The following is a 57,671-nucleotide window of genomic DNA, read 5'->3' as shown; positions in this document are numbered from 1 at the left end:
CATTATAGGTTACGCCCAAATCTTCAAAAAAGACAAAAGTTTAACCGACCAGCAACAAGATGGCATTAATATAATCTACCAGTGCGGCGAACATTTATTAAATTTAATTAATGATATTTTAGATATTTGTAAAATTGAAGCTGGGAAGATGGAAGTCCACATGACTGACTTTCATTTTCCATCTTTTATAAAAAATATTGCTGACATATTCCGAATGCGGGCGGCACAAAAAGGGATTAGTTTTAGCTACGAGCAGGCGTCTCCCTTGCCTGTTGCCCTTAAAGGGGACGAAAAATGGTTGCGGCAAGTTCTCATCAACTTACTCAGCAATGCAGTCAAGTTTACTTCAACTGGTGGGGTAATTTTTAAAGTTGGATATGTATTGGAAAATGAAGAATGGCTGTCATCGATACCTAATTCACAATTAAAAGTTACAAAAATTAGGTTTGAGGTAGAAGATACGGGCATAGGTATAGCACCAGAAAACTTATCAGAAATATTTTTGCCATTCCAACAAGTAGGCGATCGCAACCTTAGAGTGGAAGGAACAGGGCTAGGATTGACAATCAGTAAAAAATTAGTTGACTTGATGGGAGGCAAGTTAAATGTAACCAGTACATTGAATCGAGGTAGTAAATTTTGGCTGGACATAGATATAACTGAAGTGCCAGCATGGAGCAAAGAGTTCTGCCAATTAGAAGAAAGAAATATTAGGGGTTTTAAAGGTGATAAACGAAAGATTATAGTAGTAGATGATAAAGCAGAAAATCGCTTTGTATTAGTCAATTCTCTCTTGCCTATAGGGTTTGAAATAATTGAAGCAAAAGATGGGCGCGACGTTCTGAACAAAGCTGCTGAGTTTAACCCAGATTGCATATTGATGGATCTAGTTATGCCCGTAATGGACGGCTTTGAAGCTACGAGGCTGCTGCGGCTGTCCCCACAATTGAAAGATGTCACGATCATCGCTACGTCAGCTAGCGTTTTCGACTACAACCATGAAAAAGGTTTAGCTGTAGGTTGTGACGCTTTTATCTCTAAACCTATACGCATACAAGAACTTTTAGAACAGTTACGGGTGCATTTGCAACTGGAATGGATTTATGAACAGCAAACTTCCTCTTACAGGTCTTTAATCAAAGACGAATGTAATAGCCAAGAAGAGGAATATAGCGATTTAAGCTTATTAAGTGCAAGCGAAAATCCAAAATTCATTCCTCCACCTGATGAGATTGCGGCTTTGCTCGATTTGGCTATGAGAGGAAATATTAAAGGCATTTTGGAGCGAGCAGAAAAACTTGAACGGCTAGATGCTAAGTTTATTCCCTTTACCACCCATATGCGTAAATTAGCGATCGCATTTCAGGTGAACCAAATCCAGGAATTATTAAAACAATATAATTTGGAGGTATAAATGAACGATACTAATTCTCCCATTGGGGTTATTTTAATTGTTGACGATACTCCCAGCAATTTGATGCCAATGCTGGATTATTTAACCACTTCTGGATTTGAAGTTTTGGTGGCTCTTGATGGAGAAAGTGCTATTAGACAAGCGGAATATGCCCAGCCAGATATTATCCTTTTGGATATCCTGATGCCGGAAATTGACGGGTTTGATACTTGTCGCCGCTTGAAAGCAAATGAGTCAACAAAAGACATTCCCGTGATTTTTATGACGGCGCTTTCTGAGATGGGGTGCAAGGTAGAAGGTTTTCAGGTGGGGGCGGTGGATTACATTACTAAGCCGATTCAGCACGAAGAGGTATTAAGTCGGGTGCAGACTCACTTGACAATTCGGAAACTATATTACCAACTCCAAGAACAAAATTTACAACTACAAAAAGAGATAGGCGATCGCACCTTGGCAGAAGCAGCACTGGCAAAAATGAATGCCGAGCTTGAAGATCGAGTTATAGAACGAACCACGCAATTAAAACAGACTATAGAAAAATTAGAAGATGAAAAGGCAGAAAGACAGATTACTGAGTCATATTTACAGCAATCTGAAGTGCGATTCCAAAAGTTAGCAGCTAACTTGCCGGGAATAATTTATCGATACTGTCTCTACCCCAATAGTAAAGGTTTCTTTCCTTATGTTAGTGCTGGTTGCTTATCTCTTCTAGAGTTAGAACCTGTTGAGATTCAGCAGAATGCTGACTTGCTTTGGAGAACAATTCATCCTGACGATCTTGCATCTATCTACGAAAGTGTGGCTATTTCTGCACAAACTTTAACTCCTTGGCAATGGGAAGGGCGAATTATAGTTAAGGGTAAAAACAAGTGGATTGCTGTTGTTGCCAGACCAGAACGATTGGAGTCGGGGAAAATTTTTTGGGATGGCTTGATGATAGACATCACCAAACGCAAGCTGGCGGAAGCAGCGCTGCAACAAGCGAAAGTTGAACTAGAAGATAGAGTTGCACAACGCACAGCTGAGTTACAAGCAGTTAACGAGCAGTTGAGGAGCGAAATTCAAGCGCATAACATTACCGAAGCCGCGCTGCGTTTGAGCGAAGAGAGATACGCGATCGCCGTCAGTGGCTCTGCGATGGGCGTATGGGACTGGAACCTTAAAACTAAAGAAATCTACATTTCTTCCAGCTTGAAATCCATGCTCGGTTATAGCGATCGCGAAATCAACAGCCAGCTTGATGACTGGCTACTTTTAGTCCATCCCGATGATAGAGAGGCGATGGCGACAGCGATTAACGCACATCTAGCGGGGGTAACTTCTCAATGCGAAATTGAACACCGAATGGTTCACAAAGATGGCAGCATTCGTTGGATACTAGCTCGCGGGACTGTCATGCGGGATGACCAGGGGCAACCGTATAGGATGGCGGGTACGGATACAGATATCACCTATCGGGCGCAGATAGAAAAACAACTGAAAGAGTCTCAAGAGTTTTTGCATCATACTCTGAATGCGATCGCCGATCCTGTTTTTGTCAAAGACGAACAACATCGCTGGCTCAAAGTTAATGATGCTCTTTGTCACTTTTTGGGATATAGCAAAAATCAACTAATTGGCAAGTCCGATTATGATTTTTTCCCTAAAGAACAAGCAGATGTATTTTGGGAAAAAGATGCCCTTGTGTTTAGCAGTGGCCTTGAAAATCAACACGAGGAAAAAATTACCGACTCAGAAGGCAAAGCTCATATTATTTCCACTAAAAAGAGTATTTTCCAAGATGAATCGGGAAATAAAATATTAGTCGGTACTATTAGAGATATCACCGAAATAGTAGCGGCAAAAGAAGCCGCTTTAGAAGCTTCCCGCCTCAAATCGCAATTTCTAGCTAATATAAGTCACGAATTTCGCACCCCCATGAATGGCGTGATTGGGATGACGGATCTGCTGCTGAAAACCAATCTTGACGCGCACCAGCGAGACTTCGTGCAGACAATTAGAATTAGTGGCGATAACTTGCTGGAACTAATTAACGATATCCTCGATTTTTCTAAACTAGAGTCCGGAAAAATGCGGCTGGAGAAGGTGGAGTTTGACTTAGATAGCACTCTAGAAGAAGTGGTATCTATGGTAGTATCGCAAGCTAATGCAAAGGCGATCAGACTGCGGGCTTCAGTAGAAGGTAAAGGAACTCGACAATTAGTAGGAGATGCCAAGCGCCTGCGGCAAATTCTCGTGAATTTAACAGAGAATGCTATTAAATTTACAAACCAAGGAGAAGTAGCGATCGCGGTAGAAATAAGGGAGCCTAGCTCTTTTATCTCAACTAGAGGAGAGGAGGCTAAGAGCCAAAAATTAGAGGAATTTTCCGGCTATATACTTCGATTTTCCGTTAAGGATACTGGTATTGGGATTGCGCCTGAAAACCAGAAAAAGTTGTTTCAATCGTTTTCTCAAGTAGATGGTTCAACCACTAGAAGATATGGAGGTACGGGCTTAGGTTTGGCGATTTGCAAGCAGCTAGTAGAATTAATGCGTGGTGAAATTGGCGTTACAAGCGAATTGGGTAAAGGTTCGGAGTTTTGGTTTGCAGTGCCTTTCGAGAAAAGTTATTCATGCAAAAAATCGGCAGCGCCAATTTTAAATCTTGAGTTTGGTTATGGTAAAGAAGAAAAATTTGAGCCAATCTACGTTCAACCTAGTAAAGATATATTTACTATGCAAAATATTCAATCAGAATACAGCGGTAAAAAGCAAATTTGCAAAGTTTTGTTAGTAGAAGATACACCTATTAACCAAAAAGTCGTAATGAATCAACTCAAAGTCTTGGGATACGAGGCTGATTGTGCCGTTAACGGTCAAGAAGCACTCGACCGCATGACGCACGCAGCTTACGATTTAGTGTTGATGGATTGTCAGATGCCAGTCCTAGATGGCTATGAAGCGACGAGGAAGATTCGCGACCGGGAAGGGAAGGAAAGTCACACTTTAATTATTGCCTTGACTGCCAATGCCATGAGCGGCGATCGCGAAAAATGTCTGGCAGCAGGTATGGATGACTACATAAGTAAACCAATTTCTTTGAAAGAATTGAAAGCAGTTATAGAGCGTTGGATTCATAACCCAAATGAGCCAGCAGCGAAGCAAAAGGAAAATCCAGCATCCAACATCCAAAATCCAAAAGCGGAAGAGGAGCCAGTCGATCGCGATCGCCTGCACGAACTCTCTAGGGGAGACGCTGAGTTTCAAATCGAACTACTGCAAGCCTTTGTGGATGATGCTCAAATTTACCTGCAAGATGCCAAAGTAGCACTCAAGGCGGTTGATTGCGAAACCATCATCCGTCGCGCTCACCAACTTAAAGGGGGAAGTGCTACCGTTGCTATTAGATTAATGCCAGACCTGGCAGCAAAGCTAGAAAGTCAGGCTCGGTCAAATCAGCTTCAGGGTGCAGATGAACTGATAGCTGAATTAGAAAAAGCTCTGGAGCGTGTTAAAGCCTTCATCGCTGCCTGCTAATTCCTATAATTTAATTTACTATGGAGGCGTGGCAATTGGTTTATTTAAAATTTACTATTTGCCCTTGTCATTTCTTACCTTAGCTTCCAGAATTTCTAATCAAAAATTGCTCTAAACTTCTTCGTATGTCAAAAATTCTTGTAGTTGAAGATGATTCGGCAACACGCCTACTTCTTAAAAGAGACCTGCAACTTTCTGGCTATGAAGTGGTAGTAGCCAAAAACGGTGAAGAAGGATTAAAACAAGCATTTGAAGTACGTCCGGCATTGATGCTATGCGATTGGATGCTACCACTAATGGATGGGGTAGAAATTTGTCGTCGCCTGAAGGCAACACCCGATCTAGCAAGTACATTCTTTATTCTGCTAACTGCTCGCGGTACTGTAGCCGATCGAGTTGAAGGTTTGGATGCGGGAGCGGATGATTTTCTCTCTAAGCCTATCGATCCCAATGAATTGCTTGCACGGGTAAGAGCGGGATTGCGGCTCTACCGATATCAACAGCAATTGAGCGAAGCAAATCAACAACTAAGCCAAGCCTTACAAGAATTGCGGCAAACTCAGGCACAGCTAGTACAAAGCGAAAAAATGTCTGGTCTTGGTCAGATGGTCGCCGGGATTGCCCACGAAATTAACAACCCTATCACTTTTATCAGTGGCAACCTTGCCCATACTAGCGAATACGTCAACGACTTGCTAGAGTTAATGCACCTTTATCAAAAACACTATCCTAATCCTGTTGTAGAAGTTAAGCGGGCAGCAGAAGAAATAGATTTTGAATTTGTCACTAGAGATCTCCCAAAGACTTTAGAATCTATGCAAAATGGGGCCTTTAGGATTCGGGATATTATACTTAGCTTAAGAAAATTTTCCAGGCTTGACGAAGCCGAAATCAAAAAAGCTGACATTCATGAAGGTCTTGATAATACTCTTTTAATCTTGCAGCATCGGCTGCATAGAAATAGTCTAGAAAATCTTTCACCGAATTGGGATTACAGTATTGAAATTATTAAAGAATATGACTCTTTGCCGTTGGTGGAGTGTTACCCCGGCCAGTTGAATCAGGTGTTTTTCAATCTTCTGAATAATGCTCTTGATGCTTTGGAAAAAGCACAGGAATTAGTACCCCAAGATCAAGAATCCTTTGCAGCCGCCAATCTCATATTACAGCCTTTTAATAGGGGTAGATTAAAGGATGATAATGAAGAAGAAAGGCGTTCTCCTACTATCAAAATTCGCACCAGAATGTCCGATGAAAATCATATAGAAATTAGGATTTGTGATAATGGTTCAGGAATGACGCCGGAAGTTAGAGGGCGGTTGTTTGACCCGTTTTTTACCACTAAACCAGTTGGCAGCGGCACGGGTTTAGGGCTGTCTATTTGTTACCAAATCGTGGTTGGGCGTCACGGGGGTCAACTTAAGTGCAATTCCCAACTGGGAGTTGGTACCGAGTTGGTAATGCAGATTCCGATTCGTCAGTTTAACGATAAGAAAATTTAAAAAGAGTACGCAATGGGTTATCGGTAAGCGGTAAAATGGCAAAAACATAACATAACTATTGACCCATGAACGAACAGCAATTTTTTATTCTAAATATTATCAGGGTTTAACTGATAATGAAAAAAATTTTGGTGATAGAAGATGAGCCATCCATTTCCAGCCTCCTAATCAAAATCCTGGCTTCGGAAGGGTTTGATGTCATGTCAGCTGACACGGGTTTGAGTGGCGTGCAGATGGCATATAAAGAGTTGCCGGACTTGATTTTGTGCGATATTATGCTGCCATTTTTGGATGGTTACGGCATCTTAAAGCACTTGCGTCAAAACCCTGCTACAGCTGTGATTCCGTTTATTTTTCTGACTGGTCTAGCGGACAGGTCGGCTCTGCGTTTGGGGATGAAATTGGGAGCGGATGATTATCTTACCAAACCTTTTACGAGACAAGAATTGCTAGACGCGATCGCTACTCGGTTTAATAAACAAGAAGTTGTCAAACAGCAGTACACAACGGCTCTTAAACAGGCAGCAGAACAACTCAATCAGCTAATACACTACGACAGCTTGACCAATCTCCCAAATCGGCTTTTGTTGCGAGAGCAGTTCAATCAAACTGTACAACAATGCGGGATGAGTTTTACAGGCAAGAGCGGGGAGGGAGAAAGCACTAGAAATAAACCAAAATTACAGCCTTTGGGTGAAAATCAAGAACTTAACTCATCTCCTGGAGCCTTTTGCTTTTTGTCTGACTCTCGTATGATACCCATCCTGTCATTGAGTTTAGACCGATTCGAGTGGTTAAATCGCACTTTGGGGTCAAAGGGTAGCGATTTGTTACTTCAAGCTCTAGCAGAACGTTTGATATTGTGTGCGGGTGACAGCAATTCGGTGGCGCGATTGGATACATCTCAATTTGCCATTATCGTCAATCCAACTGCTCAAAAACAAAATGCTGCTGATGTTGCTCAAAACATTTTGAATGCCTTATCTTTACCTTTCCTCTTGAATACTCAAGAACTTTTCATCACTGTTAGTATCGGCATTGCTGTTTATCCCGAAGATGGTTGCGACCTCGACCACCTGCTAGATTACAGCCTAGCAGCTATGCATGGGGCGAAAAACAAAGGAGGAAATTGCTATGAGTTTTATACAGCTGCGCTTTCTGCAAAATCCATCGCTACGCTGGAACTAGAAAGCAGTCTGCATTACGCCTTAGAACGAAATGAATTGCAGCTATATTATCAGCCAAAAGTTGATGTTCAGACGCTAGCAATTGTAGGTGCAGAAGCTCTCATCCGCTGGCAACATCCTACACGCGGTATGGTTTCGCCAGTTGAATTTATTCCCATAGCAGAAGAAACTGGCTTGATTGTCCCCATTGGTCAATGGGTATTGCTTACAGCTTGCCGACAAGCTAAAATTTGGCATGATGCCGGGTTTCAGCTGTCGATGGCTGTTAACCTATCAGCATATCAATTTAATCAACCCGACCTCAGCTACCAGGTTGTTGAGATTTTAGAAGATCGCGATTTGGAACCTAAATGGCTGGAGTTAGAGCTAACTGAGAGTATATTGGTGCAAAATCCAGAAGCAGCGATCGCGACTTTGAAAGAATTAAAAGGGTTAGGTATTCAAATTTCTGTTGATGATTTTGGCACCGGTTATTCTTCTTTGACCTATCTGAAGCAATTTCCCTTTGATACATTGAAAATCGATCGCAGCTTTGTCTGCAACCTGATTAATGATGCCAAAAACGCCGCCATTACAACTGCCTTGATTCAGCTCGCTCACTCCCTAAATCTGACAGTCATTGCTGAGGGAGTGGAGACAGAAGCGGAACTGGCATTCCTACGTCAACATCATTGCGATGCAATGCAAGGCTATCTGTTCAGTCCTCCTGTACCACCACCTGCTTTTGAACTGTTGCTCAAGGCAGGCAAACAATTGCACTTTGAGTTATAGAGAGATTTAATATATGGATAAAATATTGCAAAAGCTAACGAAAAGATTGTATAAAAAATAGCATATTGTTAACAATATAGTAACGGGTGCTAAAACAAATTCTTAGCTCCTGACAAAACTCAAAAAAAGCATTAATGTATTAACAATTACAGGCCAATTACAATATCGGTCTATCTAGAGATAGATGACAAAAAATTTATTCCCTTATTAACTACACATATGTAACTTTCCGTTCATCTACATAGTAGATTTTATAAAACTAGATTATGGATGAAGCGCTGATATTATAAGCGGGGTTCTCATTAGCCATTACTTGCCATAACAGATATTTTAAATGTATGGCAGCTTATTATGGTAAAACAGGTTAACGACATCCCCGAAGCCGATTCAAATAATTTAGTTAGTTAAATTTTATGTGCATCTCTAAAATAGCTAGTGTTATCGTTACTTGGAATAAACTACATGATGTTTGTTCTGTAATTGAAGACATTGCTAACTTAGAATTGCACAATATAGCACTTGATATTTATCTTGTAGACAATGCCTCAACCGATAGCACGCAAAGTTACATAGAGCAGCACTATCCTCAAGTCAAAGTTTTGCAAACAGGCAGCAACTTAGGAGGTTCTGGGGGATTTTCTTACGGCTTGGAGATTGTTAGCCAACTTGAATATGATTTCTTTTGGTTACTCGATAATGATGTTCGTCTAGATACTCTGGCTCTACTTCCGCTAGTTGAGACGTTACAAAATTACCCTGAAGTGGGTTTAGTGGGTTCTCAAATTCGTAAACTAGATGAACCCAATACTATTCAAGAAGTGGGCAGCTTTATCAACAGTAAAAAAGCACACCTTACAACAAATTTCGGCAATTCATCTATTACTTCAGTTGAGGAAATATTAGCAGGCAAACCTTATGTCAGCGTAGATGCCTGTGCTGCTGCGTCGTTATTAGTGCGCCGTGAAATTGTCCAACAAATTGGAGTATTTGAGAATTATTTTTTACATTTTGATGATGTAGAGTGGTGCTTGCGAGCCAAGCAGGCTTCGTGGGTAGTTGCATCTAACCCAGCCTCAATTGTTTGGCATAAATCGCCAGATTTTAAGATTAGACCCTGGATTAGCTATTATGACGAACGTAATCTATGTTACTGCTGGCAAAAACATCGCCCAAACCTGATATTAAAAAGAGTTTTTGTTAGTCTGCCACGGCTGATTTATTATGCAGCTACAGGACGCTACTTTTTAGCACAAATTTCTATTCGAGGGTTTCAAGATTTTGTTAAAGGCGTTCGTGGCAAAATGCTAGAACCATTGTATACAGAATCTTCTTTGGAAGAAATTATTATGGCTTCATCTACAGCCATGGTGCAATCTACTATCTATAAAGATAGCGAGCAAAATAGTATTTTCAAAAGTTTAGAGGCTGAGCAAAAACTTACTGTCTGGTTTCCACCTAATACTTTATTAAGTCGCCTTTGCCTCTGGTTAGTAGCTTGTTTTTGGAAACCAGTTGATGTTGCAATAGTTACCTACCGCTATCCTGAATTTTATGCTCTGAATCTAGCAAAACACGTCTACTTTTTTACAGGTAGCGGTTATGTGCCTGCTTCATTCAATCCTATTGTTTTGATGAAGGAGATTAGTCAGACTATACTTCAAATGTGGGAAGTTTACTGGCAAATTAGTAAGTTTAAGTTCTCAGAAATACCCCAAGCAATATCAAATAAACTGTTTCCGCTAGTATCTATCGCCATCTGTACTGCCGATAGACATATTTTTTTAAAAAAAGCTCTTAATTCTCTAGAATTTATTAACTATAAAAAAATTGAAGTGATTATTATTGATGCCTCATCAACTACAGAAACGAGTGAAATGCTCTGTACTTTATCAAGCCAAATTAGCTGCAAGTTTAAATATTTTAAAAGCGAACCTAGAAATATTAGTTACTCAAGGAATATAGGTATTAAGTTAGCATCAGGTTCAATTATCGCTTTTTTTGATGATGATGCGATTCCACCAGGCGAGTGGATAGATAAACTATTAATTACCTATTCGGTTTATGGAGACAAATGTGCTGCCGTTGGCGGGACAGTTCGAGACTTAACTCGTCCTGGATATCCCTTGCAGTTCCGGCGCGGCATCAGCAGCGTGCTAGGCGAAACTATTCCTATTCGTGCTGCTGATGCTGCTAATTATAACCAACCGAATGGGTTTTGGTATAACGGTCTCATGGGTACGAATTCATCTTATCGGAAAGACCTGCTGGAGAAAATCAACTGCTACGATGAGTTTTTCGATTACTTTTTAGATGAAACGGATGTCTGCTTGCGCTTGATTCAGGCGGGATATGACATCCATTATGCTGATGTCGTCGTAGATCACTACCCTCAGCCTAGCCACAATCGTATTGACCAAAAACATCTAACTTGCTGGTATTCAATTGCAAAAAATACAACTTATTTTGCTTTGAAACATGGATTTAAAGTGGTTCCTTTTCCCATACTTGTCACTCGTCTAACATTCCTTTTAATTTACCGCTGCTTGCTAAGAATACTACGCCTCAAATTTACTCATAACCTTCCTTACTTAATCTTAATTAATTACATACAGCAGGCTTTTCAGGGCATTCGCGTAGGTTGGGCAGCTGGGATGACTTTGCACAAAGTTAATTTTAACCGACAGGCTTGCTAGTATTTATAAGCATTAAAATCTAATAATTTTTGGTATTTAAGAATGATTGTTTGGCTAAAAGATAACTCAAACTGGTCTGAAGTGCGGCATTACTGTGAATTACTTTATGTATTAGTATCCCGGAATTTGAAGGTGCGCTATCGAGGTTCTTTTTTAGGAGTATATTGGTCTCTGTTCAATCCGTTGCTGATGACGGGCGTGTATACAGCAATTTTCGGAACGGCATTTGCATCGTATTATGGCAACTCTATACTTAATTATGTGTTAGCAGTTTTTACGGGGCTAGTGGCGCTAAACTTTTTCTCGGCGTGTACGTCCCAAGCGTTGTGGAGTGTGGTGAACAATGGAGCATTGTTAAATAAGATTCGCTTGCCAGTGAGCGTTTTCCCGCTTTCGATGATTGCTGCGAATGTATTTCAATTTGTGGTCGGCGTGTTGCCGTTGCTGGCTTTTGTAACTCTGCTGAATTCTAAGAGTTTGGTGAATGTATTGGCGCTGCTGTTTCCCTTAATATCCCTCACTTTGGTGTGTACTGGGGTAGGATTTTTGGTTAGTGCGTTATTTGTATTTTTTCGAGATTTGAATTACTTTTATGACTTAGTTATATTTGTGCTGTGGCTTAGTACTCCCATATTCTATCCATCAGCAATTGTGCCAGCATCGGTGAGGTCAGTTTTGGTATTGAATCCGCTGTTACCCGTTATTGAAAGTATTCGTCAGATTTCGTTATCAGGAGCTTTACCAGATGTTAGCGTTATTGGGCAATCTTTGCTTAGTGGCACGATTATTTTGGCACTAGGATGGAGTTTTTTTCACGTGTGGCGGCATTTATTTATGGATCTGCTGTAAATGGAAGTAATTCGGCTTGACCAAGTTTCGCTTTGGCGAAGGACCCAAGAGGAGTTTTCTTATGATCTGAAAAAAACAGTGTTGTCTTTTTTGGAGGGTAAGTACCGTAAGCCTGCAAAGAAGTTAGTGCTAGATCGGATTGATTTGGTGGTTAACCCGCAAGAAAAGGTGGGAATTATTGGGGCGAATGGTGCTGGTAAATCGACGCTTCTGAAGGTGATATGTGGAATTTTGCGACCAACGAGTGGGGGGGTACGGGTGCGGGGTAAGATTGCTCCTCTAATTGAGTTGGGGGCGGGTTTTGATAAAGAACTTTCGGTGATGGATAACATCGTACTCTATGGAGTATTGCTGGGGTTTTCGCGGAAAGAAATGATCCATAGAACGCCATCTATTTTAGAATTTGCCCAGTTGAAAGACTATGCTTTGGTTCCCGTGAAGGCTTTATCATCAGGTATGGAAGCACGTTTGGGATTTGCGATCGCAACTGATGTGCAACCGGATATTCTAATTCTTGATGAAGTGCTATCTGTGGGTGATGAAAGTTTTAAAGATAAGTGCAGACAGCGAATTGAGAATTTTTGGAAGGCTGATGCGACTGTTTTGGTAGTCTCCCACGATCTGGAGTTTGTAAAACAATCGTGTCAGCAAGCAATTTGGTTGGATAAGGGCAAAGTCAAGTTGGTAGGCGATGCAGATCGCGTAGTTGAGGCTTATCTCATAAATACAGCGATCGCTGGGTCTTCTGGCAATCCTATCTAATTTTTTAATTACCATCATTAGTAGTGAGTAAATACCTGTGACAGATCTTCTTGTATCGCCAAGGTTGGGTAATAAAAGCCTAACAACATCGGGGAAAATTCAAAATATAATTTTCCCAACTCTTGATATATGTACTGTCGAAAACCTATTTTTACGTCAAAATTCTAAAGTTATTTTAACTTATGAACAAAATTATGCAGAACTCAAAAAAGGGGGGATCATAAGTTTCGATACTTACTTTAATTCTTTTTCAGTTCAAAAATGGAAAGATTACACCAATGTAAAAGCCATAAGTATCAATCTAAATCTAAAAGGAACATTCAAAGTTAAGCTCCTAAATATAGATTATTTCTCACAATCTACAAAGTTAGTCAATCAAAAGATTGTAACGGCTGAAGCTTTAGATGAATTATGCGTGTTTGAGGAAATACCCATACATCCCTATACAGGATTATTGTATGTGGAAATTGAGGCACTGGAAAATAATTGTCTATTTACAGGTGGGTGCTTTTCCACAAAAATAACCACCAGTCAAACTTCAGATGTAAAAATTGCAGTAGCTATTTGTACATATAAACGAGAACCATATGTACAAAAAAATATGCAACTTATAAAAAAATATTTATTCAATAAATCAGCTTTAGGGGAAAAGTTTGAAATATTTATAATTGACAATGGTAGAACTTTAAAGGAATTAGACCATCCTCAAATACACGTGATTCCCAATAAAAATGCAGGTGGTAGTGGAGGATATACTAGAGGAATTATAGAAGTCTTAAAAAGAAAAGATGAATTTTCTCACATTATATTCATGGATGATGATGTTGTTATATATCCAGAAGTGTATGAGAGAATCTATAACTTTCAAAGGCTTGTGATTAATAAAGACATATGTATTGGTGGCAGTATGCTAAAACTAGACAGCCAGTATATCCAGCATGAAAATGGAGCAATATGGGATAACGAGACTGTCAGGCTAAAGCCAGATATGGATTTAAGAGATGTAAAAAACGTTTTATTTAATGAGATTGAAGAACATATTAATTACAATGGCTGGTGGCTATTTTGCTTTCCTACCAAAAACATAGATGAGTTTAGTCTCCCTTACCCATTTTTTATAAAAATGGACGACATGGAGTTTCCTCTAAGATTAAAACAAAAAATTATAACTTTAAATGGTATATGCGTATGGCATGAAGCACTAGAGAACAAGTACTCCCCTATGCTAAATTATTACTTCAGAAGGAACGAAATAATTTTAAAAACTCTATGTTCTGATGAATTCACTAAGATAGATGCGATAAAATATTTTGTTAAAAATAGCCTCAGAGAGGCATTCTGTTACAGGTATAAAAGCGCAGACCTTGTATTAAAAGCTGCATCTGACTTTCTCCAAGGCCCTGGTTACTTGAAAACTATAGATCCTGAACAGAATAACATAGAGATTTTAAAGCTGGGAGAGAAAGCGGTAAAAAATCCCCAACTGCCATTTGTACATGGAAAATACATGGAAAGTATTGAGGAAACCGAAAAGACAGTTCACCGTTTTATAAGGTTAATAACTTTGAACGGCCATCTTTTGCCTTCTATTTTCTTTCATAGAGATAAGGTAATAACCAACGGCGGATACAGAGTTGCTCCTATACAGGGTTATAGACCTGTAAATATTTTTAGGGCTAGAAAAGCGTTATATTACAACTTAACAAGTCAGGAAGGATTTGTAGTTGTATTTTCGAGAGTCGAGTTTTTTAAAATTTTATATAAGGCAATTATTATTGCTGTTCAGGTATTTTTCCAATTTTCGGATCTAAAGAGATTATACAGAAAAACTCGGCCAGAGCTTACTAACAAAGCTTTTTGGGAAAAATATTTAGAGATAAATAAATACAGCGAATAACAGGACCGATCATAAAAAAAATTCAGTAATTGAGGTAGATTATTTACCGTAGTTTGAGGGATAAAACCAAATGGGTTAATTTTAGATGCTTGGGGAAAGCTCGCACTCAAACCAGCCTACAAGTTTATTAACTAAATTATTACCTTAAGTAGGCGATCGCGTGCATTGAAATTATAAAATAAACTGCAACTTGCTTACCCAATCTCGCGATGCAGATTGAGCAGCAACTACGTCTTTTGATAGAGGGCGTTTGTAACTTATGTTCCCTGGGATAGTTAGTCCAAAGGGAAGATTAAGTTAAAGAGAAATATTAGTAAATATTAAATTAACAAATTCAGAAGCAAGTTTCCTGGCTAAGTATTATGGAGACTATTTACGGCAATATTCAAGGATTAAAATCTAGCCATATTAAGCAACTAAAGCAGCTATACGAGGAGCGTCAACCAAGCGATCGCGTGACTACCCCCGAATTTGCCCAAACTTTGGTAGCCATCAGCGGGGAAATTCACCATCCTGTCTGCATCTATGTAAATCGGCGCGGACAGACGATCCGAGTTGCAGTAGGTACGCCAAGCCAAACTCAACTTCCACCCGCCGAACTGCCTCGGCATAGCGCTGAACGCTTGAGTGGCATTCGTTGCATTGCGGCTCAACCACATCCACCCGATGCAGCATCGTTGACGGCGATGGTACAGCAGCGTTTAGATGCCTTAGTGGTATTAACCCCCACAATCGAAGCAAGCGATCGCAAGAAAAAGGGTGCAACTGCCCATGTTAAACAAGCTTATCTGGCTTACCTCGTAACCGATGGCGAAACGCCCTGGACAGTTTCCCCTCCCATGAGTCTAGATGCTCTGACCGACCAAGACTTTGACGACTTAGTTCATGAGTGGGAGAAAGAGTTCAAAGAGTCAGGTAATGGAACATTCCAGTTTGAGCAATTAGAATCCGACGGGGACAAAGTTCTGCTAGTGGGATTGATGACAGATGATGTCACACCGCAGCGCTTTCAAGATGGACTTGACGAACTCGTGCGCTTAGTGGAAAGCGCTGGAGGAAAGGTATTGGAGACGGTAACGCAAAAGCGATCGCGTCCCCATCCTCAAACTGTCATCGGTGAGGGAAAAATTGAAGAAATTGCGGCTTTAGCTCAAAAGATTGGTGCTAATTTAGTTGTCTTTGACCGCGATATTTCCGCCTCTCAAGTTCGCAACCTGGAAAACAAAATTGGTATTCGAGTTGTAGACAGAACAGAAGTAATTCTCGATATCTTCGCTCAACGCGCTCAATCTCAAGCAGGTAAATTGCAAGTAGAACTAGCTCAGATGGAATATATGCTGCCTCGGCTTCGCGGTCGAGGACAGGAAATGTCCAGGCTAGGGGGTGGAATTGGGACGCGAGGCCCTGGTGAAACAAAACTAGAAACAGAGCGGCGAACCATTCAGCGGCGGATTGCACAACTCCAACAGGAAGTAAATCAATTGCAGGCACATCGCGCCCGCTTGCGACAACAAAGACAACAGCAAGAAATTCCCGCGATCGCAGTAGTTGGTTATACCAATGCTGGCAAGTCTACTCTACTAAATGTGTTAACTCATGCCGAAGTTTATACGGCAGATCAACTGTTTGCAACTCTCGACCCAACAACGCGAAAACTGGTAATTACCAATCCAGAAACTCATGAAAAAAGGTCTGTTCTGCTGATAGATACGGTAGGGTTTATTCACGAACTGCCGCCACCTCTAATGGATGCTTTCCGAGCAACCCTAGAGGAAGTAACTGAAGCAGATGCGTTGCTTCATGTCGTCGATCTTTCGCATCCAGCTTGGGAAAGCCACATTAGCTCAGTCAAGGAAGTGCTAGGAGAAATGCCCGCGCTTCCAGGTAAAGCGTTGATTGCCTTTAATAAGCTCGATCGAGTAGATAGCGAAACTCTGGCTTTAGCTCAAAGAGAGTATCCCGAAGCAATCTTTATTTCAGCTACTGAACGTTTGGGTTTAGATACGCTACGACAGCGATTGGTGCAACTAATTAACGAAGTTGCTTCACCTGTAGTAACGGCTCAAAGCTGATATACCGATTCACTTTATTAGCGATACAGTTGAGTTGCTCTTAGCCCCTCTTAAAAAGGGGCGCGCTGTATCATAATTTAAGTGAAATGGTAATAGTAGCAAAAGGAGAGCCTCATGGAGACGAAAGTCCTTTATCACAACGGTTGTAATGACGGTTTTAGTGCCGCTTATTGCGCTTGGACGGTGTTGGGGGATACTGCTGAGTACATTGGAGTGAGCTACGGAGAAGAACCACCTACGATAAATGATGGCGATCGCGTGTACGTGGTGGATTTTTCTTATTCAAGGCAAGTCATGCTAGCTATGGCAAAGATAGCCAGCGAAATTGTCGTACTCGACCACCACAAAACAGCCCAAGAAGCTCTCCTGGGGCTATCTTTTGCTAACTTCAATATGAATAAATCAGGGGCAGTTCTGGCGTGGGAATATTGGCATCCTGACGAGCCAGTTCCTACTCTCATCCAGTATGTACAAGACCGAGATTTATGGAAGAAAGAGCTTACTATTTCTGATGAGGTTTATGTAACGCTCCGGTCTTTTAAAATGGATTTTCAGGTCTGGGATGCTCTAGCTAAACTTTCTTATGATGACTTTTTATTTATAGCGCGAACGATTGGCACTCCTATTCTTCAGAAAAGACAACAAGATGTGGAAGCGATCGCGACTACCTATACCTGGACAGAAATAGGAGGGTATAAAGTCCCCACAGTTCATACATCTAAGCCTACCTATACCTCTGATATTGGGAATTACCTGTGCAAGCTTCTTCCTGAAGCTCCTTTTAGTGCGATCGCTTCTGATGATGAAGATGGAAATACTAGGTGGGGATTGCGTAGCATAGGCAATTTCGATGTCAGCGAAATCGCCAAACAATATGGCGGCGGCGGTCACAGAAATGCTGCTGGATTTGCACAAGCCAAGGCTTAAGCTATTGGTCAATATAATAGATGAGGTAGAATCACCAGAACTCATTTATCCTTCAAAAAATCGCAAAGAAAGTATCGAATTGGTCTAGGGTGTAACGGTAAATTGAAGAAGTTGGACTCATAGATAGTGAAATTAGGCATCCCCAAAACCGCGTGCTGATGCTTACCAAATAATATGCGATCGCACTGCAATAACTATACCTATATAAGGTTTCGCCCAAAGGTTATAACAGCTAACAGCTCAACTCATCCTATTGACAAATTTAACTGTATATGAGAGTGCATTTTGTATAGATGATAACACTCTCTCTTATCATTAACGCCATTCCTGCGGTAGAAGTTGGGCAAAAAATTAACGCATAGATTAATAAGTAGTGTCTTTTAAGAGAGTGCGTTGTTCCATTTGGGACTGCGAATCTAAATTAATTCCTAACTCCGGTTTCAAACTCAGAAATAATTGCAAGACAGTGAAACTTTCTGAAGTAATACCAAACAAAGGGAACTAAATACCTGGTTCTTGTAAATGGAAGTTTTGAAACTTAAGTTAAGCAGTTGTTAGTATCGCAAGCGATCGCACTGCTAAACTTTCACCTCTTGATACCTTTTATCAATTCCTTTAGCTGGCTGGCGCTCTAAGGAGTTGAATGTTGTTAACTATCATTTTTCCTTGTTCTTAATCTATGTTCGTACCGCTTTGGCCCGGTAATGTTTATCCGCTGGGCGCATTCTGGGATGGCAAAGGCACAAACTTCGCTTTATTTAGTGAAAATGCAACAAGTGTCGAACTTTGTTTATTTGATAGAGACGATAAAGAGACACGCATAACTTTAACTGAAGTCAACAACTTCGTCTGGCACGGTTATTTGCCCGGTATAGGCCCCGGTCAACGGTATGGGTTCCGAGTGCATGGCCCCTATGAACCTAGTCAGGGTCATCGCTTCAACCCCAATAAACTTTTGATCGATCCTTATGGCAAAGCACTTGATGGCAACCTCAGAGGCAACGGCCCGGAACTCTTTGGCTACGATTGGAACAATCCGGAAAAAGATTTATCATTTTCCGATCTAGATAGTGCCCCCCTAGTTCCGAAATCTGTTGTTGTCGATCAGACCTTTGATTGGGAGGATGACAACCTGCTGAGAACTCCTTGGCACGAAACTGTCATTTATGAAACTCACGTCAAAGGCTTTACCAAACTGCATCCCGATATCCCGGAAGAATTGCGCGGTACTTATGCCGGGTTAGCACATACAGCAGCTATCGAGCATCTCCAGAGGCTGGGGATTACAGCAGTTGAGCTAATGCCCGTGCATCACTTCCTCGCTCGTCCGGGACACCTTGTTGATAAAGGGCTAAGGAATTATTGGGGTTACGATTCCATCAACTATTTCTCCCCCTACTCAGGCTACAGCGCCAGCGGCAGTGTGGGACAACAGGTGAACGAGTTTAAGGAGATGGTCAAGGCACTGCATCGTGCCGGGATTGAGGTGATTCTAGATGTCGTCTACAACCACACTGGAGAAGGCAATCAATTAGGCCCGACTTTATCTCTGCGAGGCATCGATAATTTCGTTTACTACCGAACGGTAGAGGGCGATCGCCGCTACTACATGGACTTTACAGGCTGCGGTAACTCTCTAAACGTGGGTCAGCCGCAAGTGCTGAAGTTAATCATGGATAGCCTGCGCTATTGGGTTTTAGAGATGCACGTCGATGGTTTCCGCTTCGACTTAGCCTCGGCTCTGGCGCGAGAACTATATGAAGTTAATAGTCTGGCAGCTTTCTTTGACATCATTCACCAAGACCCGGTGCTGGCAGATGTGAAACTGATTGCCGAACCTTGGGATTTGGGAGATGGCGGCTATCAAGTTGGTCAATTCCCGGTTCTCTGGTCTGAGTGGAATGGCAGATATCGCGATACGGTGCGAGACTTCTGGCGGGGTGTGGATGAGAGCTTAGGGCAGTTTGCTTACTGTTTCACTGGTAGCCCTGACCTGTATGCGCTGAACGGGCGGCGGCCTAATGCCAGCGTTAACTTTATCACAGCCCACGATGGCTTCCCGCTAAACGATCTTGTTAGCTACAACGAGAAACACAATGAAGCTAACGGGGAAGAAAATCGGGATGGTGAAAGCCACAACCGCTCGTGGAATTGTGGAGTTGAAGGTGAAACAGACGACCCAGAAGTGCTGCTATTGCGGGAGCGACAGCGGCGGAACTTCTTAACAACTCTGATGTTGTCCCAAGGCATCCCGATGATGCTGGGGGGAGATGAAATGGGGCGGACTCAAAACGGCAATAATAACGCCTACTGCCAAGACAGTGAAATCTCCTGGTTCAATTGGGACTTGCAGACGGGAAATGAGGATCTTGTGAATTTTACTCGCGAGCTAATCTATTTCCGCCGTCAGCATCCGGTATTTCGGCGACGCAAGTGGTTTCAAGGGCGACCGATTCACGGAAAGGGGATCAGCGATATTGCTTGGTTCAATCCAGATGGCGGCGAGATGACTGAGGAGCAGTGGGATGTTGGTTATGCCAAGGCGATCGCGGTTTTCTTGGATGGAAACCAGATTCCCAGCCCTGGCCCCAGAGGCGAACGCATCAGCGATGATAGTTTTCTCCTGTTCTTTAACGCCCACTACGAAACGCTTGAGTTTACTCTACCAACTGTGATGCAAGACAAAGAGTGGGCTGTTGTAATTGACACCAAAGAGCCGCGCTTCGTTGCAGAGGAGAAAGTGTACGGTGGCACTCAAGCCGTGCCAGTAGTAGCGCGATCGCTCGTAGTATTGCGTCGTTTGGGATGACGAGCCGATTAGAAAGTTTGGATTTTAGGCATTAAACGTAGCTCGGCACTGCCCACCATAACTTCTAGGCCAGGTTGTAAGGGTTTTGGTGGGCACTACGGGGCTACAAATTAATGTGGTTTCGATAATTTACTAGGCAATACGGAGTTAACAAATGACAATTGCAATCATCGTTCATGGTGGAGCGAAAACCATCACAGAAGAAAAAGTTGAAGCCAACAATAAAGGCTGTACCGCAGCAGCAGAGGCAGGCTGGGCAGTGCTTGAGAAAGGCGGCAGTGCCAAAGATGCCGTGGAAGCCGCCATCCGCGTCCTCGAATCTGACCCCACCTTCAACGCCGGACTTGGCGCCACTCTCAACAAACAAGGGGAAGTAGAGGTAGACGCGGCGATCATGGATGGCTCTAAGTTAGGTTGGGGCGCAGTGGCAGCAGTTCAAGGAGTGCGGCATCCGATCTCTGTAGCACGCAAGATTATGGATGAAAAACCCCGGCTGCTAGTTGCCGAAAGCGCAGAACGCTTCGCAGCCAAACACGGGATTGAGATGTGTCCAAAAGAAGATTTGGTCGCCGATGAGCAGGAAAAGCAGTGGGAGGAGCAGGAGAAAGTTATCGATCGCCCCAACACCGTTGGCTGCGTAGCACTAGATGCTGACGGCAACTTGGTCGCCGGAACCTCAACAGGCGGCACTGCCAATCAAGATGCAGGTCGTGTTGGCGATACAGCTTTAGTTGGCTGCGGTCTGTATGCTGATATTGAGAAAGGCGGTTGCTCAACAACGGGTGATGGCGAGTCGATTATTCCAGTCGTTCTGGCTAAGACTGCTATCGATTTCCTGGCTCAAGGCAAACATCCAGAGCAAGCAGCACAAATGGCAATTCAGTCTTTAACCGAACGGGTTGTTGGCGAGGCTGGTTGCATCCTCATAAACCCTAAAGGAGAGATTGGATGGGCGCATAACTCGACTGAGATGGCCGTAGCTTATAGAACTTCAGAAATGGATAAACCTGCTGTGTTTACCAAGAAAGAGGGCGTTGACCCCAAGGTATATGCTTCAAATCGGCACTAGCGGTTGGGTTTACAAGCACTGGATGGATTTGTTCTATCCAGCGCACCTACCTGGCGACCAGCAATTGCCGTTTTACGCACACCATTTTCCAACGGTAGAAGTCAACTTTTCCTTCTACCGTTTGCCGGAGCGGTCTGTCTTTGAAACTTGGCACGAACAAACACCAGAGGGTTTTGTTTTTGCTGTCAAAGGTAGCCGCTACCTCACCCATATGAAGAAGTTAAAAGACCCTGAAGAGCCGCTATCTCGCTTGATGGAACGCGCCTCTGGTTTGCAAGAAAAGTTAGGGCCTATTTTATTCCAATTTCCTCATACTTGGTCTATCAATATCGAGCGTCTTGAGCCGTTCTTGGAATTGCTTCAAGCTTATCCGCAACAACAATTTACCTTTGAATTCCGCCACCCAAGTTGGCTGATTCCACAGGTTTATCAACTATTGGCTCGCTCTGGTGCAGCGCTTTGTCTGCCAGTCAGCCCAACGGTTCCGCTCGATGTCCGTCTGACTGCCCCTTGGACTTATATTCGGATGCACGCCGGACAACGGGGAATTGGCTACAGCGATGAAGAATTGTCTGTTTGGGCAAACCGTATTAATTCATTTCTTCAAGACGGGGTTGATGTATACGTTTACTTCAATAATGACCCCGAAGGTCATGCTATTCGCGATGCTAATTCCCTGAAAGATATGCTGCATTCTTAGGTTTAATAACAGTAAATAAACACAAGCTATTTTTAACTCAGCAACGCCCATCATTGCCTCTGTGTTTAGGTAAAGCGCATTTTGCGATCATTTCCAGCCCTTCTCCCTGCGTGAGGGCTGGCTTGAGCAATTCATACTTCTGTTGAGCAACACGCAATTTTTTGTATTTATGATAACTAATTGACTTAACATACGTCCATTCCTATAGGCAGAAGAGCAGGCAATGCAACAGATGTAGATTGTGGCATAGGCATTAAACGCTTGGAGGCTCTGCATGGGGGATACCCAGAATGATCGACGCGAACAATAATGCACTCATACTTGTCGCAGTAGTTGCGGGTGCTTTGTTCGCCGCAGTTGCAATGGTGCTATGGTGGCGCGAATACTATAGGAGGGGCAAAACAGAACCAAGCATTAAAGCTATTTCCTGCTACAAAGTAAACGATATAATGAACAACCCGTTCCGAATACAAAAAATATCGTCTGACGCGATGTAATTTTCGAGATTAGATCAACTGCATCCAAATTTTACTTAAATTGTGAGGGGAAATATGAGCATCCATCAAGACATTAAAGGTGAAAACATTACCAAGCTCAATCAATTGCTCAAAGAAATTTATCGCTTTATCGAAGCTCTTGAGGAGCAGGTCAGAGAAGATATACACTGCTGTAACCAAGATGTAGAGGTTGATGCTATGACAACAGCGGAAGGCCAAAATAGTAAATAAAAATTTGCTCAACTGGTTTAAATTTACACAGCTTGCTTATAAAAAAATTGTAGGTGAATAAACTTTGTTTTAAAATAATTTAAGTCCTAAAATAGAGAAAGCTACTGAAACTCCAAATAATGGTTTGTAAATGGGTTTTGTTGTGCAATTAACCTATAATTATTCTTAATTTAACTGCAATTGCCACTAGGCGATCGCGTTCGGGCAAACATTGTAACTTTTGGTATTATTCCTCTAGTATATAGTTACCAAAAAGAGTTTTGTATTATAGCTCTTATACCTAAATTGCCTTACTATTTAAATAGCAACGCTCGCTCCAAAACACGGATAATCAACATGAAAGCTTACTCAATAGACATACGGCAAAAAATCATTGACGCCTACAACAATCAAGAAGGTTCTCAACGCAAACTAGCTAAACGGTTTCGAGTTAGCCTTAGTTTTGTACAGAGCCTCTTGAAGCGATACCGCGAAACTGGCTCGGTTAACCCTAAGCCTCATGGCGGAGGACAAACCCCAAAGCTTACCCCCCAACAATTAGCCCTCATACCACAGTTTGTAAAAGAGGATAACAATGCAACTTTAGATGAACTGTGCGAAAAACTTTATCAAAAAACTCAGGTCAGGATCAGCCGAGCTACGATGGGACGAGTCTTACAAACATTTAAACTCCCAAGAAAAAAAATCTCTACGCGCGAGAGAGTAAGACAAGTAGAGCCGGAAAAGGCGGCGAGCTGAATTTGGCTCAATTATTCTTAAATATTCGCCTGTCTAGCCCGTTATAGGTTGTGTTGTTATTTTGAAATTAAACGCCATAGGTAGCGTTATGGTGGAATTTATAAATTTATAACTTGATGTTAAGAAGTTAAACTTTATCCTCCCCAAGACGCTTGGTGGATGTTTAGAATCGAGATATGATTACAACCCGCTATAACCCCCAACAAATCCAATCGTTCGCCCAAGCGGTTTTGAACGATGGCTATTGCGTATTGCCCAATCACTTCTCCCCCGCAATACTCAAATCCTGGCGTGAAAATTTCACGCCTTTGCTAGAAGATCACATTAATCGTGAAGGTAAGCTTCTCAATCGAGGAACAGCGCGTTATTACGTCACCCTTCCGTTTGCTGCTCCTTTTGCCGACCCCAAGATTTACGAAGATGACGAAATCTTGGAAATTGTTGAGCTATTAGTAGGTAAAGATGCAGTAATGTGCCAGTTGGCGACCGACACGCCATTATTGGGATCTGATTATCAAGACACTCATAGAGATGCTCCGCCACTCTTCCCGGAAACTGGTGAAGAAACGCCGCCATTCCAGCTTGCTATTAACTTTCCGCTTGTAGATGTAACGCTTGAAAACGGCCCGATAGAGATCGCTAAGGGCACGCACATGATACCCAAGGCGGAAGCAATGCGCCGTCTGGAGTCAGGCGAGGTAAAGTTAGAACCAGTAACGATGCAATTGGGCGATGTGATGATCCGCGATGTGCGAGGTCTGCATCGGGGAACTCCTAACCATACAGATATCCCACGTCCAATGGTTGTAATTGGCTACAGCCGCCGCTGGTTGTATCGCCCGGAGGTCTGCATCCACATACCGCGTGCTACGCTTGATACACTTTCGGAACGCGGTCGTCACTTGTTACGCTTTAATCCTGTTGTGGAATCTCTGGACAATAAACCCGAAGTTGAGGTTTATCAGTCTTTCGCTTACTAGCGATCGCACCTTGCCTTAAGACTAACTAAACTCTTATCAGTAAGTGCCCAGCTGTATTTTGTTTAAAACGAATCAGCTGGGCAATCTGCATTTAATGCTTTTTATTATAATTTATCTAATATTGGGGATGTGCGCGATCGCTCTTCGTGAGTTTCATTTTTATCTCTCTATGCACAATTCTTTAATATTAACTTCTTCTTTTGGATAGAAAATAACTATTTAACAGACATTACTTTGGGATTTATAGTAAAGATAAGCTAAATAGTTACATTTATTTCTATAGGTTATATTCAACTTCATCTAACAAATTCGCCTGATTTAAATCTTATTTATAGCTATTTAGTGAGTTTTCAGGGTTAAAACTTCGTCAGCTTATTTGAACAGCCTGCGATCGCGTAGTTGTATTAGATCCCTACACAAACTCTAAATTTCTATGTTGGTGAAGGAGCTGGTATCTCCAGCTATAGATGTAACTTATCATACTACATCATGGTGTTTTTGTCAACTAACCTTCTTTAGAGCTTACCCTACAAGACCCGGAGCCCTAAAACGATGATTCCCTGTCCAGAAAAATTGTATAAGCGATTACTATCAAACTTTACATTATAACAATTCTTAAGATAGAATTAAATCCGCTCTTTGGGTAGAAAATTTATAAATATTTAAAAGTTATAGTTAGTCAAGGAATAACGACTTAAAAGAAGCGCTTTGCAAGTTAGTAAATGGGAAAACAAGCGCTGGCCATCTAATTTTTCTAATACCATTCTATTTTAGCTAACCAAATTTGGATTTAGCTGAGTATGGTAGTAGAAAAAATTTTGCAAATTTAATCAAAATAAAAAAATAGACCGCGGAACCTATGTCTCTACACCAAGCTCAAATTAAAAACAACAATCTTACCAACGTTGCAGCATCGAAAATGGTTGAAACGAAGCAGAGCGTGCTAGTAGAATCGCCATTGAAGCAAGCTTCTAATATAGAAAAGCAAGATATAGGAGTTGTAAGCTCCGCCAACAAAGACTCCAAAATTAGCGAGTGTCAGGCAAATGCACCGGATTTAATTTGCTTGTCTCATTTGCGTTGGAATTTCGTATTCCAAAGACCCCAACATCTTCTCACCCGCTGCGCTCAAGGACGGCGGGTATTTTTTATCGAAGAACCGATGTTTAGCGCGGATGTGCCAACAAGTGATGAGGGAGTTGGGCGGCTAGATGTCAGCATACACGATAGCGGAGTATGGGTTGTAGTGCCGCATCTGCCCGAAAATCTGAGCGAGGAAGCGCGTACCTCAGCTCAAAAAGCCTTGCTCGATAATTTGTTTGCACAATACGATATCCAGCAGTATATGTGCTGGTACTACACGCCGATGGCGATCGCATTCACCCAGCATTTGAAACCGCTAGCGACCGTGTACGATTGCATGGATGAGCTGTCGGCATTCAAGGGAGCATCGCCCATCCTCAAAGACCGCGAAGCCGAACTATTTCGCCGCGCCGATTTGGTGTTCACAGGGGGTCAAAGCCTTTATGAGAGCAAGCGCGACCATCACCCGAACGTCCATGCATTTCCCAGCAGCGTAGAAGTTCCGCACTTTGCACAGGCAAGAAACATTACAGAAGAACCCGCAGACCAAGCAAACATTCCCCATCCGCGCCTTGGGTTCTATGGGGTAATCGACGAACGGTTAGACCTGGAATTGCTCGACGGTATTGCTAGTGCGCGACCAGATTGGCATCTAGTGATAATTGGGCCAGTTGTGAAAATCGATCCGGAGACTTTACCGCGCCGCGAGAACATTCACTATCTCGGTGGTAAAGACTACAAAGAACTACCAAAGTATCTTGCAGGGTGGGATTTGGCGATGCTGCCGTTTGCACGCAACGAGTCAACCCGCTTCATTAGCCCTACCAAAACTCCAGAATACCTCGCCGCAGGCAAACCCGTTGTATCTACATCGATCCGGGATGTCGTTCGTCCCTACGGACAGCAAAACATGGTGAGGATTGCAGACACGGTTGCAGAGTTTGTCACCGCAGCCGAGTTAGCAATGAAAGAGGACTGCCAAGAGTCGGGATGGTTGGCTCGTGTTGATGCGTTCTTAGAGCAGATTTCTTGGGAACGTACTTGGGGAGGGATGAGCGAACTGATACAGTCGGCATTAGATAAAAAGGCGATCGCTCGCCTCGCTACAGGTGCAGGACAGCCAAATCGCAATAATGGTGGCAAAGAACAGTTTGATTATTTGATTGTTGGTGCTGGTTTCGCTGGAAGCGTCCTTGCTGAAAGACTTGCAAGCGAGGGCAATAAAATCCTAATTATTGACACCCGCAACCACATCGCGGGTAACGCATACGACCATTACGATGATTCTGGCATCCTCGTCCACAAATACGGCCCGCACATCTTTCATACCAACTCCCGCGAAGTTTTCGAGTACCTATCGCAGTTCACGGCTTGGCGGCAATACGAACATCGGGTACTTGCCAGCGTGGATGGTCAACTGCTGCCCATCCCCATTAACCTGGATACTGTTAACAAGATGTACGGGTTAAAACTGACATCTTTTGAGCTTGAGGAATTCTTTGCATCGGTAGCTGAAGCTAAAGATTACATTCGCACCAGTGAAGATGTAGTTGTCAGCAAAGTTGGACGGGAACTCTATGAGAAGTTTTTCCGCAACTATACCCGCAAGCAATGGGATATGGACCCGTCTGAACTAGATAAGTCAGTGATTGCCCGCGTACCCACCCGCACCAACCGCGACGATCGCTATTTTACAGATAGCTATCAGGCAATGCCTCTGCACGGCTATACCCGGATGTTCGAGAAGATGTTAGACCATCCGAACATCAAGATCATGCTGAACACTGATTATCGGGACATCGTGGGCATCATCCCTTATAAAGAGATGATCTATACCGGACCCGTCGATGCATACTTCAATTTCCGTTATGGGAAGCTACCTTATCGTTCGTTGGAGTTTAAGCACGAGACTCACAATATGCCTGTCTACCAACCACAGGCAGTAGTGAATTATCCCAACGAACATCTTTACACCCGCGTTACTGAGTTTAAGTATCTGACGGGACAAGAACACTCCAAAACTAGCATTGTTTACGAATATCCGCGTGCCGAGGGAGATCCATACTACCCCGTACCGCGTCCGGAGAATGCAGAACTCTACAAGCAATACAAGGCTCTGGCCGACGCAACTCCTGGCGTGCATTTCGTGGGACGTTTGGCGACCTACAAGTATTACAACATGGATCAAGTGGTGGCTCAGGCTCTCACAGTCTACAAACAGATCGGCAGCAAGCAGCGCTCGGAAGCAGTAGCTAAGTAAAAAAACAAAAAGGCAAAAGCTTGCTTTCTCTATGCTTTTGCCTTTAGATACAACGCCTGTAGGAGGAGACTGATGAATAAAGACGCGATCGCTATCCCACCTTTAGAGGTTTGGGGTGGAGTGGAATGTACAGTTAATCGTGTAGGCAACGAGTATTTCGATCAGCTTGAGCGTAACGGTCACGCGACGCGGGTTGATGACCTCAACCAATTTGCAGCACTTGGTATACGTGCCATCCGCTACCCGGTTTTATGGGAACGGACTGCACCAAATGGACTGGATAGTGCTGACTGGTCGTGGGCAGATGAGCGATTGGAACGTTTGCGCGAACTGGGAATTCGCCCGATTGTGGGATTTGTGCATCATGGTAGCGGCCCCCGCGACACCAGCTTAATAGATCCGGCATTTCCAGAGAAACTAGCCGAGTTTGCCCGTGCGGTTGCCAGTCGCTATCCTTGGCTGGACAGTTACACGCCAGTGAATGAGCCGCTGACGACGGCGCGATTTAGCGGATTGTACGGCCATTGGTATCCTCACGGTCGAGACGATCTAACTTTTGGCCGTGCTTTGTTGATGCAATGTCGGGCAACAATACTATCGATGCGGGCAATCCGCGAGGTAAACCCAAACGCCAAACTGGTGCAGACCGAGGATTTGGGTAAGATTTTCAGCACGCCGCTACTAGCGTATCAGGCAGAGCTGGAGAACGAGCGCCGCTGGTTGAGTTTCGATCTGCTGTGCGGAAAACTGAATCGCGATCGCCCAACGTGGAAGTATCTACGCCAGTGTGGAGTGAGCGAAGCGGAATTAAATTGGTTTCTAGATAATCCTTGCCCGCCAGACATAATGGGAATTAACCATTATGTGACGAGCGATCGCTTCCTCGACGACCGTCTAGAATACTACCCGACGCGATCGCATGGCGGAAACGGGCTGCATAGATATGCAGACGTAGAAGCGGTGCGTGTCTGCGCCGAAGAGGATGCGGCTATTAATCCCGCCGCACGTCTAAAAGAAGCATGGGAACGCTACAGGCTACCCATCGCTGTCACCGAGGCACACCTCGGTTGCACCCGCGAAGAGCAACTGCGCTGGCTGTACGAGATCTGGAATGCGGCGAAAACTCTGCGGGGCGAAGGCGTGGACGTGCGTGCTGTCACAGCTTGGTCGCTTCTAGGCGCTTACGACTGGAATAGTTTGCTAACCCGGATAGAGGGTCACTACGAACCGGGCGTGTTCGATATGCGTGCCTCTTATCCCCGCGCTACCGCCCTCGCCCAGATGCTACGGGATTTAGCAGATGGACGCGAACCAAACCACCCCCTCCTCGATCTGCCTGGATGGTGGCATCGACCTGTTAGGCTGCTTTATCCACCAGCTAGTTGCTGTCCAATAGAAATGCCAAATCCACAATCCACAATCCACAATCAAAAAGTTGTGCGCCCCCTAGCCATTATTGGAGCAACAGGAACGCTGGGTAAGGCTTTTGCCCGACTGTGCGAAGTCCGGGGTATTCCCTACCGTCTGCTGACACGGCAAGATATGGACATTCTTGACCCCGTTTCCGTCGATAGGGCGCTGAGTGAGTTGAATCCTTGGGCGGTTGTGAACGCTGCCGGATACGTTAGAGTGGACGATGCAGAGCGCGAACCCGATGCCTGCCTGCGCGTGAACGCTGAAGGGCCAGCAATACTCGCGGCTGCGTGCGCTGCGAGGGGAGTGGCGTTGCTCACCTTCTCATCAGACCTTGTATTTAATGGGGATGGTGGAGTTCCTTATATAGAGAGCGATACAGTTGCACCCCTCAACGTATATGGGCGCAGCAAAGTCCTTGCAGAGGAGCGGGTCTTAACGGCTAATCCATCATCGCTGGTTATCCGCACCAGTGCGTTTTTCGGGCCTTGGGATGAGTACAACTTCGTTACTATTGCGCTACGCTGTCTCGAAGCTGGGCATAGCTTTGTCGCTGCTTCTGATGCGGTGGTTTCGCCTACCTACGTGCCCGATCTTGTCCATGCCAGTCTCGATCTGTTAATTGATGGCGAGTACGGCTTGTGGCATTTGGCTAATAAGAGCGCGATCGCTTGGGATGACTTGGCACGGCTAGCCGCTGCTCGTGCTGGTGTCGATGCAAGTCGTATCGAATCTCGCCCCACGCGAGAGCTTGGTCTTGCCGCACCTCGTCCAACATATAGCGTTCTCGGCAGCAAGCGCGGCGCAATGCTTCCTTGTCTTGATAATGCCATGTCTCGCTACTTCGACGAGCGCAGCCAATTTTAGATTAGTAGAAATTTCAGGCGTGGGAAGCATCTAAATCATCATCCCCGCCAAGAAACTCTGGTGGGCAAAATCTAAAATCAGAAAATTGTAATCCCCCGGACTCATTCGGGGGAAAATTTTAAAATATAAACGCGATCGCAGTTAGGAGGGAGCAACCATGCCTGAAGATAAATTAACCATTTTAGTAACAGGGGGAGCGGGTTATATTGGCTCCCATGCAGTATTAGCTTTGCAACAAGCAGGATACGAAGTAATTGTTCTTGATAACCTGTCTTATGGTCATCGAGAAATTGTAGAACAGGTTTTAAAGGTAAAATTAATTGTCGGCGATACGAGCGATCGCGCCCTCCTTAATGAAATATTTACCACCCACAAGATTGCTGCCGTAATGCACTTTGCCGCTTTTATTGCTGTGGGCGAATCTGTCAGCGAACCAGGCAAATATTACCACAACAATGTTGCAGGTACGTTGACTCTCTTAGAAGCAATGGTGGCAGCATCCATCAAAAAATTTGTATTTTCTTCTACTTGCGCTCTTTATGGCGTGCCCAAGTTTGTTCCTATTACTGAAGACCATCCCCAAGACCCCATCAGCCCTTATGCAACTACCAAGTGGATGGTAGAGCGCATCTTATCTGATTTTGATACAGCTTACGATTTCAAGTCTGTCTGTTTCCGCTACTTTAACGCCGCAGGCGCTAACCCAGATGGGTTGCTGGGTGAAGATCACGCACCCGAAACTCACCTGATTCCTCTAGTGCTGCTAACTGCTATGCAGAAGCGCGATGTTATCTCAATTTTAGGCACAGATTATCCAACGCGAGATGGCACTTGCATTCGGGATTACATTCACGTTGCCGACTTGGCGCAAGCCCACGTTTTGGGTCTAGATTATCTGCTGAAAGGGGGAAACAGCGACGTATTTAATCTAGGGAATGGCAGCGGATTTTCAGTCAGAGAAGTAATAGAAGCTGCAAAGAAAATAACGGGGCGAGAAATTAAAACGGAAGAACGCGATCGCCGCGCTGGAGATCCACCTGCCTTAGTCGGTAGTAGCGACAAAGCCAGAAAAATTTTGGGTTGGAATCCCCAGTATCCCGACATCAACGAAATCATAGCTCATGCATGGCAGTGGCATCAAAAGCGTCATGCATAAAGTAGAGTGACTTAAACTAAAATGGGGACTTTTATTTAAATAAAAATCCCCATTTTTAATTGCAATGTACGAGTAATCTCTAAGGTAAATCAACCGCTGAAGGCTCAATAACTGGGCTTACAGCTAATAATTCCTCCTCGGTTTCAGTAAATGGTTGAAAACCGATGCCTCCTCCTTGAAGAACTGCCCCTTGCCGCCGGAGTGGGGAAAGGACTCGCCAGAGGTGACGCACGCGCACAGAACGCTGCTCTCCTACAAAAACCAAGGGCAGGAGGGCAGCCAACCGCACGACGGCTGACAGAGCAAACACCCCCGGCAAACCACCGACATCAGTCAGAGTCGCTAAAAAGCCCCCAAGGGTGATGCCTACTGCACCAGTGACACCAGGAACAGCCGCCGCGATCGCGAAGTAAATCGACTGATTGCGTAGCGGTGTCACTCCCATCAAAAGATTGCCGCTGCAAAGGTCAATCGCCGCCCACGTCCCACCACCCAGTATGTGCAAGAAGGGAAACCAAGCCCAAAGAAAAATAGGATCTGTTCCAGCTTCTAGCCACAATAAAGGCGTCAGCGCCACTAAAAGTCCCACTACTATCATCAGCGGGCGATTCCCAACTCGATCTGCCAGTTTGCCCCATACCATTAGCATCAGTAAGTTAGCGCCAGCTCCTAAGCTGTTATAGATCGTTACTACACTGACATCTATATTTAAGTTATCCAGCAAGTAGAGGTTAAAGAAGGGAGCGCTGATGTTAACGGCAAAACTCCACAGACCCGAGTAAAGCAAAAACTTCAAAAAATTACTGTTCTTGAAGAAGGTTTTAGCTTCTCCCCAGCGCGAGTTTTCGGTTGTCTCTGAATGCGTCGCATGCACTAGCTGCGGGTTCACATCGCTCATAAAGAACTGGAAGATCAGGCTAACCAGCCCGAACACAATTCCTACAACCAAAATCGTCCCGTAGCCTTGAAGCGTTCCACCAGGCCACTTCGACACTGCTAGACCAAGTAGCGGCACGCCGATCAAACTCGTTAAGCTTAGAAAGCTGTTGCGAAGGCCAAAATACCGCCCCCGGAAGCGCGGAGGTACTAACACAGCCAGCCAGCTAAACCAGGAAGCACGACCCAAAGCTTCCATGATATTTACCACCCAGATAATTGCTAATGTCAACTGCACCAGCCGATGCGGAGCGAGTTGAGATGAGCTGACCATCCAGATTGCTGGTACCAAAATCAGCCACAGCAGACGTGGCGGACCGAAGGTGAAGAGGGCATACCAGTGGCGGCTCTTGGTTCGATCTGCTATATATGCTCCCAGCGGTTGGAGAAGATTCGTCAGCTGAGGAATAGACGCAAGCATACCAATTTCCACTGGCCCTGCACCCAAATCCAGCAAAAAGTTACTCAGCAACGCGCCGCCAATAATGCTGTAAAAGATTGTAGCGACGACACCTTCGATAGTTAATGCCTTAAGGCTTGACCGAATTTCTGGCTTTGAAATTTTATAAGGTTGATTTGCAGGAAGTGCCGTTAATGATGTATTTTCTGGTATTTCCTGAACTGCAAGAGGATTTGCTTGTGCTAAATTGGTATTTTCTACTTCGCTGAACATACGGCCTAAATAAGTTTTAAAAAGTTAATCTGAGCTTGATTGTTACTTTCATTTACAGGACTTACGCAGCAAGTCCACATATACTAGGGGCGCCTAGCTAGGCGCCCGTAAAGATAGCCAAACGAAAGCGATCGCGGTTTTCTCTGCGGTTACGAACTTCCAGACCCTGACGAATAGCTATTTAATTTACATTAGGCTGTTGTTGTATCTTAAAACTTAGGCCGGGAAACTCCAAGCTCTAAAAATAGATTTTAATAGGTAATTCCTCCTAAACTTAGAGGTTTGACTAAAAAATCTATCTATTATTAAGTAGAGTAACAAGTCCTGTTTTTCGGCACGCCTTCCCAAGGGAGGATTTATAAGGGGCTTTTTATCTAATGCATTTAGAAAAGGTTGTGTTTATAGTTACACCGCTATTTAACATATAAATCACCTTCAGGAATATAGCACTACAAACAATAGCAAGCAGTGTATTTATTAACAATTACAAGTAATTAAAATTAGGCAATTTAGTCGGAAAATGTAAAGGCGCTAAAGAAGAGTAATCTAAATTTTAATAACTAAACAATTTTCCAGCAGTTTAGTTACCTAAAGAACATAATCCAATTATATCATCCCAGCGGGGTATCCTGGCTCATACAATTGGGTGATATTCACTATGTTGCTTTTTCTGGATGCAAAATTGTTGTGGCTGCACTGAATGTTACAAAAACACCCAGAGATACAATTGTTCCATCCAAATTTGCCACAGTAAAAAAATATTACTTGCTTGGGAGGACAAAAATATACCTTTAGAAATTACATTCTTATTCCTGCTACTTACAACCAAGAACCGGATGCTTGTATCGCTCGTAACAGAGACACACAATTATAAAAAAGTTACGATTTATACCAAATTTTCGTTCAATTCTCGCTCAATCTATAATGTTTAGTGAAGCAGGCGAGTAGGACTGACATTACAAATAGCGATCGCTCTTAAAATTAGTTTGGTTAATTCGGGTTTGAGACGCTTACATATAGCTACTCAAGCCTTTTGCCATGAAAGGTTAGGAAATATCAACGGCCTTGGATGGCAATATATTTAAAGTATTAAGATTTTCAATATTGAAAATATCTGTCTTAGGGATGAGTAAACGCAACTGGGAAGAAAGAATAATGGCCAAGCAGTAGACAAATACTTCCGGCTAAAGGTAGATAATTTATAATAGCGATCGCTAATAGCGGTAATTTATAACTCAGCTGGGTTTGAGCGCTAGCTCTGTATCAACAATCAAGACTGGGTGAGGCGATCGCTGTTGATATTAATTAAACTTATGCAAAATATAGGAGTGAAGCTATGAAACTGAGGCTGAGGCGAAGACGGTTTGGGCAGTTAATCATCCTGGGTGTAGTAGCAACTACAGTTGGGGAGTTTACCAAGAAAGTCATAGCACAAACAAACCCTAAACCCACTTCCCCAACACCCGCAGGGTTAGCAGGTGATAGCGTTGCGGTAATGCTGCGAGTAAACGGTAAGTCATACCCATTGCAAATTGAACCCCGCGTCACCCTCCTGGATGCACTGCGAGAACGCATCGGGCTGACAGGTAGTAAGAAAGGGTGCGATCGCGGACAGTGCGGCGCGTGTACGGTATTGATAGATGGAAGGCGCATTAACTCGTGCCTCACCCTTGCAATCATGCACGAAGGAGACGAAATTACCACAATTGAAGGTTTAGCGCGAGGGGAAGAACTTCACCCACTACAAGCAGCATTCATCAAGCACGATGGCTTTCAGTGCGGTTACTGCACCCCCGGTCAAATTATGTCGGCGGTTGGTCTGCTAGCAGAAGGTTGTCCGTCATCCGATGAGGGAATTAGGGAGTGCATGAGTGGCAATATTTGTCGTTGCGGTGCTTATCCAGGTATTGTCGCAGCAGTGCAAGAAGTGCGGGAAATGAAAGCTTAAAGCAGGGTAGCAACTAAGCTCAAAAAATAATTATGAAACCATTCAGCTATGTCCGCGCTACCAGCCAGGGTACAGCTATTCAAACTGTCGCTGGCGACCAGAAAGCAAAATTTATTGCAGGCGGCACAAATTTACTCGATCTGATGAAAGAGGGGGTGATGCAACCGGATCGTCTGGTTGACATTACGCGACTACCGTTAGAGAAAGTAGAGACAATTTCAGGTGGCGTGAGAATCGGGGCGTTGGCAAGGAATAGCGATGTAGCTAATAACAAGTTAATACGCGATCGCTATCCTTTACTTTCCCAAGCCTTACTTGCTGGTGCGTCGCCGCAACTGCGAAATATGGCAACGATGGGCGGCAATTTGATGCAAAGAACGCGATGTTACTACTTCTACGATACGGCGATGCCGTGCAATAAGCGATCGCCCGGGTCGGGATGTGCAGCTATTGAAGGATACAACCGCATTCACGCCATCTTTGGCACTAGCGATAAGTGTATTGCCACCCATCCTTCGGATATGTGCGTAGCCCTAGCGGCACTTGACGCAATGGTGCGCGTAGAGGGGCCAAACGGAGAACGACAAATCCCTATTAGTGAATTTCACCGTTTACCCGGCGATACGCCAGAAATTGATACCGTCCTGGGACGCGACGAGCTAATTATGGCGGTGGACTTACCAGAATCGCGTTTTGCCCGTGCGTCGCATTATCTGAAAGTACGCGATCGCACAAGTTATGCCTTTGCTTTAGTTTCCGTTGCTGCTGCCTTAGATATTGACAACGGTACAATTCGGGGCGCAAGAGTAGCAATGGGGGGGGTAGCGCATAAGCCTTGGCGGGCGATCGCAGCAGAACAAATTTTAGTTGGTGCCAAAGCGAACGCGCAGACATTTCAAGCAGCAGCCGAGGCGACTGTGCGAGAAGCTAAACCATATCAGTACAACGCTTTCAAAGTTGAAATGTCTAAGCGGGCTATTGCTCTCGCGATCGCCACAGCAGCAGAAGGAACTACAGCATGAACGCAAATCAAAATAACAACAAAGCCGTCGGTAAGCCGATGAACCGGGTTGACGGACGCTTGAAGGTTACAGGCGCAGCACGTTACTCGGCTGAATTTCCCCAAGATAAACTTGCCTATGCAGTGCTTATTGGCAGTACTATTGCGCGTGGCAATATCAAGAGTATCGATATTAGTGCGGCGGAAAAATTGCCTGGTGTTCTAGCAATTCTCACCCACCTGAACGCAACTAAATTTGTCGCCATGCCCGGTATGATGCAAGGGGGAGCCGCAGCGGAAAATCGCATCCCATTGCAAGACGGGAATATACATCACAGCGGACAGTACGTTGGGGTTGCGATCGCCGATACCTTGGAACGCGCTACCCACGCCGCTTCACTCGTGCGCGTCGCTTACGAAGAACAACCGCCTCTAACAAAGATGGAACGCGATCGCGCGGCTATGCCTAAAGGGATGGTTGGCTTCAGTAAACCAGCAGATACCGAACGCGGCAATTTGGCACAAGGTCTGGCGGAAGCGGAAGTTAGGGTTGAACAAACTTACACCACCCCTACCGAACACCACAACCCGATGGAACCGCACGCCACAACCGCCATCTGGGAGGGGGAAAAGCTAACAGTTTACGATTCCACGCAGAACACCTTCGGCGTGCGTACAACTTTAGCAAAAGCTTTCGGCCTTCCAGAAGAAAATGTGCGCGTCATCTGTCAGTTCATCGGCGGCGCGTTTGGCTGTAAAGGGAGTATGTGGTCGCACGTCCCCCTAGCCGCCCTAGCCGCCCGCAGCGTCAATCGTCCGGTAAAGGTAGTGTTGACGCGCCCGCAGATGTTTGCATCCGTTGGACATCGAGCGCAGACCGAGCAGCAAATTATACTGGGAGCGAAGCGCGACGGACGCTTGACTGCATTAGCTCATAAAGGCATCTCCGATAGTTGCGAAGAAGCAATAGGTGAATTCGTCGAACCGTTCACCAAATCAACGCACATGATGTACGCCACCCCCAACCTGCAAACCTCGCAACGGGTAGTCCGCCTCAACAAAGGGAAACCGACATTTATGCGCGCTCCTGGAGAAGCTCCGGGAATGTATGCTTTGGAAGCTGCTCTCGACGAACTTGCATATGCTGTCAAACTCGACCCGATTGAGTTGCGCCTGCGTAACCACGCGGACACCGACCCGGATGGTAGCTTGCCTTGGTCGAGCAAGTCGCTGAAGGAATCTTACCAACTTGGGGCGGAGAAATTCGGCTGGTCGCGCAGAACCCCCGAACCGCGTTCTATGCGGGATGGTCGTTATCTGATTGGGATGGGAATGGCAAGTGCAACTTATCCTGTAGTCCGCTTTCCCGCTAGCGCCACAACACGAATTATGCAAGATGGCAGCGTCGTTGTGCAAAGCGGTACGCATGAGATGGGTACGGGTACGGCAACGGTAATGGCGCAAGCGATCGCCGATGTGTTGGGAGTACCATTTGAGCGGGTGAAATTTGAACTCGGCGATACTGCAATGCCGCGTGCGCCAGTTTCTGGCGGTTCCGCGACAGTTGCTTCCGTCGGTAGTGCTGTTGTAGGAGCGACGCAAACGGCACTCGCAAAGGTGCTGGAGATAGCCCGTGCGGATAAGCGATCGCCACTTTATAACATCCCCGATAGCGAACTCGCGATTGAAGGCGGCAAAATTTTTGTCAAAAGCGATAAGGGGAAAACAGAAACCTACGAATCTGTGCTGAAGCGCCAAAATCTTAAGATGGTGGAAGCAAACTTCGATGCTAAGTTTGACCAACCAGAGAAGAAATATTCCATGCACTCGTTTGGCGCACAATTCGCCGAGGTGCGCGTAGATCCCGACTTTGGTACAGTCCGCGTTACGCGCTTTGTAGGAGCTTTTGGCGCGGGACAGATTTTGAATTTAAAGACAGCGCGATCGCAGATGATTGGCGGTATTGTTATGGGCATTGGTATGGCGCTACTCGAAGAAACTATCACCGATAGTCGGTTCGGGCGTATCGTCAACCCCAACTTGGGCGAATATCACGTACCCGTCAACGCCGATATTCCTGCAATTGAAGCGTACTTTGTGGAAGAAACAGATCCCCACGTCAATGTTATAGGAGCTAAAGGTGTTGGTGAAATTGGCATCACTGGGGTAGCAGCGGCGGTGGCAAATGCTGTTTACCACGCAACGGGCAAGCGCATCCGCGATTTACCAATTACGCCGGATAAGCTGCTGTAAATTGTTCCACATTTAATTTGCCTATAATCACGAGCCAAAAGTTAAAAAGCTCCTACTTTTCTTGGTTTTGCTTTTTGACTTTTGGCTTGCTTGCAGTACCCAATTATGAAAGAGTTACAGGATATTGTTGCAGCATTTAAGCAGCTAAAAAATTGCGGTAAAACTGCTGCCCTTGCCACTGTCGTTAAAGTCAACGGGTCTACTTATCGCAGACCGGGCGCTCGGATGTTGATAACTCCTGATGGCACTACTGTCGGCTCTATCAGCGGTGGTTGTCTGGAGCAGGATGTCTTTGAACGCGCTAGACAGGTGATGGACTCAGGCGAACCTGTTCTCGTTACCTACGACACAACTTCCGATGACGATCTTATTTGGGGTATGCGGCTGGGTTGCAATGGCAGAGTTGAGGTTTTAATTGAGGCGATATTACCACAAAGCAATCTAAGTCCTACAGCATTCCTGGCAGAGTGTCTGCGCCAAAGGGAGCCAGGAGTTATGGCAACAATTTTCCGAATTGAAGGTGAATTAAACGTTAAAGTTGGCGAATATTTAAGGTTGTACTCAGACGGAAATATAGAGAGCAATATTTCAGAGTCTTCAGTTGTTAAAAGCATTCTGGATGATGCCCAAATAGCCCTAACAAGCAACCAATCAATAGTTAAAGTTTACCCATTGTTGACTGGCAATGTGGAAGTTTTCATCGAAGCGATCGCGCCACCAGTTTCCCTAGTAATTTTTGGTGCTGGTGGGGATGCTTTGCCGTTAGTACGTTTTGCTAAAGAGCTGGGATGGTATGTAACTATAGTTGATAGCCGCTCTGCTTATGCAACTAAACAGCAGTTTCCTCTAGCTGATGCAGTTATTGTTTCTCGTCCGGAGAACATACAAGAATACGTTCAGATTGATAATCGCACGGTAGCTGTAGTTATGACTCATAACTATATGCACGATCTAGAACTTTTAAAAATTCTTTTACCATCGCCCGTGCGATATTTAGGTATGCTTGGCCCTAAGAAAAGAACTGAAAAGTTACTTCAGGAGATTTTGGCACAAGAAAGCGCACCAACGCTAGCCCAACTCGCTCGCTTGTACGCTCCTATTGGTATCGATATTGGCGCTGATTCTCCAGAGGAAATTGCTCTAGCGATCGCGGCTGAAATCAAAGCTGTTTTAGCAAATCGTACAGGCGGATTGCTCAGAGAAAGAAAAGCACCAATTCATACTCATAACAATGAAAACAGAAGATAAATATGCAAGTAAAGCATTTTCCTGTTGGTGTTGTAATTTTAGCTGCGGGCGCTTCAACTCGCATGGGTACTCCTAAACAATTGTTGTCTTATCGCGGGCGCAGTTTTCTAGCTAATGCTGTAGAAGTTGCTATTGCTTCAATGTGTCGTCCGCTTGTGGTTGTGCTGGGAGCTTATGCGGAATTATTGCAACACGAGGTTAATCACCCGGAAGTGCAGGTAGTAGAAAATTTGCAATGGAATGAGGGGATGTCTACTTCGATTCGTTGCGGTATTAAAATGTTAGAAGCTGCGCCAGAGGAAATAGAAGCAGCCGTATTGATGCTTTGCGATCAACCGTTTGTCTCTCCTGAAGTTATTAATCAACTGGTTGAGGCTTATTATCTTATGGGTAAACCCATTGTTGCGTCTGAGTATGCAGGAACGCGAGGCGTACCAGCTTTATTTAGTAGCAGTTTTTTTTCAGAGCTGGCTAACCTCAAGAGTAGTGAAGGAGCAAAACAAGTAATTAAAAGATGCGATCGCAACGTTCTTTCTATTTCTTTTGCCAAAGGTGCTATCGACATTGACACACCAAAAGATTATGAACTACTGCAATTTACAAGCGATTAGTTATTTGATAGCATAAATTCTATAAAAATTTAAATAAGAAATAAATTTTTTCCTTAAAATTACAAAATTAATCCAATTTAAATTAGCTACAATAATTTTACCAAAATAAAGATTAAAACTAGATAAAAACTCTAGAATTATTTGCAATACTAACTCATTTTTTCTCTAAAAGCAGATAGGTAGTCATTCTTCCTCTACCTTTAATAGGAATAACGCCTCGTTTCGCAAATTCATACTTATCCTGCAATAAATCATAAGTTGTCGCTGTTACTTGAATTTCGCCAATTATCCCCTGAGATTCCATACGACTAGCAATATTAACTGTATCTCCCCACAAATCGTAGATGAACTTTTTGATGCCAATTACACCTGCAACAACTGGACCTGAGTGGATACCAATCCTGAGATTAAAAGCTTCACCTGTTAAAATATTTAGCCTTTTAATTTCTGCTTGTATGTCAAGTGCCATTAGAGCGATCGCTTCGGCATGATCTGTTCGTGGTGTTGGCAAACCCCCCACCACCATATATGCATCACCAATTGTCTTTATTTTCTCCAATCCATACTGTTCGGCAAGCTGGTCAAATTTTGAGAAAATAACATTTAGAATTTGAACTAGCTCGGCGGGAGATTTTCGCGAGGACATCTCGGTAAAGCCAACGATGTCAGCAAACATCACGCTAACAGCCTCAAAGTTGTCAGCAATGATACTTTGCTTTTGTTTCAATCGCTCGGCAATAGAGCTTGGTAATATATTTAGAAGTAAGTTTTCGCTTTGTTCCTGTTGCAAGCGCAGTGCTTCTGCGATTAGCTTGCGCTCGGTAATGTCAGAAACCGTACCTTCGTAGTACAGCAGCGCTCCCTTTGAATCACGTACAGCACGGGTATTTTCCAAAATCCAGATAATACTGCCGTCTTTACGATAGACTTGAGACTCAAATCCAACAACAGCATTGTCAGCTTCCATCGCCTCTATAAACTCGCGGTGGCGGTTAGGGTCTACATAAAGTTGCTCCCAGATGTTTTGCAAACTTGATAGTAGTTCTTCGGGTGAGTTGTAACCATATAAATTTGCCAGAGCGGGATTAGCGCTGAGGTATTTTCCCTCTGGTGTGGATTGAAAAATACCCGCGATCGCGTTTTCTACAATGCTGTGATATCGTTGTTCAGCCTGATATAGCTGTTGATAAAGTTCTCCTTGCTGTACAGCAATTCCTATTTGCGTTGATAATTCTTTAAGGAGATCTATTTCCTCTGGCTGCCAGTGTCGCGCTGCGCTACAGTGGTGAGCGATAAGTAAACCGTACAAACTGCAATTTTGCAGTTCTGTATTTGCATCGATTACTGCATCTTCAGCGTTCACACTTAATCGTTCCGGCGCGGTTTGCAAGATAGGAACAACTAAGTTAGCGCGGACTTGAAATTGAGCTAAAAATTCGACGTGGCATGGCGTAATCCCTGCTGTATAAATATCTTCAACCGTTAGAATGTGACCTTTAATATACTTTTCAATGTAACTTTTGTTAAAACAGGGGTCGTAGACCGTTCTATTTATAACTGATAGCTCCTCTTTAGAAACAGATTCTTGCGCGATCGCTCCACTCCCGTCCGGTTTAAGCTGATAAATTACCACCCGATCGGTTTGGAGAAATTGTCGCACTTCGCACACTGTTCGGCTGAGAATTTCTTCTAAATCAAGCGATTGTCTAATTCTTTGAGAGATTTGACTCAGCAATTTTTCTCGCTCGACTAACAACCGCATCGATTCTTCAGCTTTAATGCGATCGCCAATTTCTTGTTGTAGCCTTTCATTTTGCTCTCGGAGCTGTAAGGCGAGCGAACGAAGCCTTAATTGATTCTCAACACGAGCTATAACTTCTTCTCTCTGAAAAGGCTTGGTAATGTAATCTACGCCACCAACACTAAAAGCTTTTACCTTATCCCATACATCATCCAGAGCGCTGATAAAAATCACCGGAACGTCACGAGTTTGTGCATCTGCTTTTAACTGAGTACAAACTTCATAGCCATTCAGACCCGCCATATTAATATCTAGCAAAATCAGATCTGGCAGCACTGTCTGCACTGACATCAATGCCATCTGCCCCGAAAGAGCCTTCCGAACGTTGTACCCCTGCTCGGTCAACATTGTTGATAAAAGGCGCACGTTGTCGGGTGTATCATCAACAACTAGAATTTCCCGTTTGCTCGGGTTAGTTTGATTGTTAATCATTCTCTCTTTTGGAGATGGGGATGATTGGGAATTAGAAATTATGAAAATTTCCTCTCCCCTTTTATCTATTCTTTAACTTGTTTAATTAAATCTATGACTCGCTCAAAAAGAAAGTCATTCACCCAATCTATCAAGGTATGACGCAAAGGAGCATGGGTAGACGGGATTTGTTCAATTAGCTGAAGAATCTGACAATCTGAGCCTACAGCAGCCGCTTGATATAGTTGTGTCACCCACTCGTCAGGCATTTGAGACAAGTAAACCTCAACAGAGCGATCGCTCCGACTTTCCTCATCCTGTGGTTTGACCTCCAAATTTATGGCTGGCGGTTCTTCATAGATATAGCGCACCTCCAGGTGTTGAGCTATTTTTGAAAAAATAGTCTCCTCTTGCAAAGGCTCGCTCGCAAAATCGTCGCAGCCTGCCGACATAATAACGGCTCTTTCTTCCTCAAAGGCGTTTGCAGTCAGGGCAATAATCACAGTTTTTTGATTCTCGGTTTTAGATTTTTGATTTTGGAGTGATAAACTCCCCTGTTCGCCTGCTCCCCTACTCGCCTGCTCCCTCGCCTTAATCTGGCAAGTGGCTTCATACCCGTCCATTACGGGCATCACCATATCAATGAAAATTAGGTGGGGTGAGTAGCTCTCCCATAAAGCAATTGCTTCTACACCATTGCTAGCCTCGCGCACATCAAATCCTACCGATGTCAGCATTTTAACCAGCAGCAGGCAACTCGATTGGACATTATCAACGATAAGGATGCGATATTTGGGCTGGTCAGGTGCTAAACCAATAACTCGTCGCGTTTCCTGGGGTGTGCTAACTTCGTGCGACTGAGCCAGACAAAGCGGGACATAAAATTGAAAAATTGTTCCTTTCCCCAAAGTACTGCTAACGGTAATATCTCCTCCCATAAGTTGTACAAATTGTTGACTGAGGGGTAATCCCAACCCGGTTCCTTGCTGAGATTTTCGACCCGTTTCAGTTTGTTCAAAGGGTTTAAATAAAAGGTGCATTTCTTCAGGAGCAATGCCAGACCCAGTGTCTTCTACTTGAAATAACAACCGCAGAGGGGCGCGATCGCTCCCCTGCTCAACTCTCAACCGCAAAGTTACCTCGCCTGCTTCTGTAAATTTGATGGCATTTTCCAAGAGGTTAATTAAGATTTGACGTAACTTACTTTCATCTGTCTGCACATATTGTGGAACATCTGGTGTTTTATCAAAAATTAGCTTGATGCCCTTAATTTTGGCTTTGAGTTGAAACATCTCTTTGAAAGCTTCAAGCATATAATAAAGGTCAAAGCTAGTTTCATTCAGCGTTACCTTGCCTGAATCAATTTTCGCCATTTGCAAAATGTCGTTGATCAATTCGAGTAAATGCTCGCCACTGCGACTGATGATTCCCAATTGTTCATGCGCTTCAGTAGGGAGGGATGGATTGCGGTTCATCACCTGGGTAAAGCCGAGGATAGCGTTGAGGGGGGTACGCAGTTCGTGGCTCATCCTGGAGAGAAATTCGGTTTTGGCGCGGTTGGCAGCATCAGCGGCAAAAGCAGTTCGTTTGAGGGCATCTTCTGCCAATTTGCGCTCTAGTTCGGCTGCTGTTCTCGCTGCGAAAATTTTTAAAATGTAGAGGTGTTCTGAGGGGATGCCTCCACTGGATGAAGCGTTGACTATTGGCTTGATGTCCATCACCGCCAAATGGCCTAATATGTTCCCGGAAGTGTTAATCAACGGGATGCCTATGTAGCTTTGTGCGCCCAGCGTTACTAAATTTCCATAGCTAGGAAAGAGGGTTTGTACGCTTTGTGGGTAGTAGCACGTCGTCCCTTCGATAACATTGCGACACGGAGTGTTAGCTATGTAGTACTCGAAGTTTTCACCGAAGTCATCGCCTGTCCAAAATGCCAGAGTACGCAGTTTGGTTTTGGCTAGATCTGCCCACTCCGTAACCAGTGCGTAGCGAATATGTAATAACTTAGCTAGATAACGAACGCAGGAGCGAAAGAATTCATCGCCAGTTTTTGATGCTGTCCCCTCGACAATTAATCGCAGTGCTTCTTCCCTTTGCTTGCGATCTGTAATGTCGATTAGAGTACCCGTCCAAATTAGAGTACCATCCGGTAGCGGTTCTCCTGGCAAGGAGTGACCTTGAATCCACCGGACTTGCCCGTTGGTGTGATTGATGCGAAATTCTTCAAACCAGGGCTGATGTTGCTGGGCAGAAGTATTAACTGATTCCTCCAACCTCTCGCGGTCTTCTAGAAGAATTTGGTTCCACTGCAATGCATAATCTTGCATTAACTGTTCTGCGGTATATCCCAGGAGTTCGTAAGCGCCTTCGCTGATAAAGGGATACTTTTTTTGGCCTTGGGCAGTTAGCATAAATTGATAAACTGCACCCGGCATTGTGTTAGTAATTTGGCTCAACATCGACTCTCTTTCGCGCAACGCCTCTTCTGTTTGCTTGCGTTTGGTAATATCTGAGGCTGTGCCAGTTGTTCCAATGACATTTCCCTTGTCGTCCCGCAGCGCGATCGCATTAAACATCAGATAAATTTGTCGGCCATCTTTTGCGAGTTGCGTACTTTCATACTGGACTACAGATTCTCCCTCTAGAAGACGCTTGAATGTCTCTAAATCTCGGATAATTTGTTCGGGTGGCTCGAACTCTGCAAACTGCCGACCAAGCATTTCTTCGGGTTCGTAGCCGTAAATCTGTTTAACAGCCTGGTTGACAAATGTATAACGCCCAAGGGCATCGACCGACCAGATTATGTCCTGGGAGGCTTCTACTAAGGCACGATACTTTTTTTCACTCGCCAAAAGCGCTTCTTGTGTCTGTTTGCGCTTGGTAATATCTGAGGCTGTACCAGTTGTGCCAATGATATTTCCCTCGTCATCTCGCAAGGCGATCGCATTAAATAGCAGATGAATCCGTCTGCCATCTTTAGCTACATGGGTTGTCTCATACTGGAATAACGGTTCTCCTTCCAGAATCTGTTGGAAAACCTCTAAATCTTTAGCATATTGTTCCGGCGTCATGAAATCTGCAAAACGCCGCCCCAGCATTTCAACAGGTTCGTAGCCGTACATCTGCTTAACAGCCTGATTGACGAATGTGTAACGCCCAAGGGCATCTACCGACCAAATTGTGTCCTGCGATGTTTCAACTAGATCTCGATACTTTTTTTCACTCGCAATAACCTGTCTATTTTTTTCTTCTAATTCCTCAGTACGAATTTTAACTACTTGTTCTAAGTTTTGATTGTATTCTGCTAATTTTGCATTTTGTTCCGCAAGCTGTTTATCCTGAAAATAACTGCGTAGTGCTTCTTGGACTGTCAACTTTAGATCCTCATCCTGCCAAGGTTTAGTGAGGTAACGATATAAATTTGCCCCATTAATTGCATTTACTACGGCTTCAATATTAGCTTGCCCTGTTAGCATAACTTTGAATGTTTCAGGCGTAAGTGCATGGATACGAATTAATAATTCATCACCTTGCATTTTGGGCATAATACAATCAGCAATTACTAGCGAAATTTCATATTCATCGGCTAGCAATTCTTCAATTAGTTCTAAAGCTTCTTCGCCATCACTGGCAGTTTCAATGAGGTATTCATTAGTGCAATATTTTTTTAGCTGAATTTCCAGGCTTTCAACTATTGTTGATTCATCGTCCACACAAATGATTACAGGCTTTTTCATATTATTGTTATGCCATATTTAATAATTACAGCTACTTCTTTTTTTCAACTCTTTGGCAAGTAACCAGGAGAATATGCCTTTTTTCAATTTTAATTGCTGTATCCTTCCTTGGAAACGCCAAGCGCCTTTTAATAATTTGATTTAATACCATTTTACTATCTAAGGATTTGAAGACTTGCCCAAATGTTCAATATTATACTTCTAAACACCTAAAGTGACCAAATATACAGCAACAATATCAGCCTTCTCCATTGTCTATTTTTTTAGTTGAAAAAGCATAATAGGCATCAGTTAAGTATACTTGAGTAACTTTATCTTTACCCCATTTGAGGCAAAATTCGACGGCGAGTTCTTGGCTAAGCCTTCTTCTTGAATGTATTGGTTTTCTTTAGCTCGATTTATAGCGCGATCGCCGTAATCCATTGTTTCAAGATAAGAAGGGTTGCACCCGCTGCCTTCTGCTTCTACAAAATAAAATTTTTGCAAATAATTTATTGGAGCATGATGTGTCCATAGTTTCAGAACAGCACTGAATTAGTACAAGAGTACCATAAATTTATAATTCAAACAGGATTGCTATATGTCGATGAAGCAGGCATCGATAACCGGGAAGATTATCCTACGGTTAGTGCAAGGTAGGGCAGCGTTTTCATGCGCGAAAATCCGGCAAACGCACCCAAAGAGTGAGTTTGATTGCGGCGCTCAAGGCAGGAAACTTTGTTCGCGCCCATGACTTTTTTAGGTTCTGGCAACCGAGCCTTGTTCAAGATGTGGTTGGCAGAATGCTTGCTGCCGCAATTACAACTGGGGATGTGATTGTTATCGATAACGCGAGTTTTCACCGCTCCCAGAACATTGATGAAATCGTTTCAGCCGGATGTGAGATTTGGTATCTACCTCCCTATTCTCCAGACTTAATGCCTTGAAGAATTGGGTGAGGCGACGATGGGATGAATTTGCTAGCTTTTGCGATTGCGTTGATGCCGCTTTTAAGCAATGTCTAACCTATGTGTGTAGGGGTATAAAAAGTTTCTTAGAAGTGTCTAAATAGCCTAAAACCCCTTACTCAATTAGAAAACGAGGGAGGGGTTTTAGGCTAAATAAGAATGCTGCAAGATTTCACTTAAAGCAAGTTTCTGGTCAGATAATGAAACCGTTTTTATTGATATCGGTGACACCTTCGAGAGTCGCTAAGGATTCAAATTCAAAGCTATTTTCGCCACCGTCTCGATCGAACAAAACAATCGTTTTACCGCCATCCAACTGCTTATAATTCAAATAATTATCAGCAAAAGGATTGCAGCCACCGTAGTTAACGCTGCTTAGAAGCTGCGAAACATCAATGCGATCGGAATTTACACTGAAATCACTAATCGTGTCGCCTAGATCTGCAACAGACTCAAAGCGGAAGACATCACTTCCTTGACCCCCTATAAGGATGTCTTGATCCGCACCACCAATAAGCAAGTCGTTGCCTCGACCGCCATTGAGAGTATCTCGACCAACACCGCCCTTGAGGGTGTCATCTCCGTTCTCACCTTCGATGGCATCGTCTCCGACACCCCCATTAACAACATCATCACCGTTACCGCTTTTAACACGATCGTTGGCGTCGGTGCCCGTAATGTTGTCGGGTTTATTGGTGCCATTAATCGGGTTGAAATCGTTGTCAGCGATCGCCAGGTTAGCGATCGCATTGTTACCCAGCTTATATTTACTGCTTGCGGTCAGCGTCAGTTGAATCGTTTCAACGGGTTCTGCAATGGCATCATCGATCGGAAGTAGGGTGACAGTGACACTACTCTGCCCGTTAAGAATTGTCGCTGTACCATTGGTGAAGTCTGCTCCGGTTATGCTGTAGTCACTTCCAAAGCTCGCAGAACCGTTGACGGCGAAGTTGACCACCAGATCGCCACTCGTGCTAGTTCCACGACTGAGCGTGAATGTGCCAGGGATACTTTCTGCTTCCGCTGGATTGCCACTCGCAGTAATGCTGATAGTCGGTAAAGGAAGGTTGAAGCGGGCAATGCTGGGGTCATGGTCACTGATTTGGTCAGCGAACTCAGAATTGATGTGAACCACATCAAACCCTGCGAATTGACTCACTAGGTTATCACTAACCATGATGTGGTCAAGTGCCTGAGCATTGCCCTCAAAGTTGTACGTGTACTGTTCCTCATAAGGCAGTTTCTCGATCAACGTCGTCAATCCCGCCCCTTCAAGAATGTTAACCGGATCGGAAAACTGAAAATCGTTCAAGTCACCCGCCACAACCACATTCGCATTCGGATTCACAGCCAACAAATTCTGAACAAAGTCGCGGACAATAGTAGCTTGTTGTTCGCGCTGGACTTCGCTGCTTAGGAGCGGTGGCTGAGACACGCCGAATAGTGGCTGATCGCCACCCTTGGAGTTGAAGTGATTCCCGATCACAAACACCGTCTGACCGTTGAAGACAAACTCACCTACGAGTGGCTTGCGGCTGCTGTTGAAAGCAGAATTTGTCGGATCGATCCGACCGGGGCTAGCAGACAATTCAGGAGTACCGCTCGCGTTGACTACTGTTGTGTCAGAGGTTGAGGTACCACCGGGACGATCGACAAAGCTAACGCGAGATGAATTGAACAGGAAGCCAACGCGAATATTACCGCCCGGTTCACCGCCATCGCGATCGTCTACTGGGTTAATTTGACGGAACTCGTAGGTCGGACCTCCCTGCGCGGCGATCGCATTAATTAACGTTTGGAACGTGACGCTGGCATCCACGATTGAATCGTTGACAGCACCGTTATTGTCCTGAATTTCTTCAACAGTGATGATGTCAGGAGATTTAAGGTTGTTGACGATCGCGGCAGCAAGCGCATTAAACTTAGTTGCGCCATCGCTGGGGTCAAGATTTTCAACGTTAAAGGTAGCAACGGTGAGTTGGTCGCTATTGCCCACCAAATCCGTGACTTCCCTCTGCAATCCACCAGCCGTGGCTGTCAACGGCGTAGTGTTCAGCAGTTCAAAGTTGCCAAAGCTGTAGTCAATTACGCCGACTACGGTGCCGAGCTTGTCGCCAACATTCACTGTTGGTTCAGCACTAATCAATGTATCGTCAATCTGAATGCGCTCTGGATTAAAATCACCCTGACTGATGGTGATACCACCCCGGCTGTTCACACCCGTTGCCCCTGCGCCGTTGTCGGCTAGTACCCAAATCTCGCCAAAATCGCTTGTGGGGCTGACAGCAGTTGCATTGTTGACCTGCACCAGCATTCCTTCGAGACTTTCATAGAAGTCAATGCCATCATTAGCAGGGTCAAACGTCCCAGTTGTTTCAACACTTCCACTAGCATCATCTTCAATCACAGTGTTGGGAATCGCCCGTCCACCAGTGCCTAGAATAGTTGCAGTGGGCAATGCATTACCGCTAGAGAGACGGCTAATCAATGGGCTGGTCAGTTGGGTAACGGTAAGGTTGGTGCTGTTAGCGCCACCGGAACGAAACTCTGCAACGGTTCCACCCACTTGCACATCATCGCCAACGGCTACCGTCGGCGCTGATGAGGTGAAAACAAAAATCCCTTCAGACGTTGCATTGTTAGCATCCGGCGCTGCATCCTGGATGTAAAAGCCATTAGAACGTTTTGCTGTTACAATTCCCGTTGTTGTCACAGTCTGACCCACCAGAGGTGAGAGGTGACTTGTGCCCTGAATGTCTCGAATTCGGGTGATTGCAACATCGTTGTCTTCAACGACGATCGCTGCGGTAGTAGAGCTACCCAGGTCGTAATTATTTCCGTCAACTAAGGTGAGGGTGACTGTCTCGCTGCCTTCAATTTCACTGTCATCGACGGGGGCGATCGCAATATCCACAGTTGCCCGATCTACTGAGAAGCTAACAGTCCCAGTTAAAGCAGGTGTGTAATCAGTTCCATTCGTTGCTTGACCGACCCCAGTTGCAACCGTGTAATTTACTGTCAGTGCCTCGTTGAAACCGCTCGATCGTGTCAATCTAAACGTTCCTGTTTCCATTGAGCCACCAGAGCTGACTTCTCTAGCAGTGGGGTCAATCGCCTCAATCGTGAGAATTGGTGAACCCGGAACAGGGGTAATCCCAGTACTGACTGAAAGATCGTCGATCGCTAACCCGTGATCGTTTCCTGCATCGTTGACATCTTGCCAGCGCAGCCAAACTTGCTGACCGGGAGCAAGGTTTAGCCCGCTTAAGGTCGCTGATAAAGCTGTGCGGTTTGCAGCCGCATTGCCATCTAGCGCACCTGCCGTTGCGGTTGCGATCGGACTTGTAAAGTCTAGGGCATCAAACTCAGTCCAGGTTCCTGATGTTAGGCTCGTTGCACCCACTTGGTAGGCAAAATCTAGCTTCTGAGGAACAGAAGGAGTTGTTGAGGTACTGCCGCCGTTCCGCCATTGTTCGCCATTGTAGCTGATATCAAGAGAGGAGAGAGTACTAGCAGTGTCGTTGACGAAGCTCGCCCCATAATAGATAGTATTTGTGCCTCCAGAGGCAACTGATCCTAACGCTCGATCGGTGGATGAGGAACTACCAAAGCTGTAAAGTGCGCCACTGTTATCTGTTCCACTACTGGCTCGGTAGGTCGTTCTGTTGGAGTACCAACCAGAAATTGTAGAGTCGTCAGCCCAAGAATTGGTGGTACCAATATTCGCTAATGTATTAAATTCTTGAAAATAGGGGCTGCTTGAAGTGCTACTCAGATTAATCGCTGGCATGAGTGAATTCTCAGATTACGGCAAATAGAGATATGTATGACACGGAAGTATAGAAAAATTGCAGCATCCTTTCGTTGCCCGATGAAGTTCAGCAAAAGCTGTCGCAATTTTCCTAGAGGCGATAATCGCCGACCAAACCTTAAGGAGTAACTGTTATAAGGGCTACAACTTTAGATTTTAAAACCAAGTAATAAGAACTATAGAGACCTCATATTAAGAAGCCGTAAATGAGAAGTGAATAATTTATTAAATTCAGTAGTTATACAGAATTTTTAAGTAGGATACCCAGGATGCACTTCTTCCCGTTTGAGATAGACGCTGGCACGTTTCCAAGGGGATGAACTGCGCTGGTTTTGTCCGCTCAAAGGCTCTTTGCGTCCCTTGCTCAAACAGGCGCAAATCTTTTCTCGCTGTCTGTGCCACCATCCACTAATGCCTCTCCCCTTGAATAAAGTGAATCGTCCATCCCTCAGACGCTTCAGAGGGATGGTTCTCACCTTCACAAGTGTAAAAACCTCAGCGCTTTCAATCATCACGTCCGCTCTGCTGGGAGCAGGCGGTGACGACTGTTGAGCTAGGCGTTATTTCCACCGAATTGCCCTTTAGTGTGTAGTGTGACTTGCGCGCACTCCCGTCCCGTAGTTGGAGGGGATTTACCATACCACAGGAGTTAGTCCTTTGGTTCCTGTAGTTCCCGATGGCTTTTTGAGTTTGGGAGTTGAACGTCACCGACAAGGAAGCCAGGGAAAAAGCTATGTAGTTTGGGAATAAAATGGGATTGTTCCGATTTTTGCCCTAGAGGTGGCATCGCGAACACCGGGAGGAGAATATGATACGAAGATGGGAATTTATGCCAACTTGGGACTTTTATATTATCTAATTTATAATCCTGAATATTGGTAGCGAGATAGGGAGCAACGTATCAGGCTGCGTATTGATAGTTGTCTCAATGTGCCGAGCGAAATCTCTTCTGTTCGAGTACCTCCAATCGTTGGAGTAATTATTGATGTTTATTCTTTTCGGGTTTATTCATAAGATGTCAAACAACATCGCCTACATCTTTATACTGAAGGGAATGGATTTAGGGTAATTTGGAGACTTTTTTTAAAACCATTGAGCTTTTATGGTAGAAAATTCGATTAAGACAGTTTTTTTATGTTAGTGATGGTTATGTGGTTTATCTCCAATTTATTGATGATGGTGGCCACTTAGTCAACAAGCTTTATAGGACTCGTATAGACGGATAAAATACTCGTTGATACATTATTTAGCTCGCTTTCATAGGAAGAAATTATGTTAGGCAAAATTAATATAAATATTAAAGCTTTCCGTTTGCCTGGTGGTTTACTACTTAAAACATAAAACGTCCTTATTCCTTCTAAAATCCTACGATAGCTGTGCAAAACCGAATATTTGGGATTAGGCTATATATACGACGAGCAACCTCTCCTAAATGATGAATCGACTACAATGAAAATGGATTAAACAAAATATGATGTTCATAATTTAGCAGATAGCGTTTTTAATTTAAAGGAAGCTGTGGCCCAGATGCCTGCTGAAGGGGTAGCGAAAATGAACGTAGTGGCACTTTCGGCTAGAGAAAAAGAGATTTGGGAGTTGCTAGAAGAAATACAACCAGGAAAGGTTGCGCTAGCTGAGTCACTAGCTAAAAAAGTCAAAAATTTACGTCTGGATCAAATAATTGATTTAACAAGCCATGTTTAGCGATCGCATAAGGGCAAATAAAGGAGATATTTTAATAGTTGATGATGTTCCCGAGAGCTTGCAACTTTTATCAAGTATTCTCACGGAATATGGTTATGAAGTTCGTCGAGTAATTAACGGTGAGCTGGCATTGACGGTAGTGCATTCCGATCCGCCAGAGTTAATTTTGCTCGACATTATGATGGCAGATATGGATGGCTATGAAGTTTGTCAACAGCTAAAAGCCTCCTCATCGCTGCGCGAAATTCCGGTGATTTTCGTGAGCGCTCTCAATGATGTATTAGATAAAGTGAAAGCTTTTAGTGTCGGTGGAGTAGACTACATCACTAAACCAATTCAAGCTGAAGAGGTCATCGCCCGTGTAGAAAATCAATTGACTATAGTGCGTCAGCAAAAGCAACTGCGAGAACAAACAGCATGGCTCGAACAGGAAATTGGCGAACGTATACAAGCTGAAGAAGCCCTGCGCGAAAGTGCTATCAAGCTACGCAATCATAATATAGTATTGACAAAATTAGCTAAAAGTCGGGCGGTAAATCAGGGAGATTTAAAAGCAGCTTTAAAAGAAATTACAGAAGCAAGTACAAATAATATTGAAGTTGCACGCTCTAGTGTATGGCTTTTTGACGAAACAGGTACTAAGATCCAGTGCGTCGATCTATTTGAGCAGAATTGCAATCAACATAGTGAAGGATTTGAACTACTAGCGGCAGACTATCCTGCATATTTTCAAGCGTTGCAGCAAGATGAACCGCTCGCAATAGAGGATGCCCATACCGATCCTAAAACTAAAGAATTTTCCGAGTTTTATTTGACCCCTTTAAGCATTGCATCCATGCTGGATATACCTATAAGACTAAAGGGACAAACAGCGGGAGTTATATGCTTAGAACACGTCGGAGGGGTTCGTAAATGGACGCCAGAAGACCAGAATTTTGGTCGGTCGCTTGCCGATTTAGTTTCTTTGGCGATTGAAGCACGCGATCGCAAACAGGCAGAGGAAGCACTCCGAGAACGAGAGGAACGGTTTAGAACCTTAGTCTCCAACATTCCTGGTGCTGTTTATCGATGCCTCAATGATTCCGACTGGACGATGCGGTTTATCAGCGATGCCATTCTAGATATTTCTGGTCATCCGCCTAGCGATTTTATTAACAATCAAGTGCGAACTTTTGCCAGTATCATCCATCCCGAAGATAAAGATAAGGTTGAGATGGTTGTTAGGGATGGTGTGAGAAACCAACAACCTTTCCTCATCGAGTACCGCCTCATTAAAGCGGATGGTAGCATCTCTTGGGTTTCCGAAAAAGGGCAGGGCATTTTTGATGCAACAGGGGAACTGCTTTGGCTCGATGGAGTAATTTTTGATATTAGCGATGCCGTGGCGGCGGCTACACAACGCAGACGAGCCGAAGCCGCACTGCAAGCAACCCAGGCTAGAAATCGAGCTATTGTCGAAGCTATCCCGGATATGTTGTTTTGCATGAGTGCCGATGGCACTTATCTAGACTACAATGCCCCAAAGTTTACCAACTTGGCTGTGCCGCCCAGCGTGTTCTTAGGAAAAAAACCGACGGAAGTGTTGCCGCCGAATGTAGCTAATTTATTCGACCATCATATAAAACTCGCGCTCGCGACCAAGCAGATGCAAGTTTTTGAGTACCAGCTAACGCCGCTTCACGGGGTTTTATCGGATTTTGAGGCTAGAATTGCCCCGGCTGGAGACAACGAAGTACTCAGTATTGTTAGGGATATTAGCGAGCGCAAACGCAGTGAGGCAGCGCTGCGCGAAAGCGAACAACGATGCCGCGCTATCTTTGAGTACGCTGCTGTAGGCATCAACTATGTAGATTTAAAGAGTATGTCTCGCCGGATTAACCAACAGTGGTGCGACATTCTCGGCTACACCCAAGAAGAACTGCTTGACATTAACTTTCACGAACTAACGCACCCAGGCGATCGCGACCTAGATCGGGAATATATCACCCAAATGCTGGCGGGTGAAATTCCCAGTTACTCTATAGAAAAGCGCTACATTCGCAAAGATGGTTCTGCTGTGTGGGTGAATCTAACCGTGTCGCTGGTGCGGGATCTAGCTGGAATTCCGCAATCTACCATCAGCGCGATCGCAGATATCAGCGAACGAAAAATAGCTGAGACAGCACTGCGCGAGAGTGAGACACGCTTCCGCGCTATTTTTAACTCAAGTTTCCAATTCACAGCAGTATTGCAACCCGACGGCATCTTGCTTGATGCCAACCAAACTGCCCTCGACTTCGCTAAAAGCGAGCTATGTGAGATCGTAGGGCGTCCGTTTTGGGAAACCAAATGGTGGACTGAACCAGGCAAAAGCATTCCCAGCCAGAACCAGGGAACCTTACACAAGCAACAAGCAGCAAGCGAAGCAAACCAAAGTGCAGTACAGATAAAAGGCGCTACTAGAAATAAAAAGCTTAACCTCTCGCCAAAACAGGAGCAATTGAAAGAAGCGATCGCTTATGCAGCTTCGGGCGAGATTGTGCGTTATGAAGTAGATATCCAAGGTGCGGGAGATACTGTAGCCACAATTGACTTTTCCATTAAGCCAGTCTTTGACTCATGCAATAAAGTAGTGTTGTTGGTTCCAGAAGGACGAGACATCACCGAACGCAAACAGGTAGAAGAAACCCTCCGACACATGGCAGAGAGGGAGAAAGCGATCGCCAGAGTCATTCAACAAATGCGCCAGACTTTGGATCTTGAAACAATATTCACCGCCGCCACCCAAGAATTACGACAAGTAATCAACTGCGATCGCATCGCCGTCTATCGGTTTAATCCTGACTGGAGTGGAGAGTTCGTCGCCGAGTCCGTCGCAGATAAGTGGATTCCTCTGCTGCGCCAACAACACAACGACTCAGCTTTCCTAAAAAATACCCTAGAAGACTCTCGTTGCTCTGTAAAAACCTTGAGCAGTAATGACTCTTGTGCCTCTATTGAAGATAGCCATAGCGCATCGATTACGTCTGGAGGATTTGTGCGAACTGGTATGACTCCAGACGCACCAACACTACCGCCAAAAGAGACAAATAAGGCAGTAGTGGATACTTATCTGCAAGAAACTCAAGGTGGAGCATACCGTCGAGGCGCATCGCACCTTGTTGTTGAAGACATCTACCAGGCTGGGTTTTCCCCCTGTTACATTAACCTCTTAGAGGAGTTTCAAGCTAGAGCCTACATAACAGTTCCGATATTCTGTGGCAGTAAACTTTGGGGATTGCTGGCGACTTATCAAAATTCTGGCCCCCGCCAATGGAAAAAAGCAGAAATTAATGTTGTGATGCAAATTGGCAATCAACTCGGAGTCGCTTTGCAGCAGGCACAATTACTTAAAGAGACTCAAAGACAGTCACAAGCACTCCAAGAAGCTGTAATAGCGGCAGATGCAGCCAATCGCGCTAAAAGTGAATTTCTCGCTTCCATGAGTCACGAACTGCGAACTCCGCTCAACGCTATCCTCGGCTTTACCCAAGTGATGAGCCACGACTCATCTCTATCTACCAAGCATCAGCAACACCTGACAATCATTAATCGTGCTGGCGAACATCTGCTCGATCTGATCAACGACGTGTTGGAAATGTCCAAAATCGAAGCAGGCAGAATTGAGTTAAATGAAAATTCATTTGATTTAATTCGTCTGCTCGACAACTTGGAAAATATGTTCCGATTAAGAGCGGAATCGAAAGGTTTACAGCTAATTTTTGAAATTGCCCCAGATGTTTCTAAATTTGTGACAACCGATGAAGGTAAGTTGCGATCTTGTTTAATTAACCTGCTCTCGAATGCAATTAAGTTTACTGCTGAAGGTGGGGTTACGCTTCGCGTGGGAGTGGGAACTGGGAAAGAAAATGATGATGTCGGCGTGCTAATTACCTTTGAAGTAGAAGATACAGGTTTCGGGATTTCTCCTGAAGAAATAAACCTCGTATTTGAACCATTTGGTCAAACAGAAACAGGACGCAAATCCCAGCAGGGAACAGGATTAGGTTTACCCATTAGCGGCAAATTCGTGCAGCTTATGGGGGGAAATATCAGTGTTAGCAGCGTTGTAGGTGAGGGCAGCAAATTTACCTTTGATATTCAGACAAAACTTACTCAGGCGATTGACATTGAGGCACCAGTAGCGAAACGCAAGGTGATTGGTTTAGCACCCAACCAAACGGAAGAAGAATATCGCATCTTAGTGGTTGACGATCGCTTTGAGAGCCGTCTAGTGCTGGTTACGCTATTAACATCAATTGGCTTTCTCGTGCGAGAAGCCGAAAATGGTAGAGAAGCGATCGCTATGTGGGAAAGTTGGAAGCCACACCTGATATTGATGGATATGCGAATGCCAGTAATGGATGGGTATGAAGCTACTAAATATATTAAAGCTAGGGAACAGGAGCGATTAGGAACAGTTGAACATTTTGTAGAGACGCAATTTATCGCATCTGAAGCAGGAGAAAGTAAATCAATCCAAAATATCAAGACTACGATTGTTGCCCTTACCGCCAGCGCCTTTGATGATGAGCGCCAGCTAATTTTGTCGGCTGGTTGCGATGATTTTGTTGGCAAGCCATTCAGAGAGGAAGTATTACTAGAAAAATTGAGTAAATATCTAGAAGTCGCTTATGTCTACGAAGATAAAATTCTGAATACAGAACAGGAAAACCGCAACATACAGGTAAGTTTGACATCAGCCGAATTTAAACGTTACTTTTCTCAAATGCCACCCCAGTGGTGGGTACAAATACAAAAAGCCGCCGCTCTAGGCAGCGATGATATAGTGTTGGCATTGATTGCACAGATTCCTCAAGAGAACGCTTTGTTGGCGGCAGCGCTTGCAGATTTAGTAAACAACTTCCAGTTTGAAAAAATTATCGAATTGACTCAACAGAGTACAGATTAAATTATTAAGGATCAATTACTAAAAACCTAGCGATCGCATCAAAATTACAGTTTCTAATAAAACATCTAAAAATCGTCAATTTTGTTGCATTAATTTGGGATTTGATCAAACCAAATCATTTATCCATATCCAACTTATCCATAAAGAGGAATTATAGCAGCCGAAGTATAGGTTAGGACGTTAGGCGAACGGCTGTATCTACTCGTTCACGGAAATCTTCGATAGTTCCAAGGGATTTTCTGACTCGATTCTTAATCGGAAACCA

35 protein-coding genes (1 of these 35 running past the window's edge) are annotated in these 57,671 nt (G+C 44.3%); 29 read left to right on the top strand and 6 right to left on the bottom strand.

Features of this window, described 5'->3' with window-relative positions; genetic code table 11:
• The 20 genes from H6F77_RS14575 to galE form a co-directional block, all read left to right on the top strand.
• Nucleotides 1-1,414, top strand: partial view of a hybrid sensor histidine kinase/response regulator gene (locus H6F77_RS14575; RefSeq protein WP_190489414.1) — the end only. It extends 1,460 nt beyond the left edge of the window; 1,414 of the gene's 2,874 nt are visible here — the last part of the coding sequence; the start codon falls outside the window, past its left edge; it ends in the stop codon at nt 1,412-1,414.
• The gene (locus H6F77_RS14570) at nt 1,415-4,933 is read left to right on the top strand and encodes a response regulator (protein WP_190489413.1); all 3,519 of its coding nucleotides are present in this window, start codon (nt 1,415-1,417) and stop codon (nt 4,931-4,933) included.
• 125 nt (nt 4,934-5,058) lie between these two features.
• Nucleotides 5,059-6,435 (top strand): sensor histidine kinase, encoded by a 1,377-nt coding sequence (locus tag H6F77_RS14565; RefSeq protein ID WP_190489412.1) that lies wholly within the window; start codon nt 5,059-5,061, stop codon nt 6,433-6,435.
• 116 nt (nt 6,436-6,551) lie between these two features.
• Nucleotides 6,552-8,393 carry an EAL domain-containing response regulator gene (locus H6F77_RS14560; protein WP_190489411.1) on the top strand — a complete coding sequence of 614 codons (1,842 nt, stop codon included), beginning with the start codon at nt 6,552-6,554 and terminating at the stop codon, nt 8,391-8,393.
• Nucleotides 8,394-8,806: 413 nt separating this feature from the next.
• On the top strand, nt 8,807-11,086 hold the full coding sequence (locus tag H6F77_RS27425) for a glycosyltransferase (protein WP_199321345.1): 2,280 nt from the start codon (nt 8,807-8,809) through the stop codon (nt 11,084-11,086).
• A 42-nt stretch (nt 11,087-11,128) separates the two neighbouring features.
• Nucleotides 11,129-11,935, top strand: coding sequence for an ABC transporter permease (locus H6F77_RS14545; protein ID WP_190489410.1), 807 nt, complete (start codon nt 11,129-11,131; stop codon nt 11,933-11,935).
• Between the two features lie 78 nt (nt 11,936-12,013).
• Nucleotides 12,014-12,697, top strand: a complete 684-nt coding sequence (locus H6F77_RS14540; protein WP_309228853.1) for an ABC transporter ATP-binding protein — start codon at nt 12,014-12,016, stop codon at nt 12,695-12,697.
• 37 nt (nt 12,698-12,734) lie between these two features.
• On the top strand, nt 12,735-14,594 hold the full coding sequence (locus H6F77_RS14535) for a glycosyltransferase family 2 protein (RefSeq protein WP_190489408.1): 1,860 nt from the start codon (nt 12,735-12,737) through the stop codon (nt 14,592-14,594).
• Between the two features lie 362 nt (nt 14,595-14,956).
• Nucleotides 14,957-16,666 (top strand): GTPase HflX, encoded by a 1,710-nt coding sequence (gene hflX, locus H6F77_RS14530; protein WP_190489407.1) that lies wholly within the window; start codon nt 14,957-14,959, stop codon nt 16,664-16,666.
• 114 nt (nt 16,667-16,780) lie between these two features.
• A complete protein-coding gene (locus tag H6F77_RS14525) occupies nt 16,781-17,593 on the top strand; it encodes a DHH family phosphoesterase (protein WP_190489406.1) in 813 nt (270 codons plus the stop codon).
• Nucleotides 17,594-18,272: 679 nt separating this feature from the next.
• The gene (gene glgX, locus H6F77_RS14520; RefSeq protein ID WP_190489405.1) at nt 18,273-20,402 is read left to right on the top strand and encodes a glycogen debranching protein GlgX; all 2,130 of its coding nucleotides are present in this window, start codon (nt 18,273-18,275) and stop codon (nt 20,400-20,402) included.
• Nucleotides 20,403-20,556: 154 nt separating this feature from the next.
• Nucleotides 20,557-21,471, top strand: a complete 915-nt coding sequence (locus tag H6F77_RS14515) for an isoaspartyl peptidase/L-asparaginase family protein (RefSeq protein ID WP_190489404.1) — start codon at nt 20,557-20,559, stop codon at nt 21,469-21,471.
• The gene (locus tag H6F77_RS14510; protein ID WP_190489403.1) at nt 21,452-22,171 is read left to right on the top strand and encodes a DUF72 domain-containing protein; all 720 of its coding nucleotides are present in this window, start codon (nt 21,452-21,454) and stop codon (nt 22,169-22,171) included. Before H6F77_RS14515 ends, H6F77_RS14510 begins: the two co-directional genes overlap by 20 nt.
• A 290-nt stretch (nt 22,172-22,461) precedes the next feature.
• Nucleotides 22,462-22,668 carry a hypothetical protein gene (locus H6F77_RS14505; RefSeq protein ID WP_190489402.1) on the top strand — a complete coding sequence of 69 codons (207 nt, stop codon included), beginning with the start codon at nt 22,462-22,464 and terminating at the stop codon, nt 22,666-22,668.
• Nucleotides 22,669-22,722: 54 nt separating this feature from the next.
• Nucleotides 22,723-22,899, top strand: a complete 177-nt coding sequence (locus H6F77_RS14500) for a hypothetical protein (protein WP_190489401.1) — start codon at nt 22,723-22,725, stop codon at nt 22,897-22,899.
• Between the two features lie 336 nt (nt 22,900-23,235).
• Nucleotides 23,236-23,637 carry a helix-turn-helix domain-containing protein gene (locus tag H6F77_RS14495; protein ID WP_199321344.1) on the top strand — a complete coding sequence of 134 codons (402 nt, stop codon included), beginning with the start codon at nt 23,236-23,238 and terminating at the stop codon, nt 23,635-23,637.
• 176 nt (nt 23,638-23,813) lie between these two features.
• Nucleotides 23,814-24,617 carry a phytanoyl-CoA dioxygenase family protein gene (locus H6F77_RS14490; protein WP_190489400.1) on the top strand — a complete coding sequence of 268 codons (804 nt, stop codon included), beginning with the start codon at nt 23,814-23,816 and terminating at the stop codon, nt 24,615-24,617.
• Nucleotides 24,618-25,476: 859 nt separating this feature from the next.
• Nucleotides 25,477-27,960 (top strand): UDP-galactopyranose mutase, encoded by a 2,484-nt coding sequence (gene glf, locus H6F77_RS14485; RefSeq protein ID WP_190489399.1) that lies wholly within the window; start codon nt 25,477-25,479, stop codon nt 27,958-27,960.
• Between the two features lie 72 nt (nt 27,961-28,032).
• On the top strand, nt 28,033-30,240 hold the full coding sequence (locus H6F77_RS14480; protein WP_190489398.1) for an SDR family oxidoreductase: 2,208 nt from the start codon (nt 28,033-28,035) through the stop codon (nt 30,238-30,240).
• A 157-nt stretch (nt 30,241-30,397) separates the two neighbouring features.
• Entirely contained in the window at nt 30,398-31,396 is a 999-nt protein-coding gene (gene galE, locus H6F77_RS14475) for a UDP-glucose 4-epimerase GalE (protein ID WP_190489397.1), read from the top strand.
• Nucleotides 31,397-31,475: 79 nt separating this feature from the next.
• Here the strand turns inward: galE and H6F77_RS14470 are convergent, their stop codons facing one another.
• Nucleotides 31,476-33,005: an MFS transporter gene (locus H6F77_RS14470; RefSeq protein ID WP_190489396.1), complete on the bottom strand. Its 1,530-nt coding sequence runs from the start codon at nt 33,003-33,005 to the stop codon at nt 31,476-31,478.
• Between the two features lie 1,336 nt (nt 33,006-34,341).
• Between H6F77_RS14470 and H6F77_RS14465 the strand changes: the two genes are divergently transcribed.
• The 5 genes from H6F77_RS14465 (at nt 34,342) to H6F77_RS14445 (ending at nt 40,065) form a co-directional block, all read left to right on the top strand.
• Nucleotides 34,342-34,953, top strand: coding sequence for a (2Fe-2S)-binding protein (locus H6F77_RS14465; RefSeq protein ID WP_190489395.1), 612 nt, complete (start codon nt 34,342-34,344; stop codon nt 34,951-34,953).
• Nucleotides 34,954-34,985: 32 nt separating this feature from the next.
• On the top strand, nt 34,986-35,975 hold the full coding sequence (locus H6F77_RS14460) for an FAD binding domain-containing protein (protein WP_190489394.1): 990 nt from the start codon (nt 34,986-34,988) through the stop codon (nt 35,973-35,975).
• Nucleotides 35,972-38,206: a xanthine dehydrogenase family protein molybdopterin-binding subunit gene (locus tag H6F77_RS14455; protein WP_190489393.1), complete on the top strand. Its 2,235-nt coding sequence runs from the start codon at nt 35,972-35,974 to the stop codon at nt 38,204-38,206. The genes H6F77_RS14460 and H6F77_RS14455 overlap by 4 nt, the downstream gene beginning before the upstream one ends.
• A gap of 105 nt (nt 38,207-38,311) precedes the next feature.
• Entirely contained in the window at nt 38,312-39,454 is a 1,143-nt protein-coding gene (locus H6F77_RS14450; protein WP_190489392.1) for an XdhC family protein, read from the top strand.
• A gap of 2 nt (nt 39,455-39,456) precedes the next feature.
• Nucleotides 39,457-40,065: a nucleotidyltransferase family protein gene (locus tag H6F77_RS14445; RefSeq protein ID WP_190489391.1), complete on the top strand. Its 609-nt coding sequence runs from the start codon at nt 39,457-39,459 to the stop codon at nt 40,063-40,065.
• A gap of 154 nt (nt 40,066-40,219) precedes the next feature.
• Here H6F77_RS14445 and H6F77_RS14440 read toward each other — a convergent pair whose 3' ends face one another.
• The 3 genes from H6F77_RS14440 to H6F77_RS14415 form a co-directional block, all read right to left on the bottom strand.
• Nucleotides 40,220-42,298, bottom strand: a complete 2,079-nt coding sequence (locus H6F77_RS14440) for an adenylate/guanylate cyclase domain-containing protein (RefSeq protein ID WP_242022157.1) — start codon at nt 42,296-42,298, stop codon at nt 40,220-40,222.
• Between the two features lie 65 nt (nt 42,299-42,363).
• Complete coding sequence (locus H6F77_RS27420) at nt 42,364-46,014, bottom strand: PAS domain S-box protein (RefSeq protein ID WP_199321343.1); 3,651 nt, start codon at nt 46,012-46,014, stop codon at nt 42,364-42,366.
• A 291-nt stretch (nt 46,015-46,305) separates the two neighbouring features.
• The gene (locus tag H6F77_RS14415) at nt 46,306-46,500 is read right to left on the bottom strand and encodes a hypothetical protein (RefSeq protein ID WP_190489390.1); all 195 of its coding nucleotides are present in this window, start codon (nt 46,498-46,500) and stop codon (nt 46,306-46,308) included.
• 197 nt (nt 46,501-46,697) lie between these two features.
• On the opposite strand from H6F77_RS14415, the gene H6F77_RS14410 reads away from it, so the two are divergent.
• On the top strand, nt 46,698-46,940 hold the full coding sequence (locus tag H6F77_RS14410; RefSeq protein ID WP_309228852.1) for a transposase: 243 nt from the start codon (nt 46,698-46,700) through the stop codon (nt 46,938-46,940).
• A gap of 214 nt (nt 46,941-47,154) precedes the next feature.
• Here H6F77_RS14410 and H6F77_RS14405 read toward each other — a convergent pair whose 3' ends face one another.
• Together H6F77_RS14405 and H6F77_RS14400 are read right to left on the bottom strand one after the other, a co-directional pair.
• A complete protein-coding gene (locus H6F77_RS14405) occupies nt 47,155-50,751 on the bottom strand; it encodes a DUF8508 domain-containing protein (protein WP_199321342.1) in 3,597 nt (1,198 codons plus the stop codon).
• 272 nt (nt 50,752-51,023) lie between these two features.
• Nucleotides 51,024-51,284, bottom strand: a complete 261-nt coding sequence (locus tag H6F77_RS14400) for a hypothetical protein (protein WP_190489389.1) — start codon at nt 51,282-51,284, stop codon at nt 51,024-51,026.
• A gap of 244 nt (nt 51,285-51,528) precedes the next feature.
• Between H6F77_RS14400 and H6F77_RS28870 the strand changes: the two genes are divergently transcribed.
• The 3 genes from H6F77_RS28870 (at nt 51,529) to H6F77_RS14385 (ending at nt 57,406) form a co-directional block, all read left to right on the top strand.
• Entirely contained in the window at nt 51,529-51,654 is a 126-nt protein-coding gene (locus tag H6F77_RS28870) for a Uma2 family endonuclease (RefSeq protein WP_375335941.1), read from the top strand.
• 636 nt (nt 51,655-52,290) lie between these two features.
• A complete protein-coding gene (locus H6F77_RS14390; RefSeq protein ID WP_514131592.1) occupies nt 52,291-52,476 on the top strand; it encodes a hypothetical protein in 186 nt (61 codons plus the stop codon).
• Nucleotides 52,469-57,406 (top strand): PAS domain S-box protein, encoded by a 4,938-nt coding sequence (locus H6F77_RS14385; protein WP_190489387.1) that lies wholly within the window; start codon nt 52,469-52,471, stop codon nt 57,404-57,406. The genes H6F77_RS14390 and H6F77_RS14385 overlap by 8 nt, the downstream gene beginning before the upstream one ends.
• The last annotated feature ends 265 nt before the right edge of the window (nt 57,407-57,671 follow it).

It is taken from the genome of Microcoleus sp. FACHB-831 (assembly GCF_014695585.1).
Taxonomy (GTDB): Bacteria; Cyanobacteriota; Cyanobacteriia; order Cyanobacteriales; family FACHB-T130; genus FACHB-831.
Note: the sequence above shows the minus strand (reverse complement) of the source record. Positions and strands in the feature narration are given on the sequence as shown.

Bases quoted from the DNA above. Each gene is read 5' to 3' on its own strand.
- H6F77_RS14400 (WP_190489389.1), bottom strand. From the start codon at position 51,284: ATGATTGAAAGCGCTGAGGTTTTTACACTTGTGAAGGTGAGAACCATC.
- H6F77_RS14545 (WP_190489410.1), top strand. From the start codon at position 11,129: ATGATTGTTTGGCTAAAAGATAACTCAAACTGGTCTGAAGTGCGGCAT.
- H6F77_RS14405 (WP_199321342.1), bottom strand. From the start codon at position 50,751: ATGCCAGCGATTAATCTGAGTAGCACTTCAAGCAGCCCCTATTTTCAA.
- glf (WP_190489399.1), top strand. From the start codon at position 25,477: ATGTCTCTACACCAAGCTCAAATTAAAAACAACAATCTTACCAACGTT.
- glgX (WP_190489405.1), top strand. From the start codon at position 18,273: ATGTTCGTACCGCTTTGGCCCGGTAATGTTTATCCGCTGGGCGCATTC.
- H6F77_RS14565 (WP_190489412.1), top strand. From the start codon at position 5,059: ATGTCAAAAATTCTTGTAGTTGAAGATGATTCGGCAACACGCCTACTT.
- H6F77_RS14450 (WP_190489392.1), top strand. From the start codon at position 38,312: ATGAAAGAGTTACAGGATATTGTTGCAGCATTTAAGCAGCTAAAAAAT.
- H6F77_RS14385 (WP_190489387.1), top strand. From the start codon at position 52,469: ATGTTTAGCGATCGCATAAGGGCAAATAAAGGAGATATTTTAATAGTT.
- H6F77_RS14515 (WP_190489404.1), top strand. From the start codon at position 20,557: ATGACAATTGCAATCATCGTTCATGGTGGAGCGAAAACCATCACAGAA.
- H6F77_RS27420 (WP_199321343.1), bottom strand. From the start codon at position 46,014: ATGAAAAAGCCTGTAATCATTTGTGTGGACGATGAATCAACAATAGTT.
- H6F77_RS14510 (WP_190489403.1), top strand. From the start codon at position 21,452: ATGCTTCAAATCGGCACTAGCGGTTGGGTTTACAAGCACTGGATGGAT.
- H6F77_RS14490 (WP_190489400.1), top strand. From the start codon at position 23,814: ATGATTACAACCCGCTATAACCCCCAACAAATCCAATCGTTCGCCCAA.
- H6F77_RS14560 (WP_190489411.1), top strand. From the start codon at position 6,552: ATGAAAAAAATTTTGGTGATAGAAGATGAGCCATCCATTTCCAGCCTC.
- H6F77_RS14460 (WP_190489394.1), top strand. From the start codon at position 34,986: ATGAAACCATTCAGCTATGTCCGCGCTACCAGCCAGGGTACAGCTATT.
- H6F77_RS14470 (WP_190489396.1), bottom strand. From the start codon at position 33,005: ATGTTCAGCGAAGTAGAAAATACCAATTTAGCACAAGCAAATCCTCTT.
- H6F77_RS14570 (WP_190489413.1), top strand. From the start codon at position 1,415: ATGAACGATACTAATTCTCCCATTGGGGTTATTTTAATTGTTGACGAT.
- hflX (WP_190489407.1), top strand. From the start codon at position 14,957: ATGGAGACTATTTACGGCAATATTCAAGGATTAAAATCTAGCCATATT.
- galE (WP_190489397.1), top strand. From the start codon at position 30,398: ATGCCTGAAGATAAATTAACCATTTTAGTAACAGGGGGAGCGGGTTAT.
- H6F77_RS14500 (WP_190489401.1), top strand. From the start codon at position 22,723: ATGAGCATCCATCAAGACATTAAAGGTGAAAACATTACCAAGCTCAAT.
- H6F77_RS14445 (WP_190489391.1), top strand. From the start codon at position 39,457: ATGCAAGTAAAGCATTTTCCTGTTGGTGTTGTAATTTTAGCTGCGGGC.
- H6F77_RS14480 (WP_190489398.1), top strand. From the start codon at position 28,033: ATGAATAAAGACGCGATCGCTATCCCACCTTTAGAGGTTTGGGGTGGA.
- H6F77_RS14505 (WP_190489402.1), top strand. From the start codon at position 22,462: ATGATCGACGCGAACAATAATGCACTCATACTTGTCGCAGTAGTTGCG.
- H6F77_RS14465 (WP_190489395.1), top strand. From the start codon at position 34,342: ATGAAACTGAGGCTGAGGCGAAGACGGTTTGGGCAGTTAATCATCCTG.
- H6F77_RS14525 (WP_190489406.1), top strand. From the start codon at position 16,781: ATGGAGACGAAAGTCCTTTATCACAACGGTTGTAATGACGGTTTTAGT.
- H6F77_RS14455 (WP_190489393.1), top strand. From the start codon at position 35,972: ATGAACGCAAATCAAAATAACAACAAAGCCGTCGGTAAGCCGATGAAC.
- H6F77_RS14440 (WP_242022157.1), bottom strand. From the start codon at position 42,298: ATGATTAACAATCAAACTAACCCGAGCAAACGGGAAATTCTAGTTGTT.
- H6F77_RS27425 (WP_199321345.1), top strand. From the start codon at position 8,807: ATGTGCATCTCTAAAATAGCTAGTGTTATCGTTACTTGGAATAAACTA.
- H6F77_RS14495 (WP_199321344.1), top strand. From the start codon at position 23,236: ATGAAAGCTTACTCAATAGACATACGGCAAAAAATCATTGACGCCTAC.